The organism is Occallatibacter sp., assembly GCF_049582745.1.
GTDB lineage: Bacteria > Acidobacteriota > Terriglobia > Terriglobales > Acidobacteriaceae > Telmatobacter.
The window spans coordinates 1-46,826 of record NZ_JBAUUO010000152.1 but is presented as its reverse complement, the minus strand read 5'-3'; the positions used below and the strand labels follow the sequence as shown (position 1 = coordinate 46,826).

The following is a 46,826-nucleotide window of genomic DNA, read 5'->3' as shown; positions in this document are numbered from 1 at the left end:
GGATCAGATGCTCAAGGGCATGCTTCTCGGTGGGAAACTTGCGCGCCAGGGAATACAGATTGATCGCTGACCTCATGCCACATATCTTGTGTCAAAACACGTCATGCGTCAAGGGGATAATCATTCTTAGTGGTAACTGCCGGATTGACCACAAACCTCTCGGAGCCGATTTGAGCGTCCAGATCAGGCCGCGAAATGGGACAATTCCTAGAGATCGATCGACAATTCTCTGATGGGACGTGCCACGTTGAGTCCTGGAGGAAGATGAAACCCCTGTCCTCTCTCGGGTGCCCAGAGTATCGCGATCGCCATCGAGTCAGCAGATAAACTTCCGATCCGGGTCACATTGAAGAGCTCCGCATCGATCGCGCCGGTGCCGCGGTCATCGGAGCTTCGATTTCTAAAATTTGCTCTCGATCGTCAACGACTGCGACCGCTCGCGGAGAGGGAACGTGTTCTCGATGAACTCGTCGCTCCAATATCCGGAGTCCCCTCCCATCCCGACACTCAGGAGGATGGTTGCCCGGGCTTTGTAGGTGTGGTTCAGCTGGAATTCGGGAAAACGCGAGCGGATGTCGGCCTGGCGTATGAAGATGTTCAGCCTTGAATTTGGATCGACGTAATATCCGTCAGAATGGAGCAGGATCGGTTGCTCGCGAACATCGACAATCTCCAAGACCACCCTGTATCCGTGTGCATACCCTGGAGAGAATTCCGGTATGAAATCGAAATCCCTTCCGTTCCCATTCCGTTCGACACGGAAGCGCAGCAGCCGTACCGGCCGGGCGGCATAAAGCTGCTTCTCTTTTTCGAGTTCCGTGCGATCCGCTGCAACTCCGTTGGAGACGAGCTTCTGGCACTGCGTCGATGAGACTCCCCAACTGGACGAAAGCATCGACCAGCGCCGGCGCACCCGGTCGCATAACCGTGCATCGCGAAACTGCACTGCCGCCTTCTGGAAGCATTCGGACTGAACGTAGTAGGAGCGGTACCCATCTGGATTGAAGAACAGGCCGCTTTGATACGCACTCGGATCGATCGCCTCACATTGCTGTTTCGCCGCAGTTCTGCGCGCGGCATAGTCGCTGGCAGGACTGGCGCTCGGCAATACACAGAGAAAGGCTAGGGAGACAAACGTCGCTCGGTTCATATCAGCTTTCGTCCACGGCGTTCCACGCGATTATACGCACCGTACAAAGCCCTTCGACGGCCTAGCTAGCCTGAGACTCATCATGGACAGCCAACTCCCGCGACTGCGAGACCGGCTGACAACAAGAATCCGGTGAGTTGAATCTTGCGTATATACGCAGCAAACGCTTTCGACTACCTTGGATCAGCTAATTACGTCTTGGATCAACGGGAGAGCAGGACGTATCGAGGGAGGAGGGTTGCCCTTGGGAGACAGCCTCGTGGTTTCGCGGGCGGCCGTGGCCCTGGTCGCAATTCCCATGGAGGTGACCTGGTCGTATGGGGTCGCCGCACTGGTTTTTGCGACTGGGCTCGTGGTGATTTTTCTGCGCGGTGAATGGCGGACCGAGCCAAGACTGGACAAGCTGATTCTGTTCGGTCCGCTCTTCTACGCGGTGCCCATTGCGGCCTTCGGCACCGAACACTTTACCCTCACCAGGGGTATCGCCTCGATCGTGCCAGCGTGGATTCCGTGGCATGTCTTCTGGGTGTACCTGGTTGGCGCCAGCCTGATTGCAGCGGCATTCAGCCTCGTCACGGGAATCTGCGTACGTTTTTCATCAAGTTTGCTGGCCCTGATGTTCTTTCTCTTCGTGGTGCTGATGGACGTGCCGGGCTGCATGCGGAATCCGCACAATCGCTTTGCGATCATTCTCGCGTTGAGAGAGTTGTCATTCTGCGCCGGGCCGCTGGCGCTGGCCGCGAGCCTCAGCCAGCAGCAGAGCCCGCGTGCCGCCCGGGCCGCTGCGACGATCGCGCGCTACTTCATTGCCATTCCCGTATTGTTTTACGCGATTCAGCAATTCCTGCACGCGGATCATGTCCCCGGCATTCCCCTGGAAATGGTGACTCCTGCGTGGCTCTTCGGACATTCGATCTGGACCTACCTGACGGCAGTGATGTACCTGATCGCGGGAATCCTGCTGCTTGCGGGAAAGAAGACCCGCGCGGCAGGGGCGTCGATCGGCTTGACCGTGCTCTTTGTGATCCTGGTTGTGTACGTGCCGATCGCAGTGGCAGAGCGCGCCAGCCTGGAGGGTCTGAATTATCTCTTCGATACGCTGATGTATTGTGGCACTGTTCTTATGCTCGCGAGGGCGATGCCTCGCTCCGAAAAGTCCACCTAATCCCTGATGCGTATTCATCGTTGACACAAAAGCGCAATTCCATCTTGTCAAGATCGGCGATCGATAGATGGACGTGGCGGTACGCGGACGCAGCTGATGTTCTCCCACATGGTGCCGACGGCGTGGAAAGCGACGCTGGCGATGTAGTCCACGCCGGCTTTCTGCGCGGCATGCCACCTATGCGCAGGAACTAAGCCGAGTTACGACAAAGGGTGAGCATGGTTGGAGCCTCCCTCTGAGCCAGGCACGCACACCGACTGGCGAACGACATATCGCTGCGGATCCTCCACGATGCGCCGCAGGGTTTGCAGGGATTCCAAGCAGTAGAAGCCGTCGTTTATGCGCTCGTCGAAGCTCCACTGTATTGGTAAGACTTCCCGGACGGCGGCCCTGCCAGATCGGTCTGCCTGAAGACGTCTTTGCGGTTTGCCGACCACACCAAACAGGCTGCAGGTTCCATGCTCATAGAGATGATGGAAGGCGTTATCGATATGAATAGAGCCAAGGTTGGCGAGAAACATGCTCGAATACATGGGATCAGGATCGATCAACGATGCTGGAAGAAGGTTGAAGCGATCAAGGACGTTTCCTGCTGCAACTACGACGCGGAGTGCAGGCATGGGCAGCCGCGTAAGAAACCGGACTTCCCGCTCGATGGGGCTTGGCCGGCCCGAACGTCCTTGCATAATGGCATCCGAGATAATATCCACACATTTCTCAAACGAATGCTCTGCGGGAAATCCGAGCTTTGCAGTTGTTATCGGCGCGTCTTCTTCAAATCGGGTTTTGACCGCGAAGGAGAGGAAAACACCGCGACGCTGGTAAATGTGGCCGCCAGCGACAAACCGGTTGAGACCTCGCCGTGCATGGAGCATCCGGGCGCTTGCGTAAAGAACAAGATGGAAGAATGTGGCGCGAGGCCGCTCGCCGCGGCTCCCGTTGTAGTTTTGCAGCCATATGCGTGTGCGTCCGATGTCCCACCGGGTCGTGTGATAAACAATCGAGTCGTTTCGGCCCGGCATGACGAGAGGCATCATGCAGCGTATTGGATCGAGGTTTGGCACGAGATCGCCATCGCACCTGTGGAACAGCGGCATGCTCTTTTCCTCAGTTCGTTCCGACCGGACACGACAACGTTCGACGAGCGCGTCTTGAATTCACCGCACCCCGTCTTTCATTCAAAAAGTGGATGAAATCATAGCTGATTTCTACGTCAATTGCAGTGAGTTTGAGCAGAAGGGGAGTCGGGCGCAAATGAGTGCAAGCATGAGTATCAGGAAAGAAGACTACGCCGGTTGCTACAATCGCCGGGTATGTGTTCCATTCGCGAGAAAGCGGCTCTGGCGGCGCCATTGACGCTCGGAATCCTGATTCTGTACTTCAGCACGCTGCACTCTTCATTCTTCAACGCCTTTCCGATTCCCGACACAGCCGTCGATCGCGCGATCCCGTTTCTTCCGGTCTTCGTTGTGCCGTATTTCTCCTACTATCTTCTGTTGCTGACGCCGCTCCTTGTCATTCACGAGTCACAGGAACTTCGCGATGCGGCGTTCGGATACGCACTGATCGTCTTCACATCCTGTGTTGCGTTCTTCTTTTGGCCGACAGCAATCTCAACTTCGTACACAGATCCTCTGATCCGCGGCCTGCTCGCCGTCGATCGACCACGGAACGCCTGCCCATCCCTCCATGCCTCTCTTTCGCTTTTCTGTGCGCTGTGCACGTGGAGGAACCTCCAATCGCCCATTGCCCGATATGGGCTTTGGATCTGGACGGTGCTGGTGATCGCGTCGACGCTCCTTACAAAGCGTCATGCAGCGGTCGACATCGCTGCAGGAGTTGTATTCGGCTGGATTGTGTACCGCCTGATCTTCGCGCCGATGCATCAGGGGGCCGCTGAAAGGGCGGCTATCGTCGATGACCTGAAAATCCGAGATCATCCGGCAGGAAAGCCGGGAAGAGATACTGAGGCCCTCGGACGATTCGATTCCAGAAGATGCCTCAGAGAGTTCGCGATTTTTGTGACCCTGGCTGCGATGGGCTCGTCAATCAGCATTTGGGCAATCGCTCATTCAAGTGTCATGACGTTTGCGGTCGGAGTCGTCATATCCATGGTCTCTCTCAACTCTCTTCTGCTCTTGCTGCACGAGGGGATGCACAGGCAGTTGATTCCCAATCGCCGCTGGAACTGGATCATCACAGCCTTGTTGGGATTCATCTTTCTGATGTCGTTTTCCGCGTTCCAGGTTATGCACCTGCGCCGTTTTCGATTTCCCGGTGATCCTCGCGATGCAGACAAATACCGCGTCGACTCACGCAGTCGGCACACAAAATGGCCCGCGCACTTCGTTCGGCTCGTGCGGGTTTTGTTGCTGAACCCGATCCTGATACCTGTGTCGGCCCTCAGGTTCGGCTCCGCAACTCAGCGGAAACTCATTTGCTCTGAGTACGCGCTTCTCTTCCTGGTATGCAGTGTTCTTCTGCGGACCTTTTCTCTGCGTGCTCTCTTTCTTGTTTGGATCCTGCCCATGATGCTCACAGGAATCTTCGCCGCTGTTCGGTGCTCTATTCAGCAAGTCCTCAAGAACGCACCGGATCAACACCTCGCCACCCGGATCTAGCGCCTGACTCGACGAGAGCCGAAGACTGCTGAAGCGAACCGTAGTCCCTTTCAGGCTGCCAGCGTATTGATGGCGCGCACCATCTTGTCGAGGTCTGCGATCGACGTATAGACATGCGGTGTCACCCGGACGCAGCTGATGTTCTCCCACACGATGCCGACGGTGTGGATCTTGTACTGGTTGAAGAGCGCGTTCTCTAGCTCCGCAGGCGTCATGCCGTCGATGCTTACGCCGCAGATGGCGCAGGAGTATTTCGCGTTAAGCGAGGTATGCAGCTTGACCTTCTTCGTCTGCTGCACGCGCGAGGCCCAGTAGTTCTTCAAATAGCGAATGCGTTCCTCCTTGCGCCTGGCGCCGATGCCCTCGTGGAAGTTGATGGCTTCGCCGATGCCTTGTTCCAGAGGAAAGCTGCGCGTGCCCAGCGTTTCGAACTTGCGAATGTCGGGGCTATGCGGAGTGGAGTTGCAAGTCAGCGGCCAGAGCTTTTCGATCTTGTCCTGACGGACCCACATCATGCCGGTACCGATGGGGGCGGAGAGAAACTTGTGCAGGCTGGTGCCGAAATAATCGCAGTGCAGGTCGGGAACCTTGAAGTCCATCAGGCCGAAGGAGTGCGCGCCGTCGGCCAGCACTTCGATGCCGTGCGCGTGCGCCATGTCGGCAATCTTTGCTACGGGCATGATCTGGCCGACCCAGTTGATCATGTGCGTGACGTGGATCAGCTTGGTACGCGGGGTGATGGCCTGCTCATACGCCTTCACAATCTGGTCGTCATCTTCAATCGGGAAGTCGAAACTGATCTGCTTGTAGATGATGCCTTCGCGCATGGCGCGCTGGCGATAGGCCTGGATCATGTTGGGATAATCCTGTTTTGTCCCAATGACCTCGTCGCCGGCCTTCAGGTCTAGCCCATAGATGATGGTGTTGAGCGCCTCGGTGGAGTTGCGGTCGATTGCGATTTCGTGCGGCTTGGCTCCGGCGAGCTGGGCCAGCTTTTCGCGCAGGGGCTCGCGGCCCTGATCGAGAATGCGCCACATGTAATAGGACGGGCCCTCATTCGAGAGCTGGTTGTAGCGCTCCACCGCTTCCTGCACAACGATGGGTGCGGGCGAGACTCCACCGTTGTTGAGGTTGATGAGATTCGGATTGACCGAGTAGGCGCGCTGGATCACGCTCCAGTAGTCTTCATCCTGCGCGGCAATCTCGGGGTCGAGGTGCGCGATGTGTGCCCCGGCGCCGGCAAACTCGGCGGCGTGCGCCTGGTGGAAAAGGCTGTTGACGGAGAACGCGCCGGCAAGTGTTGCTGCCTGCTTGAGGAAGGAGCGGCGGCCATTGGAATTCATACCGAGCAATGTAGGGCGTGCGAGCCACGGCAGACAACAACAAAATGGAATTGTTGCCCGATTGAGGTCCGAAGGACGGCCAATGCCCTACTGCGCGTTCACGAGGTCTGCGGCCTTGGCGCGCTCGGCGGCGGCTTCTTCGGTGCGGCCCTGGCGGTCATAGGCGATAGCGAGCTGGGTATGCGCCGCGGCGAAGGTGGGATCGGCGGCGACCGACTCCTGATAGCGCGCGATGGCGTCGGCGATCTGTCCGCGCAGCATCAACTGGTTGCCGGCATTCAATGCGAAATTGGCGCGTTGCCGGCTGACGGCGCCGCGCGCGAGCACGGCTGCTTCCTTGCGATAATCCGCAGCCTCGGTGCGAAGCTGCTTCATCTCGCCGCGTAATTCTTCGGCTTTCTTTGGATCGCCGGCCGCATCGGCGGCGTCGGCCTGCGTGCTGAGATTGCCGGCCTGCTCGGCGAGAACTCCGGCGAGCGTGACGCGTGGGCCGGGCTGACCGGGCTGGAGCGGAATAGCCTTCCTCAAGACCTCGGCTGCTTCGGGCAGGCGCGAATCCTGTTTGAGCGTGCTGCCCAGAATCGCCCAGGCATCGCCATTTTCCGGGCGCAGCGCAACAGCCTTCCTCAGCTCCGTTACGGCATCGTCGAGCCTGCCAAGTTGCATGTAGAGGATGCCCAGCGTGTAGGGCGGATCCTGCAGTTTGGGGTCCATCTGCCCCGCGCGGCTCAGTTCCGCAATGGCATCCTGCGGGCGGTCTTTGAACTTGTAGGCGAGGCCGAGATCGTAGTGAAGCTGCGGATCGTTGGGATCGAGCGCCAGGGCCTTCTGGAAGTCGTCGATGGCCTCATCAAAGGCTGAAAGCTGAATGTGGCAGACGCCCAGATCCTTGTAGATGGTGGGATCCTTCACATTCTCGGCGAGGGCGCGCTTGAAATCGTCGAGCGCTTCTTTGCCTTTGCCGGTGAGCGTCAGCGCCAAGCCAAGATTGGTAAGTGCCGAAGGATTGTGCGGTTCGCGCTCGACTGCCTTCTGAAACCACGGAATCGCCTCCTGCTGGCGCCCGAGCCGCTGCAGCGCCATGCCCAGTTCGAGTTGGACACCGGGTGTATTGGGGTCGAGCTGCGCGGCGCCATTGAACTGCTGCACCGCGTCTTCATCCTTGCCGACTGCGGCGAGCGTGCGGCCATATTCCATCAGGGCTTCGCCGCTCGGCGGGGTCATGGCGGCCGCGGAGGAAAGCGTATTCAATGCATCGGCAAAATTCCTCTGAACCCTGAAGAGCAGGCCGAGATGAATGCGCGCGCGAACAAACGAGCCATCCAGGGCGATGGCATGCTCGAATCTGTCCTGCGCATCGTGCCATTTTTCCTGCTGCGCTTCGAGCGTGCCGATCGCGTCTTCAAGATCGGCGCGGGGACCAGTGAGCGATTCCTCCGCAATGAACTGGAGCGCCGCCTGATCCGGCTTGCCGACTGCGGCAAGAGCGTGGCCATACGCATCGTAGAACGATGCCTCCGGCGCTGTGTGACCTGGTTGCCGGGACAGAATCAGCGCTGATTCGAAGTGCGGAATAGCGATTGCCGGTTGGTTTGCCTGGGAATACGCGAGGGCAAGATTGGTCTCAATTCCGTTGTCGTTGGGCTTGATTTTTTTTGCCGCTTCGAATTCCTTCGCGCCTTCCAGGGGTTTGCCGAGCTCCACCAGCACCGCGCCGAGGGCTTCGTGTCCTTCGGCGATTTTTGGCTGCAGATGTACGACTTCAGCGAATTTCGACCGCGCCAGTTCCAGGTCTCCGGCCTGGCGTGCCGCGTACCCCTCGTGGAAGGCCGCGTCGGCACGCTTGACAGCGTCTGCGGCATTCTTCTCTCCGGCTTGCGCGAATGCGCCGAGGGTGAGGCCAAGGAGGACGGCAAGAGCCAGAATGGATCGCGTCGCGCTGCGGGGCATCGTCTACTTCCCCGCAGGCTTGGGATCGCTCTGGTGCTGAATGGCAACCACGAGTTTGAATTCGCGATTCGCTGCGTCGAGCTGCCCCGTCGCCTTGTATGCCTGCCCCAGAAGGTTATGCGTAATGTAGTTGGAGGGATCCATCTTCTCCGCGTGATCGAGATAATGCAGTGCCTCGATGGGCTGCTTCAACTTGAGGAATGTTTCACCCAGAAGGATGTAGGGGCCGGTCGCCTGCGGTTCAAGGAGGACGGCTCGATTCAACGCCTGTTGGGCATCAGTGAACTGGCCGTTGCGCAGGTAGGCGTCTCCGAGCCGATCGTAGAGATCGGGATTGAGCGGGTTGATTTTGCGTTCAGCTTCAAACTCGCGGATCGCGCCTGCCGTGTCGGCTCTGGAAAGAGCAACCTCGCCCAGCAACTCGTGCGCGAGGGGCAGAGACGGATTGATCTCGAGGGCCTTGCTTGCTTCCACCCCGGCTTCATCGCGCAGTTCGCGACGCAGGAAGAGACGCCCGGCGAGTAGATGGGCTTCAGCGGAATCGGGTGCAAACCCATACTGGGATGCAAATGCGTGCCGCGCGTCGTCGTAGCGTTGGACGTCGGCGTAGCAGAGGGCGAGGACGTAATCAGGATCGACGTTCTCGCCCTGCACCCCGATGCGCGCTTTCTCGAGAAATGGAATCGCCTCCTGAATGCGGCCCAGGCGGAACAGGCTCACCCCGTGCATTTCAAGCGACTCGTGGTCGCTGGGGTCCTGATCGGCGGCCTTTGTGAAGGCGTCGATCGCAGGCGGAAACTGCTCCCGCTCGTAATAAATCAGACCGCGCAGCCGCTCGACGCCCGCAGGCTCCGGGCTTTGCCTGGACAATTGATCCAACTGCGCCATGGCCGCGTCGAGACGGCCTTTCGCGGCAAGTTCTTTCGCAGTTTCAATGGTCACTGCGGGAGCTGGGGAATCCGGGGAGGGAACTGCGCCCTGTTGGAGTTGTCCCGGGAGTGCGGCGTTCGAAGTAGACAGAAGAACTGCAATGGCGAAGGCGCGAAGCATGATTGTCCTGATGAGTTCAGTTTAACTCTGCGCAAACATCTGCTGGTTGGACGAAGGCGGATTGTACCCGTGAGAACAAAGAAAGAGGGGAGCCGAAGCTCCCCTCCAGGGTTGTTGCGACTCCTCCGCGCCTTAGAACTGCACGTGAAGAGAGAATTCAAGCTGTCGAGGACCAGGTCCCGGTGCTTCGCCGCCGATGTTGTTCAGCTGTGCACCAGTTGCTGTTCCTACGCTGCCAAAGACGTCTGTGTTGTTAGGGTTGCCGGCATTGATGTGGTTGAACGCGTTGAATGCATCCATGCGGAACTTCGTAACGATGCTCTCATGAATGGTAAACGCCTTGGTGATGGCCATGTCGGTATTGAAGAACGAGGGTCCAAAGTACGTATTGGCCCCACCGTTGCCGATGTTGTCGAGTCCCGGGAACGAGAAGAGACCGCCGGCTCTCGGCTGCGCCGCGAAGAAGCTCCGATTGCCAGTACCGCCCGAGTTCGTCTTGAAACTGGTAAGGTGCGTCTTCATGTGTCCTGAGACGTTGGGACGGCAAGGTGCATTCGTGCCACCGACGTTCGTGTTGCAGCTTTGAGGATCGCCTACGCCGGAAATGTTGAACTGGTCGTAACCGATTCCGAACGGCAGACCGCTCGACCAGTTGAGCACATACGCCAGTTGGAAACCGCCGATGATCTCATCCGTGAGGGTGTTGACGTTCTGCGCGAGTTGCTTGCCCTTGCCGAATGGCAGATCGTAGCTGCCATACGAAACGAGCTGTTGATCGCGAACGTTGCCGTCGCGCTGGTGAGGAACCGTGTGGCTCCAGGTCCAATATTGGCCGTTGTCATCCCACGCAGCAGCCCATTCGTAATTCGCATTGATCGAAAGACCCTTGGTAAAGGTCTTTGCCAGGTTGATCTGCAGAGCGTCGAATTCGGTATTCTGATCGTCGCCATAGTAGCTGATGCCGTTGTTCCATCCGCACATACCCGGAAGGATGTTCGGCGAGTTGGGTGTCGCGTAATTGGAGTCGCGGCAGGCAGCAAGAGTCCCGCCATAGTAGCGTTGCAGGAACCGACCGTCGGAGACTCCGCCGCTGTACCCAGCCGGCAGTGTTCCGCTCAGACCATTCGGATCCCAGTGCAAAGTCTGACCAGTAACGCTGTATTGAGCTGGAAGGAACAGACCGCCCTCGTTCGGGTTGGTGTTGTTGTTGTCGCCGTCACCGAGGGTATGGGTTCCCTTATTGCCGACATAGGCAATCGTCAAGGACATCGTAGGTGTGAGGGCGCGCTGTACGCTCAAATTCCACGCGTCGATTGTCGGGAAATGAAGCGGGTTTGGACGTGCCTTCGGGCTGACAGCATAACCCTGCGCCGGAAGCAAGCCACTGGAGGGAACTGTCGGAAAGACGAATGCGGTTGGTCCCTGGTCAAGCGTAAAGGGCAACGCACCCGTATTCCCGGATGAGTTGAACGTCTGGCTGGCGAGTACCGGCAGGTTTTGCGTGACAACGTGTCCGAAGATCGAGCCGAAGACGCCGGTGTCAAAGCTGCGTCCGTAGCCCGCGCGAATGACGGTCTTGTCATCCAGTTGATACATCAAGCCGATGCGAGGATCGAAGCCCTTGACCTTCTTGATGCTCCAGCCCATGTCGGTCGGAACCTGTCCGATGCCGGCAACGTGCATGTAGCCATCCGCAAGATTCATGAGCGAACCATTGCCTTTGCCGTTGACCGCCTCGGGGAAGTAGAGTTCCCAGCGAAGGCCAAGGTTGAGGGTCAGGTTCTTGGTTACGCGCCAGGTGTCCTGTCCGTAGAAGAAGGTCCTCTTTTGGAACTCCTTGGCATTGGTTGAAGTCGACACGTACCGGGCGTAGTAGTTGCTCTCGCCCAGAACGAAGGTTGCCCAGCCATTACCCAGGGTTCCGTTGTCGGAGGTGGGGCCGCCATAGAAATTGAACTGGCCGGTACGATCCGTATCGGACGGAACGCGAAGGTTACGGCCGTAGCGCAGATCGACGCCAAGTTTGATGGTGTGATTGCCGTGGATCATGGTCCAGTTATTGACGATCTGGCCCTGGTCCTCGCGTTCGGTAAGTGGGCAGTTGCAACGATTGATGCCCAGGCCCGCACCGATGTACGAAGTCTGGCTGCCGCCGCTGATTTCGAATCCGGGTGCGCCGGAGGTGAAGTAGCTCCCGGTGTTCACGCCCGGAATCCCCAATGTGTTGCCAAATTGGACATTCTGGTCGTACTTCGAGTCGATGACGTTGTAACGGTAGTAGCCGAGGCGGAAGTCGGTCAGCAGCTTGGGGCTGATGGCGATGTCCATGCCGGTTGCAAGACTGTCGTTCGCGCCCTTGGAGTTGCCGCCGTAGCCGCCGATGCCGAATCCAAGACCGCCGGCGTCGCCGAACATCACTTTGCCAGACAGAATGTCCCAGAACCGAGAGAAGCGGGCGAAAGCGTGCATCTTGTCGTTAAAGGTGTAATCTTCGCGGGTTGTCCATGAATCGCTGTTGAACAAACCGGTGCCGCCTGCGGAGTAGTTGTTTCCGATCCACTGGCTGTTGCTGGGGCTGAATGCTCCACCTGTGTTGTTCGGGGCATAGGCCTTCATGTAGCCCAGCAGGTTCAGGGCAGCAGGAGAAAGCAGAGACGTCGGCACAACGTTGTTGGCGAATGCCGTCTTGGTCGCCGCCGACTGATCCGCGGTATTGTCGTAAATGAGCTGCCCACCTCCCGCGAGAATGGCAGCATATTCGCTGAAGTCGCATCCCGGAATCCCGCTGGCGGAAGTCTGCGTTCCAAGGCAGGTTGCCACGAGCTGAGCTGTCGGGACCGAATCGGTCTGTGAAGTTCCGACCTTCTGACGCTGGGATTCCCAGTTAAAGAAGAAGAAGGCCTTATCGCGAATAACCGGGCCGCCGATCGATCCGCCGAAGCGGTTCTTCAAGCCCGGAGGAATTGCATTCGGACCTGCCGCCTGGCTGTATGGGTCACGCGCCAGATTGGCGTTGCCCGTGCGGAAGTCATACGCGCTGCCATGGAACTTGTTGGTGCCTGAACGGGTTTGAGCAGTCACGACGGCTGAAACAGCCTTGCCAAGCTCGGCGTCATAGTTTTGCGTGGTGATCTTGGTTTCCGTCACCGTATCCATGGGCGGATTGATGACGATGATCCCCAGAATTGGATCCTGGTTATCGGTGCCGTCCAGCTCGAATGCGGTTCCGCCGAAGGCCTGTCCGTCCACCTGAATCTGGCGTGAACCCTGCGGGTTTTCATCGGCAGCGTGCGACCAGCCGAGAAGCTGTGCGCCCGGAAGCAGAAGCTGGAGGTTGGTGAAGTTCTGGTCGCCCACCGGGAGACTGGAAACCTGCTGCTGGTCGAATACGGTGGACACGTCGGCCTTTTCCGTCTTCAACAGGGGCACCGAATCGGCATTGACAGTAATGGTGGTACCGGTATCTGAACCAATGGTCAACGTGGGGTCGATGCGAGGAGCCGTGTCGGCTTGGACCGTCACGCCCTGGGTCTCGAAAGGCTTGAAGCCTTTGGCGACAACCTTCAGGTTGTAGACATCTGGGATAAGATGCGGGACGCTGTAGTCACCAGAGGCATTCGATGTAACCGTAACGACGGTGCCTTTAGCCACATCGGTCACGGTGATCACTGCGCCCGGGATGACAGCCCCACTCGCGTCCGACACAGTGCCAAAGATCGATCCATAAACCGATTGTGCACTGGCCGTCACAATGAGGAGCGAACCTGCGCAGGCAAGAAATGCCAGCACAAGTGCTGTGCGAAAAAGCTTGTTCATGCGGTCTCCTGAAAAGTATGCCGTTTTTCTGATCTATTAACTTGTGGTGGTTCCGCCGGCTGGTTCTTCTACGTCGACCAGACGGCTTACAGGGCTCACCTGCCGCGATGGCAGGATCGCTCAAATCCCGGCGCCGCTACTCCCGAACACAGATAGAGAGCGATAAATTTAGAGACTCCGGAGCAAATCGAAACCTTACTGAATGTGTCACCCTGCTGTCAACGTCAAAAGCGCAAACTCGGTTGTGAATGCCTGCGAAATCGACATGTCATTGCCGGAAAAGCTTTACCGGGGGAAGAGATGCGGATTTTGCCCTCAGTCGCGCACATAACACAGCGAACTAAATGAAGTATATAAAGCGATTTACTGGGATACCAGGCACGGCGCCGTCTCTGGAAAGCACAGCCGGCAGATCAGAGGCTGATCGCGTGTTCCTCATTTTGTAAACAGACAAAGTCCTGCAATCACCTCGAAAACGATAATACAAACTAGATGCCAGTTTCATGGCCTGATTTGATCCCGGACTTCGATGCACTGCCACAGAATCCTTAGGGGTTCTCCTCAGAGGGGATGGAGTTTTCCTCCATCAAATGGTTGATTCTTAAGGTGATTTTCAGGACCCGCCGCCAAAGAGTGCTGGACCGGAAATTGAACAAGCTCTCAAGGCAGATCACGGCCATCGATGATGCCGCTCTCTTCACCGTTCGGCTGAGTCTAAAGACGTTTCGGTCTGCGAAATTGATTTAGGCATAACATTCGCATCCGGGGAGGAAACCGCAAACGTCGCTCGCATGTTGACTCGCGGATGCCTCCGCCGCGACGATCCTCAGCGACCGCCGCATTTCCGGCTTCCGGCGCGAATCTGCCCGGCCATGGCTTTCGTTTCCTCGTCATCCGGTGAGAACTCCAGCATCCGATCCAGCGTTGCCAAAGCACCGCCCTTTTCCCCCAGGCCGCATTCCACAATGGCCAGGTTCCTTCCCGCTCCCAGTTGCGAAGGATCGTGATCGAAGACTTGCTTCCACAAACGCGAAGCCTCCGTATACTGAAGCTGCCCTGCCCTGAGCAAAGCCAGATCTCCGGCGGCCAGCGAGCTGCAAGGATCGGCCTCGAGCGCCACCTGGTATTCCTCGGCCGCAGCCGCCGGCTGACCGTTCAACTGCTTCAGAAAGCCGAGTTCGGCGTGGAGCTCGTGGTCGTGCCGGGCTCCGCTCTCAGCGTGCTCCGCGCGTTCGAGCAGCGAGAGTGCGCGCACGCTTGCTTGCTGGTTCCCCCGCTCCGCCATCTGCGCATAGGCGAGGCCAAGATCGCGATCGTCGGCGATGATGCCGCCCACGGCTTCCAGTTCTCCGCTCACTGCCAGCGGAACGCGTTCATTGCTGATGCGCTTCTTGATCCAGTGGTCCGTCACCTGTTCGTGGGCGATGTCATTTGAAGGCGGCCGAGCCATGTGGCAGGCTGTGCAGTCCGCATTTTCCGGGTGATGCTTTTCGGCAAAGCCAGCGGTGTTATGACACTGCAGGCACTTTTGGCGATAGAAAGCGACCTTGTTTTCGGGCGCGGGCGAGCCATGCGGATCGTGGCAGGTTGTGCAGGTCAGCCGATCACCAGACTTCATCTTGCATTCGCTGCGCAGAAGAGCTTCCCACTGGCTTGTTGCGCGGCCGCCGGATCCATTCTCGCCGCGGTAAACGAAATACAAGGCATAGTCGAACAGGTCGTCTCCCGGGGTGAAGTTCTCCATCTCTCTGCCGTTGCGGATCACGGCGGCCTGGCCTTCGAGGTGACAGTTGAGGCACACCGAATCCCGCCGCACGGGATACATCGCGTCGATGTCGAGCATGTGCACTTTGCCCTTCGAAGCTAGATGCGCATCGGCATTGCCGTGGCAAGCGGCGCAGGTGATGCCTCCGTGGGCAAATGGTGCGGCTGCGTACAGATTGCGCGCTTCGGGCAGCGACCGCGCCACATCCGAGGCATGGCAGTGGAGGCAACCGGGATCCACGGGCATGGTCAACGGCATTTCTTTGTCCGCGGTATGATTCGGCGCCATGTCCCAGATCTGTTTTTTGGCGTACCAGTTGATCGGGGCCTCGAACCAGTATCCCGATTGCTCGAAGAGGTAGGTCCTTCCACGTTTGCCTGACCCAATGAAATAACGCAATTCCTGTTGGCCCTTGAGCGCTTTGTCGGGCGACGCGCTTTCGCGCTCATAGTTGAGCCAGACGTTCCCTGCCTCTTCGGTCACGCGGTAATGAACACCCGAAGCTGCATGAACAAAATCAGCGGGAAGGAATCCCTCGACCGCGAAACCGCTCGCATTGGCCATCGGGGTAGTGCGGTAGCGCTCATAGATTTCGCGATGGCAGGGCGCACAAGCAGCGTTTGGGTCGCGCACGTCGCTTTCCGGGCGAGCTTGCACGCGGCGCGGAAACCAGCACAACACCAACATTGCGAAAAAACAGATTCCTGCCAGGGAAACCGACAGAGCTCGGGACAGGCTGAGCACCCCACCAGCTTTCGCTGCCGTTCTCGATCGTGCCTATGTCTTTTCAGACGGAATTCGATGAGCTAAGTTGACACCCGGAGATCTTGCCGAGCATCAGATGAGAGACTTCGCTGGATCCGCGCGCGAGGCACACACCATTCGTGATCGAGAAACTCCATCTCGTGATCGATCGGCTCAAAACACCGATCGAACGGATCACTGTCCGGCTACGGCGGCGGCATCGAACGCAAACGCTGGCTGTTGAACCACGAGAAGAGCCCGTGATTAGTCCGGTGATGGCAAAATAAGCAGAGGTCCCTTCATTGTGAATCTGTGCCTCGTTGCCTTGATGTTCGTGACCGCTTCGACATCAGTCTTTGCACAGCCCACGCCAATCGCACAAAGGACCCTTGCTTCCGACCAGGAGTTTGACTCCGGCTCTCGTATCCAGATCAGTGCGCTCACAGACATCCAAGTGGGTAATCTCGTGACTCTTGCACGCGTTTGGGGATTTTTGAAATACCACCATCCCGCTGTCACTGCTGGCAAGCGCAACTGGGACTACGATCTGTTCCGTGTTCTACCCAGCGTTCTCGCCGCACCCGATCGAGCTCACACAAACGACGCAATCTTGAATTGGATCGACGAGCTGGGGTCCGTTCCCGCGTGCAGTCCGTGTGTTCCGGCACCCACGGGCGATCTCGACCTGAAGCCGCCGCTCGAATGGATCCACGATCAGTCGGCGCTCGGCGCTTTATTGAGCGAAAGGCTGGAGCAGATCTACGCGCATCGAACCGGCCACCAGTTCTATGTCTCTCAGGCCTGGCAAACCGGCAATCCACAGTTCGATCATGAACCCGCATATCCAGAGATTGTTTATCCGGACTTTCGGTATCAGTTGCTGGCGCTGTTCCGCTGGTGGAACATTCTGCAGTACTGGGCGCCTGACCGAAATGTCGCCGACCAGGATTGGCCCGCAGTACTGAAGAGCCTGATCCCCAAAGTAGCCCTCGCTCGCGATAAGCAAGCGTATCAGTTAGCCATCTTCGAAATGATACCGGCGACGAATGACACGCACGCGGGCCTGGAGGGAGCATTGGCAAAGCGTCCTCCGGTTGGAAACTGCGCGGTCCCTGTAAGCCTGCGGTTCATCGACGGAAAGCCCGTTGTGTATCGCACTTCCGGGGACAACACCGGTTTGCAGCCTGGCGATGTGCTCGAAAAACTCGACGGCGTACCCATTCCGTCGCTCGTTGCTGACTGGAGCAGGTTCTATGCGGTCTCGAATGGCGCCGCCCTCGAACGTGACTTCGCCATCATTCTAACCCGAGGTATATGTGGCTCGATTTCGCTCGATGTCAGGCGCAACGGCCACTCGCAGCGCGTGCTAACTGCACGCATTCAATACGACCCCGTCCTCACACACGACCAGCCCGGTGATACCTTCCGCCTGCTTTCGCCTGACATTGCTTACATCAAACTCTCGAGCATCAAGACCGGCGACCTTCCAGCCTATTTTGAGAAGGCCAAAGCTACAAAGGGCCTCGTTGTCGACATTCGCAATTATCCATCTGAGTTCATGCCCTTCGCGCTCGGCGCCTATTTCGCTGTAAGACCAACCTCTTTTGTTGTTTTCACTGAGTGTGATCTCTCCAACCCGGGAGCATTCCACTTCATAGCGGGCCCGTTGATTGAGCCAGGCCCCGTTCACTATGGAGGGAAAGTCGTCATTCTCGTTGATGAAACAACCCAGAGTCAGGCTGAGTATACGGCGATGGCCCTCCGCGCCATGCCGCATGCCCTCGTCGTGGGAAGCACGACAGCAGGTGCGGATGGCAACGTTTCGCTCATTCCACTTCCCGGTGGCCTGAAGACGATGATCAGCGGTCTCGGCGTTTTCTATCCAAATCACTGGCCGACCCAGCGTGCGGGCATTATTCCCGACGTGACAGTGCGACCCACAGTTCAAGGAGTTGCTGCGGGCCGCGACGAAGTGCTTGAAACGGCAGTTCACTTCATTGAGACCGGAATTGACCCCAACAAAACACGCCCCGCAACAGACCAATCCAGCAAATAGCGAATTGCGAAACCGAAAGGCTGCTTAGCCGTAATTTCTCACGCGGAGTGAGGAAGAAGTCCTGCGAGAGAGTTCATCCCGGCAGGCGTCAGGCCCTTGTGGGACCAACTGCGTGGAGGATGGACGAAAACTCGCGACGTCAGATTTGACTCACGCTTTTCTCTTTGCGGGAGTGAGGGCTTCATTCTTCAAAAGCTTGCCGCCTTCTTCGATCACGTAGAGCCGATTCACATCGAGGTCTTTGAGCGTGTCTACGGCGCCCGACGGCCAGTTGATCTGAACCAAGTCCACTTTCTTCGCGTCATTCAGCCCGAAGTGAATGCGCAGATCGCTGGACGAGTAGTATCCGTTGCACGATTTCACGTCCTCAATGAGAATGAGAGGCGTGCCGGGCTTGGCATTGAGAACCGGCGAACCCGTCTGGGCCACAACTTTGATCCGCGCGCCGATCCCCGTCTTGTTCGACTTTGTTCCGACCACGCGAATTTTGATCCAGCTTCGATTCAGTGTCGAATCGCAACGCAGCAGTTGCGGAATCGCGTTGACGCAGTTCACCACCGCATCGAGATCGCCGTCGTTGTCGTAATCGCCGACGGCGAAGCCGCGCGCTTTGGCGTCAGTTGTGATGCCGCTGCCGCCAATCAGGCTTACGTCCTCGTACTGGCCGTTGCGCAAATTGCGATAGAGGTATTTTCGTTCGGCGTAGGCCGCATCCACCTGGGTGCCATCGACCTCGGGGTACACGTGGCCGTTGGCGACGAGGATGTCGAGCCAACCGTCGTTATCGAAATCGATGAAGCTGACCCCCCAGCCCAGCAGCCGCGTGTTGATGCCGAGACCCGCCTGATAGGTGCGATCGTCGAACGATCCATCGCCAAGATTCATGAAGAGGGAATCGGTATCCCCGGCGAAGTTTGTCTTCACAATGTCGAGCATTCCGTCGCGGTTGTAGTCGCCGATGGAAACGCCCATGCCGGCCTGCGGTTTGCCGTCCGGTGAATACGCGACGCCCGCTTCAATCGCCTGGTCTTTAAACGTGCCGTCTTTCTGATTCACGTAATAGGTGGCCGATGTCGAATCGTTCGCGACGTAGATATTGGGCCAGCCGGTGTTGTCCAGATCCGCTACGCCACAACTCAATGCATAAGTGCCAAGCGTGCCATTCATGCCGGCTCGCTCGCTTACGTCTTCAAAGGTGCCGTCGCCCTTGTTGTGATACAGGAGATTCTTGCCGCCCTCGAGCCCCGGCGGCCCGCACGCGACCACGATGCCCTTGTAGGTGCAGTTCGCGTCTTCGGGCAGGGGCGTGGTCTTCAGATCTAGATCGATGTAGTTGCCTACGAACAGATCGAGATGGCCGTCCTTGTCGTAGTCGAGGAACGAGCAGCCCGAATTCCAGCGCAGGCGGTCCTGCATCAGGCCGGCCTCTCTGGTCACCTCGGTAAACGTGCCGTTTCCGTTGTTGCGGAACAGCGCATTCTGGCCGTAGTAACTGACGAACAGGTCGTTCCAGCCGTCGTTGTTGTAGTCGCCAACACAGCACGCCTGTCCCCAACCGGAGCGCGCCAGGCCGGACTTGATGGTGACGTCGGTAAACGTGCCGTCGCGATTGTTCTTGAAGAGATGGCAGACCGGTTCATGTCCTTTGGGGAAGCCTTCGAGCCGCCACCCATTCACAAGAAAGATATCGACCCAGTCGTCCTGGTCGTAGTCAAAGAAAGCTGCGCCACAGCCCGTGGTTTCGAGCAGATACTTGTTGCGGTGCTCGCCGCCGAAGATCATCTCGACATTGAGGCCCGCTTCTTTCGCGACGTCGACGAATTGCACGCCCAGCGGGGTTCCCGTCACCGGGGAGGGTGCGCCCTTGGGTGCAGGCCGCGCGGCGGCTTGATAGGCCTGACGTGCGCTGCCGGATGGTTTCGGCGTTTGGGGAGATTGCTGGCCGAAGACTGGTCGTGCCAGCTTCAAAACGTCTTCGAGCGATAAAACCAGGGCGGTTCTGGAGAGCGACTTCAAAAATCCGCGACGGGTAAAAGACAAAACAGCGTTCTCCGTTTGAGCGCGCCGGCTCCAACCATGCAATTGCGCCCTAAGTGGTGAGTATATCGACCGCGACGAGTGCGTCGCACATGTGATCCCTCCACAGGAAGTTTCAAGGTCAAAGCGATGAAGTGCGATTCCCAAAATAACACCGAGCATCTCCCGCGCCGATCGCTTGTTCGCGGCGTTGCTGGACGGGGAGAGATGACATCCCATAAACCGATCAATGTATTGCATTTACACGTGGCTAAATCAGCAGCTCAATGACCCATTGGTTACGTAGTCCGTGGTTACATTCGCCGGCGGCTGCCCAGATCGGGTGATTGCTCTCCCCCCTAACACCAGTGCTACGCTTCGCCTATTACAAGCCTCTAAAAAACGAACGACAGGAGAGGTTCTCCCCACATGATTGAAGCGACCAAGACGCTGGACTACTACGAGTTTCTCCAAATCAGTCCCCATGCAGATGCGGAGACGATCCACCGTGTTTACCGCTACCTGGCTGCCCGCTTCCATCCCGACAATCCGGAGACAGGCGATCCGGAAAAATTCTTTCTGCTGAAATCGGCATACGACGTTCTCTCTGACCAGGATCGCCGCTCGGAGTATGACCGCGACTATGATCGGGATGTGCCTGAACGCACTCCGCTATCTGAGTCTGTCGACTTCATGGACCAGGTGCAGGGTGAGCTGAACCGCCGTCTCGCCGTGCTGGCCGTGCTCTACTACCGGCGTCGCAGCAATCCGTTCGAACCCAAAGTGAGCCTCGCCGAGATCGAAAAGCGCATGGGATTCCCGCGCGATTACCTCGACTTCACGACCTGGTATCTCAGCAAGAAGGGCTATATTACCCGGGCCGACAACTCCGACTTCTCGCTGACCGCAGAGGGCGTGGATTTCATTGAAACCCAGCGTGTGAAGATTCCTGTTCTCAACAAGTTGCTGACCACCGGCAACAGGGCGTGCAATGTCGATCTGGACGAAGACATCCTCACCCTAGAGTCTGCAAGCCCACCCATGGTCGTCTTGCCCGATATGACGAAAATTCCCGAACGCCGCGCAAATGCCCGCGAACGCCGCACCGGTGCCCCCGACTGGCGTGCGGAGAAGGCTGAACGCCGCAAGGGTTCCCGCCGCGCTGCCGAGTAACATCGCGACAACCGCAACTCTCAGGGGCGACACAGCGCATCACCGTTCGTGCCGCTCCTCCTCTCCGTTTTAGTTGATTCTTCTGCCTCTTTGCCCTTCCAGAAAACCCCCTCTAACGGCTAGCATGAGTGCGCGGTAAAGCTCGTCTCCAGGATTCATCGCCGGTCTTGCCGCACCTGAGAAATCACCAATCAAGGAGAATTCCATGCGATTCCGTCGATTTACTTCCACAATGTTGGGATTGGCCGTTTGCTCGCTGCTCTGTCTCCCCGCCGCAATCATTGCCCAGACCCCGAGCAAAGCCAAACCCGCAACCGCCGCCGCCACCAGCAAGTCGGCGAAGGCTGCGCCGGCCGGCGACCTGGTCGACATCAACTCGGCGACAGCCGATCAGCTCAAGGCACTCCCCGGCGTCGGCGACGTGTATTCGCAGAAGATTATTGCCGGCCGCCCTTACGCCAACAAGACGCAGCTGAAGAGCAAGGGAATTGTCCCCGCGGCTACGTATGACAAGATCTCCAGCCTGATCATTGCCAAGCAGCCAGCAAAGAAGAAGTAGCTTGCTCGATTCCTTGTTCTCCAGCCAGAAAGGGACGCGCATGCGTCCCTTTCTGCATTTGCGGCCGGGCAAACTGAAATCAAATGACTTTGACTGGATCGGCAACCGAGCGCTTGAGCGCGGCCCACGCCAGCAGCCGCGTTGAGTCAAGCGCCGGTAGCGGGGAGTTCTTGTTGCCGATGACGAGCGGGATCTCCGTACAGCCAAGCACGACGGCATCGCAGTCTTCGTCTTTCATGCGGCGAATCACCAGCTGCAGATAGGTCAACGATTCCGGACGGAAGACGCCGTACACCAGCTCGTCCATGATGATGCGGTTGATTTCTTTGCTTTCCTCTTCCGTCGGGCGCAGGAAGTCAATGCCACGCAACGCCAGCTTCAAGGGATAGACGTCGCTCTCCACCAGCCAGCGCGTGCCCAGCAATCCGAGTCGCCGATAATTGTGTTCCACGGCCTCATCTGCAACCACTTCGGCGATATGCAGCCAGGGCAGCGGCGATCGCGGCTCAACCAGGTGCATAGCCTGGTGAATCGTGTTGTCAGGACAGATCACGAAATCCGCACCAGCGCTTTTTAATTTGCCCGCTGAATCCAGCATGAGGTCGGCAACGCCTTCCCAGTCGTTGCGCTCGATGCACTCCACATAGGTCGCGAGTGAGTGGGTGTGCATCGTAATCTCAGGATGCGCATGCGGGCCCAGCAATTGCGCGCCCTTGGCGCAGATAGTGCGATAGCAGAGCGCCGCGCCTTCGGCAGAGCAGCCCACAATCCCGACATGTTGCGGCGTACGCATCCCACGATTCTACTCACCTGAAATCGGGCAAATCTTATAAGCGGTCCAAACCGTCTGTGCCTTTAGGCGGGACATGACAACGCACTGCCTGAACCGCACGATTTAGGATGTTCCATGCGCGAACGGGACATCCCCCGCGCGCTTCGAGCGTGAACGAAGAACCATGAAGATTGTGCCCCGGAGGAGACTAGATGGTCACCAGACGTGAATTCCTTGACACTCTTGCCGTGGGAGCGGCAGGGCTTGCAATTAGCTCAACGGCGAAAAGCTACGGCCAGATCCTCGGCTCCAACGAACGGCTCAACTTCGCCGTAATCGGACTGAACGGCCGCGCCTATGCGCATCTTTCTTCGCTCAAGGCCAACCAGGATGCAGCCCACATCGCGTATGTCTGCGATGTCGAAAGCAACATCCTGGCCAAGTTTGCCGCCGCCACACGGCAAATGATGGGCTACGATGCCGCCACCGAAAAGGATTTCCGCAAGATTCTCGAGCGCAAGGATATCGACGCCATCACCATCGCCACGCCTGACCACTGGCATACGCCGATGGCGATCCTGGGACTGCAGGCCGGCAAGCACGTCTACGTTGAAAAGCCGTGCAGCCACAATCCCGGCGAGGGTGCGCTGCTGGTCGAAGCGCAGAAGAAATACGGCAAGCTGGTGCAGATGGGCACCCAGCAGAGGTCGTCCCCGCACACCATCGAAATTGTCGGCAAGATTCACGCGGGCCTGATCGGCCGACCCTACCTCGCCAAGTGCTGGTACGACAACACGCGGAAATCCATCGGCCGCGGCAAGGTTGTTCCCGTACCGGCGACGCTGGACTGGGATTTGTGGCAGGGCCCGGCGCCGCGTCAAACCTACAAAGACAACGTCCAGCCGTACAACTGGCATTGGTTCCGCATTTGGGGCACCGGCGAGACGCTGAACAACGGCACACATGAAGTGGATGTCTGCCGCTGGGCGCTCGGAGTCGACTTTCCCAACCGCATCACCGCGTCGGGAGGCCGTTACGCCTTCAGGGACGATTGGCAGTTCTACGACACGCTCGTCACCAGCTTCGAATACGACGACAAGATGATTTCGTGGACGAGCGTGAGTTGTAACGGCATGCACACCTATAATCGCGGCCGCGGATCGGTGATCGAGGGAACCACAGGCAGCGTGCTCGTCGACCGCGACGGCTACGAAGTCTATGACCTGAAGGGCAAGAAGACCGACGAGTTCAAGGTGGGCAAGCAGACATCGACCGCGGACCTGATCGGCGCCGACTCCATGACCGACGCGCACTTCGCCAATTTCATCGCCGGCATCCGCAAGGGCGAGAAACTGAACGCGCCAGTCGCGGTGGGCAACGTGGCCGTGACCATGCTGCAGCTCTCCAACATCGCGTGGTTCGTGAATCGCGAACTCGACCTCGACGCGTCCAACGGCAAAATCAAAGACGATCCCGAGGCCATGAAGTACTGGAACCGCGAATACGAGAAAGGATGGGAGCCGCACATATGAATCTCTCCCGCCGCAATTTTGTCCGATCTTCAGCTCTGCTTGCTGCTGCCTCAACGCTGCCAGTCGGACGCAATGCGTACGGCCAGCTCACCGAATCTGACGGTAAGCCCTCCCCCATCAAGCTGGGCCTCGCCAGCTATACTTTCCGCAACTTCTCGCGGGCCCAGATGATCGCGTGGATGAAGCAGCTCAATATCACCGGCCTCAATGCCAAGGATGCGAAAGACCATTTGCCGATGGACCCGACGGCAGAGGCCCAGGCTGTTTCTGACTACGAAGCCAACGGTATCCATCTGCACGCTGCCGGCGCCATCTACTTCCAGAAGGACGATGACGACGACATCCGCGCCAAGTTCGAGTACTGCAAACGCGCCGGCGTGAAGGTCATCGTCGCCGGTGATCCCGCGCCCGCCACGCTGCCTCGCGTGGAGAAGTTCGTGAAGGAGTACGACATCAAGATCGCGATCCATAACCACGGGCCTGAGGACAAGATCTTTCCGTCGCCGCTCGACGTGCTGAAATTTGTGAAGAGCATGGACCCGCGCATGGGCTGCTGTATCGATGTGGGACACTGCGTCCGCGCCGGTACCGACGTTATCGAGGCCATCAAGGCAGCCGGTCCGCGCCTCTTCAACGTGCACATGAAAGATCTGACCGGCTTCACTTCGAAAGAGAGCCAGGTGGCAGTCGGAGAAGGCGAGATGCCCATCCGCCAGATTTTCGAAGCACTGACGCAGATCGACTACCCCGGCTGGGTCGATCTGGAATATGAGGTGCACGGCGATGACCCCATGCCCGGCGTGACCGAGAGCTTCACTTACATGCGCGGCGTGCTCGCCGGAATGGGCTACAGCCCGCGCACGCAAGCGTAAGCAAAGATTGGGTGTGTCGTGAAACGAAAGCAGGTTGGTCTGTCCAGGAAGCTGACATCCTGGCAATGGGAGTTGCCTGAGAATGAAGGGGAGACGTGACCGCGATCAACATTCCCTTGCCTTCCCACCGCGCCAGGCAACTTTACCGATTCGGTTCGCCTTTTCTATCTTGAGACCTGCCCCAGTCCTTTGATCACGGGAATGAACGCATCCTCGACTACACTGATTACGCCATGAATGCGGTTCCGATTCGCGGCAGTTTGGTTGGCCAGATCATCGACGGGAGATTCTCGCTCCTCGTGTGGCTTGGCGGAACTGACACCAGCGGTACCTTCCTCACAGAGCTTCCCGGCCCCGGTTCTCAGAGAGCTGCCATCAAGCTCTTCTCCACGCCGGCCGAGGCTGAAGACCGGCTCTCCACCTGGACTGAAGCGACCCCGCTTTCGCACGTGAATCTCGTGCGCATCCTGCACTTTGGCCGCGCTGAAATCGATAGAGCGCCTCTTGTCTACGTGGTAACCGAGCTTGCCGAAGAAGTGCTGTCGCAGATCATTCCGGAGCGTCCGCTGGAGCCCGATGAGGCACGAGAAATGCTCGTGCCGGTTCTTGACGCACTTTCCTATCTCCACTCGAAAAACTATGTCCACGCTCACCTCAGACCTTCGAACATCCTGGTTGTCGAAAACGAGGTGAAGTTGTCGGCAGACAGCATTCTGGCGCAGGACAGTCTGGCGCTGGAACTTGAGAGCAGCGATCTGCACAACGCACCCGAGACGGCGACAAATCCTGTTGCGCCTCCGGCCGATATATGGTCGTTGGGGGTAACCGTGGTGGAAGCTCTCACCCAGCAGCTGCCCGTGTGGGACTCCGCCAGTGACGACGATCCGGTGCTGCCTGAGTTGCCTAAGCCATTTGATGCGATTGCCCGAGAGTGCCTGCGTGTCGATCCCTCGCGGCGATGCACGCTGAGCGATATCCGCCGCATGCTCGGAGGGAAATCAACGCTGGTTTCGCAGCCGCAGGATTTGCCGGAACAGCAGTCTCCGACCCAGACCCCCCCGGAATCATCCCCGGCGCGCTTTCCGGTGATCCCGCTGATCGTCGGATTCCTTCTACTGGTGGCCATCATCGTCGCGCTCATTGTTCGCAGCTACAAGACCGACCCTGCGCCGCCTGAGACAGCGACAACCCGGCAAGCGCCGCCCGCCGAGCCCGTTGCACAGCCACCTGCGACCCCGCCTGTGATGGCGGGACCCCAAAAAGGCGACGTCCTCCATCGCGTTGTCCCCGATGTTCCACAAAGCGCGAGAGACACAATTCAGGGCAGAGTGGGCGTTGCCGTCCGCGTCTCCGTCGATCCAACCGGCGCCGTCACCAATGCGGAATTTGTATCCCACGGCTCCAGCGCCTACTTCGCGCGCCTCGCGATGCAGTCGGCACGCGACTGGAAGTTCAAACCGCCACAGCAGAACGGGCACGAGGTTGCCAGCTCATGGCTGCTGCGTTTCGCGTTCAAGCGGAGCGGCACCGACGTCACGCCCGTTGAAACAAATCCCTGAGCGAAGCGATTTTATGATACGCAACCTAACGGTTGCATATTTCCCGAATTTGATTCGAGAAAAAATCTGGGCACGGGTTGGGTTTTGCGAACCTATGCCTGTTCGCCGGCCAGTTGCTCCAGCAATCCGTCGAAGTCGGCCAGATCGGCATACTCGATGATCACGCGGCCACGGCCGTTCTTGTCTTCGATATGGACCTTGAGGCCGAGAGCGCGCTGAAGATTCTCTTCCACTTCCTTCACATTCGGATCGACCGGAACCTCAGGCTTTGGTTCTTTTTTCCCTTTCTCGGGAAAGAGGATGGCCTGCACCAGCGTCTCCGTTTGGCGAACAGAAAGCGAAAGATTGGAGACTCGTTGCGCCGTCTTCTCGAAATCAGGATGCAACTTCAATCCTAACAACACTTTAGCGTGCCCAAAAGTCAAAGACCCAGACTCGACCAGCTTTTGGACCGTCTCCGGCATGCTCAGCAAGCGCATGTAATTCGAAACCGAAACGCGGTCTTTGCCGGTGCGCGTCGCAATCTGCTCCTGTGTCATGTGGAATTCGCGGGAGAGTCTCTCGAAGGCTCGCGCCTGCTCCATCGGGTTCAGGTCGGCGCGCTGCAGATTTTCGACGATGGTGATCTCGAGAGCCTGTTCGTCCGAAACCTGGCGCAGGATTGCCGGGATGGTCTTCTTGCCCGCAAGCTGGGATGCCCGCCAGCGCCGCTCGCCGGCAATCAACTGGAAACGGCCGCTTGCCAGGGGCCGAACCAGAACCGGTTGCACCACTCCATTTGCCGTAATTGAGGCTGCGAGTTCCGCCAGCTCTCCCTCGTCCACATGGGTGCGCGTCTGGAACGGATTGCGATCAATCTCTTCAATCGGAATCTCGCGCGGTTTTCCCGCTTCGGCCTCTACCGGTGTGGAGACATTGACGGGAGCGGGAGCGGCGTTTCCATGGATTCGCGGCAGTAAGGAATCAAGGCCCTTGCCGAGGGCGCGGCGCTTGGTGTCAGTGGTTGCGGTGCTCATATCTGAATCCTCAAAACCGGCGGGATTGCCGGGCATTCTTCTATGAATCAGCTGATTGGCGCTGTCCTGTCAGGGACATGCTCAGGAATATGGCCAGAAGCGTACCTCGGCCTTCGGTCTTGAATTTGCGGCCACCTTCCGCTCGCGGCTTTTTGGACTTTCGATGCGATTCCTGGCCAGGTACTCGCCGGCGAGCTCAAAGTAAGCCTCGGTGCCGCGCGAACGCGAATCGTAAACCGCGACGGGCTTGCCGTGACTGGGAGCCTCAGCGAGGCGGATATTGCGCGGAATCACGGTAATGAAGAGTCGATCGTGGAAATGTTCGCGAAGCGTGTCGCGGACCTGCTGTGCAAGATTTGTGCGGTCGTCATACATGGTCAGGAGCACGCCTTCGATCTCGACGTTGTGGTTAAAGGCAGCGCGAACACGCTCAAGCGTGGACATGAGCTCGGTAATGCCTTCCAAAGCGAAATACTCGGCCTGCATGGGCACGATGAGCGAGTCGGACGCGACCAGGACGTTGAGCGTAAGGAGGTCGAGCGCCGGCGGACAGTCAAGAATAACGAGGTCGTACTTATCTTTGACCGGAGAAAGCGCGTGGCGAAGGCGAACCGCGCGATCTTCAACGCTCGTCAGTTCGATATTTGCGCCGGTCAGATTCTTCGAGCCGGGGAGAATCCAGAGGTTTTCGACCGCACTGGGAAGGATGACCTGTTCTGCCTCCGAATCTCCAACCAGGACGTCGTAGATCGAGTGGCGATTGTCATCGCGGGCCACGCCGAGGCCGGAGGAGGCGTTTGCCTGCGGGTCGCAATCGACCAGGAGGATTTTCAGGCCTTCCAGAGCGAGACATGCGGAAAGATTGATGGCGGTGGTTGTTTTGCCCACACCCCCTTTTTGATTGACTACACCGAGAATCTTTCCCATAGCGTTTCAGGTTAAAGGAAGCGGGCAGCGGCGTGCGAAATTGAATCTGTGGAGAACGCGTACGAGTTGTGGAAAGCTCTCGGGGCCAGTGAGACACCTGGCCATCAAGGTATTTTTTCTCAGTGATTTACGTGACGGTGCACTCTTGAAGTAAATTGCGCGCCCACGGAGGCAACCCGGTGGAAAACTGTGGCCCCGGGCTTGCCGAGAATTCACAATTCCGCCAACCGAAAGAGATATGTTCCACGTGGAACATGGTTGCCGAGCGGTCAAAATGCAGACGATGTTCCACGTGGAACATCTCTATTCGTTCTGCCACCCGGCGAACCACCTTCGACTTCAGGCTCCGGTCTTCGAAGCGAGCACCAGTACTCGTTGATCTGAACCCGCAATCGGAATCAGCTTCGATCGTTGCAAGTTTGCCCCGGCACTTTCCAGCACGGCCAGATCTCTCCGGGTCGTGAATACCGCCAGCCAGCCTCCGGCACGCACCAGTTCCGATGCCGCCGCGACTGCCTGCTCCATTCGATCTACCGCGCGTAGAGCTACGTAATCGAACTGTTCCTCCAGGGTCTCTGCGCGCCCGGCAAATACTCTTGAGCTCAATTTCAAACTGCGCACAACCTCCTGGAGAAAAGCTGCCTTCCTGCTTTGCGATTCTGCGAGAGTGACGCTAATCTCAGGCCGGCAAAGTGCGATGGGAATCCCAGGGAAACCCGCTCCGCTGCCAAAGTCGAGAAGTGTTGTGATCCCGGAAGGCAATGCCTGTGCGCAGGCAATCGATTCCACAAAGTGACGGCTGAGAATCTCCTTTGGATCCCGAATCGCCGTCAGGTTCATACGCGCATTCCAGCGAAGGATCAGGGAGAGGTATATCTCAAATTTCGCTGAGGTTTCCGCATTGAGAGGCTTCAGACCGGCCGCCTCGAGCTGATTGTTCAGACTGCAGACGTTCGCCTCGGAATCTTCGCCCGGATTCATATGGTGGCGACCGAGGCTTCCGCCGGACGCGGGCGCCAAGCTTCGGCCGCAACCACAAATGCCGCAAAGAGGGCGCGCGACAATGGGCTAACCGTGAAAGTACGTTCCGGATGCCACTGAACACCCATGACGAAATGATCGGGCGAGTCCAGCTCCACCGCTTCTATCACGCCATCTTTCGGGCTGATGGCGGTCACTTGCAGGTTGTCTCCCACGCGGCCTATGGCCTGGTGATGGCTGGAATTGCATTCGGCGCCCAAAATGTTTCCGGCGGCATTGGCCAGGCGGGTTCCGGTCGCAATCTGAATCGGATGGGCGTTGGTTACGTCCCGGCCCGGGCGATGGTTGACCTTTGTCGCGAGCACGGTTTCTAGATCCTGGATCAGCGATCCATTCCGCCAGACATTCAGCGTCTGTACGCCATGGCATATGGCGAGAATCGGCTTATGGAGATTGAACGCGTCCTGGAGAAGGAGTTCATCGACCGCCGTGCGCCCGGCATCGGAAGGGCCACACGCGGGGATGCGCGCTTCGCCATAGCGCTCGGGGTCGACATCGAAGCCGCTCCCGGGAAGGAGCACACCCTGGGTACCGGCAAGCAGGCGGGCGACGCGGTCCTGCCGCTCATGCAGCGGCACGACGATCGGTACCGCACCAACCGATTGAAGCGCGGCGAGATACGGCGGAAGGGAACGCGCGTTGTACGCTGCGTCGTTCGAAGTGGGCTCGGGAATCGCAATGCGGATCGACATAGACGTTTTTCAGTGTATGCGAGATTCGCCGGTTAAGCATGTTGTGTCTGAGTAAGTAATCGAACGGGACCTTAAGTTTAAGATAACAAGCATGTTACAGTTTAATGCGTGTCATATCTTAGTTAACTTATTTGTTATCTATAACTTAGTGCCACTCATCGGACGCCTCAGGTCGCAGGATATCCCGAAGAGACGGGCCGCTTTGAGTTGATTGTCCTGACGGCGGCGTATGGCGGATTGGTGTATGCTTGCGGTTTTCGGGGAGAAGCTGGATGAAGCGGATTATCTGCATTCCGATCATGTTGATCCTGATCAGCGGGACCATCGGTTTGATGGGCCAGACAGGGGGAAACACCACCAACGCCGGTCAGGAGACCACGCTGCGGGTCAACAGCCGCGCCGTGCTGGTGGATGTGCTGGTGACCGACAAGAAAGGCGAGCCGGTGCGCGGACTGGCGCAGAACGCGTTCACGGTAAAAGAGCAGGGAAAGCCGCAGATCGTCACATTTTTTGAAGAGCATCAAAGCGCTGAATCGACCGGCATGGAGAGTCTTTCACTGCCTCCGAATGTCTTCAGCAATCATCCTGGAGAGGCACAGCCCGCGGCGGTCACGGTGCTGCTCCTGGATGCGCTGAATGCGTCGGTCGAAGATCAGGCATTTGTGCATCAGCAGGCGCTGCGATTCTTGAAGACCGCAAAGCCCGGATCGCGGATGGCGATCTTTACGATGTCCTCAGGACTGCATTTTGTGCAGGGATTCACGGACGATCCAGTGTTGTTAGTGGCCGCATTAAATGCGAAGAAGGGCAACGGCGTGGAGCAGTCGTCGAATCTGACGACCCCGGCGGAGACGAACGCCGGCCAGGGACTCGTGAACATGATGTCAGTCAACACGCCGACACAGGCGACGCATGGCGGCTCACCGACCGCGACAACGGCTTCACCCGCCATGATCGCTGGTCTTGAAGGCTTTCTGCATGAGATGGGCGATACGGAGTTGAGCGATCGGGAGTATCGAACGCTCGCCAATCTGCAGCAACTCGCGACATTTCTCGGAGCGTTTCCAGGGCGCAAAAATCTGATCTGGTTCTCAACGTCGTTTCCCGCCGGAGTCTTCGGGATGACGGAGCCGCGATTCGAAGGAGACGTAAAGAAGACTGTGAACCTGCTGACTGCCGCGCGGGTGGCGTTGTATCCCGTGGATGCGAGCGGCGCGAGCGAGCACGCCGTCTACACAGCTGGAAACGCGCAAGCAACAGGTGCGAATTTGCCGAGGGAGATGAGCGGAGCGAGCGATCTGGCGGCAGGACCCGGCAACGTAAGCGCAAACGGTCCTGGGCAGGCAGCCAACACCCCAATGACTGCCAGTGCGCTGGGTGGACCCGATACCGGCAATTCGGCAAATGAGCATCCGCTTGCAGTCGAGGATAGGGAAACGAACAGCAGGCATTCCACCATGGACATACTGGCGCACGACTCCGGCGGCCGGGCGTTCTACAACACCAACGGACTGGCCCACGTGATCGCGGAGATCGGAAAGGCGGGCGCGGACTTCTACACGCTGTCCTATGTTCCGGCGAACGCAAACATGGATGGTGGATTCCGCAACATCTCCGTCGAAATCGAAGGGCAGAAATACAACCTGAGTTATCGACGCGGGTATTATGCCAGCGATGCGGATCGTCCCGGAGCAGCGGAGGCCGCAGCTCCTGCAGCGCAAGGCGGAAAGCCGGTGAATCCGCTGGCGCCGTTTATGGCTCTTGGCATGCCAGAGAGCGAGCAGATCGGGTACCGGGTTGCAATCAAGCCTGCGGGGGAAGCCGCCGCAGACGCGAAGACCATCAGCTACGATGCAGTATTCACATTGACGGTGGACGACCTGAGCCTGAAAGAAAACGCCGATGGTACGCGCACGGGAACGCTCGTCGTTGGGTTGACGGTGTACGACCGCTATGGGCAAGTGGTGAACCAGCAGGCGCGGCGTGCGGCATTGACGCTGAAGCCGGACGTTTACGCAGCGGTGAAGACGGCAGGGCTGGGGATGACGGCAAAATTCGAGGCTCCCGCAGGACAGTACTGGCTGCGCACGGGCGTCTATGACGAGGACGGCGCAAAGGTCGGTACATTGGAGATCCCGCTTGCTGCGGTGAAGCCCGTCGTCGCCCAGGGCGGGAACTAAGGGAAATCGAGCGGCAGGCATCGTCCGGTTAACGCTGCTTCTCGTCCGGTGATTGCAATCACTCGAAGACTCTCCCTCATGAATACGCCCCGCGTGCTCGCCTCGGCAGAGCGGATCCGCTGGTTGTCGCACAACGATGCGTGCTGCTTACATTCGCGTGGTCGTGCGCGACCCTCATGACGATCGCTCCGGCGCCCTCGAAGTGACACTGCCTCTGAAACAGGAAACGCAAACGGCATCGATGAATCCGTAAAAAAGAGCGAGAGCAATTAACTGCGGCTGACTTTCGTCGTCGGAGAGACCGGCATATCCGATGGAAACCTCGAGTGGACTGCAACAGACCGTGCCCGGGCGTCATCGAACGGGTGTGAGGGATCGGATGCGAGTGCCTTTAACGTGTGCGTTTTTGTTAGGCGTGGCGGGCGGTGCGCGCACCATGCTCCCGGCGGCCGCGGTCAGCCGGGCTGTCCGCGTGGGATCGGTGCGCACGAAAGGCACTCCGTTAGCTTTCCTCGAAGGGCGAGATTTGAATCGCCTCCTCGTTGGGCTGGCGCTGGCCGAGATTGTGGCAGACAAGCTGCCGATGACGCCAAGCCGGAAGCAGACCGCGGCGTTTACGGCGCGCGTGATCAGCGGCGCACTTGCGGGAGCTGCGGTGGGTGCGGCTTCGCGGCGCGCGGCGCCTGGAATGCTGCTGGGGATGGCCGGCGCCATTGTCGGTACAGAGGGCGGCGCGGCATTCCGGTCGTGGTTGGCGTCTTTGTTCGATCGAGACCTGCCGGCGGCGGTGATCGAAGATCTTGTCGCCCTGGCGCTGATCGGGTACGTAACCAGCCAGCTCAAAGCATGCGCGTTGCCGGCGAAGGACAGCCTGATCCAGGACCCGCCCTATCGAGAGGGGGTCGGCCCATAGTCCGCATGATCGGCGGTGGTGAGGGATTCGCCCGCATTTCCCTTGAGGTCGAAGAGGATGATTTCATTGAGGCCGGGATGGATCCATGGCCCCGGCGTGTACAGCGCGAATTCAGGCCCGACGTCCCAAAAGCGCCCGAGGGGGCGGTCGTTCAGGAAGGCCATTCCTTTCGAGATGCCGTGCGTATTCAGGAATGTGTCTCCTCTCTCTGAGTCACCGGAGTTCTGGGTATTGGGAACATTCATACCGAAGCGATAGAAGCATGGGCCTTCGCAGGAGGCTGACGTGAAGTGCAGCGCCGCGAGGTCGGTCATTGGAAGCGAATAGATCTGCCAGTGCTGCGGCTGCGTGCCTGCGACCGTAACCGAGCCCGTGATGCCTTTGCGCTCGGTCCGGATCACCTTGGTGAAATTCACGCGGCCGGAATTCTCGACAAGAATGTCGAGGGTTGCAGATGCGGGAATTGCGGGCAGAGCGAGATGGGACTGGTCGAGGCGCCGGTCCAGCGTGCCGATGAGTTTGTGGTCAACGTAAACCTGCGCGTAGTCGTGGAGGCCGTCGATTGTGAGTTCGCCGCCGGGGCTTGCGGGCAACTTGGTCCGATACAGGATGTACCCGTACGACTGGTCGAGATCTTCCATGGTGAGAAGCTTGTCGGATTCAACGGGCTTGGGCAGGCTCTGCCACAGCGAAACTGATTCGGAGCGCTTGGAGATTGGATATGTGCCGGCCGGCATTGACGGCGGGATCGCAGGCGGGGTTTTTCCGGTAACGCGGGCAATGGCATCGCGAAACGCCATGAACTTTGCCGTGGGCTGGCCGCTTTCGTTCAGCGGCGCGTCATAGTCGTAGCTGGTGGTGTCCGGCTCGTAGTTGCTGCCGTTGCTGTTGGCGCCGTTCATCCAGCCGAAGCTGGTGCCTCCGTGAAACATGTACATGCTGACGGAGTAGCCCTGGCGCAGCATCCATTCGTATTCTGCCGCGTTGGAAGCGGCGTCGGTGGTGTGATGGTGCTCGCCCCAGTGATCGAACCAGCCGGCCCAGTATTCGCCGGACATGAACGGACCCTCGGGGCGGAGCTTTTTGAATGTGGCGAAAGCCTTTTTCGCGTCGCCGGAACCGAAGTTGATGACAGCGGGAAGTTCGGGCAGCGAGCCGTTGGGAACCTGCTCTGCGCCGTCGGCGGTGTAAAGCAACGTATCGGGAGCGGCAAGCCCGGATTTGAGAAGCGCAGATTTGACGGCTTCCATATAGGCATGGTCGGTACCGAAGGAGCCGTATTCGTTTTCGACCTGGATGGCGATGATGGGGCCGCCGTGCTGGATCAGCAGCGGCGACACTTCTTTCGCAAGCCGGGCGAACCACGTGTTCATCGCAGCGATGTATTTAGGGTCGGTGGAGCGGAGTGTGAGCGAGCGGTCCTTGAGCAGCCACGAGGGATAGCCGCCGAGATCCCATTCCGCGCAAACGTAGGGGCCGGGGCGGAGGATTACGTTCAGTCCCTCCTGCTGCGCCTCCCGGATATATTCCGCCACGTCGTTCTGGCCGCTGAAGTCGTAGATGCCGGGGCGCGGCTCGTGCAGGTTCCAGAACACATACGTAGTGATGGTGTTCAGTCCCATGGCGCGGGCTTTGCGGAAACGGTCGCGCCAGTAAGCGCGGGGCACACGCGGATAGTGCATCTCGCCGGAGAGGATCTGGTAGGGGTGGCCGTCAAGTTGAAACTGGCCGTTGGCGACAACGAAGGTGTGCGGGCTGGCTGACTGTGCAAGAGCAATTCCGGCCGCCAGGAATAGGACAAACGCAACAGAGCGCATGCCGGAATCATAACTCGCCACTGCTACGGAACCTCGCGGCAGGATCTACCGGGCTTCGATTTTGCCTGCGATGCGATCATATGCGGCGCGGGAGATGACGTGGCGCTTCACAAGATCCTCTGAGTCGGAATACGGGCGGTGATCGATGATGCGACGGGCGGCAGCGTCGTCGATGCCTGGCAGCTTCTCCAGATCGTGGGCCGAGGCGCGGTTGATGTTGATCGTCCGCTGGTCCTTGATGCCCTGGACGATTCCCTGGGCAACCGCCTTGGCGTCGCGTGCTGCGGTCGAAGTGGCACGGGCTGTCTGCTCGCGAATTTCGTCGGGGCTGCGCTGGTGGGGCGTGCAGCCGGCAATAGCAATGAAGGACAGGGTCAGCAATGCCGCGGTAATCCTCATGAGAGGTTGGATGCCGCGAAATGCGGCGCAGGATTGCCGGAGCGTTGAAGCAACTCGAGGCGCGCAGTTTATGCGCCCGCAGAACGTGCGGCCGCATCAGAGAACGTGAGGTGAATTGCGAATGGACAAGCGGAGACTTGGAGCGGGCGGGCCGGAGGTTCCGGTGATCTGCCTGGGCGGCAACGTGTATGGGTGGACGCTGGCGGAGGCTGACGCTTTCAGGCAGTTTGATGAGGCGCTCGATCTTGGATTGAACTTTATCGACACGGCTGACGTGTACTCCCGCTGGGCTTCGGGGCACACGGGCGGCGAGTCCGAGACCATCATCGGCAACTGGCTTGCGAAGAGTGGCCGGCGCAAAGACCTGATTCTCGCAACCAAAGTCGGCATGGACATGGGCGAAGGGCGCAAGGGGCTGAGCCCCGCATATATTCGGCGGGCGGTGGAGGACTCGCTCAAGAGACTGCAGACCGATCACATCGACCTCTACCAGGCCCACAAGGACGACGAGGAGACGCCGCTCGCAGAAACCCTTGGCGCGTTCGACGACCTTGTAAAAGCGGGGAAGGTCCGGTATATCGGCGCATCGAATTACAGCGGTGCGCGGCTGGCGGAGGCACTGGAGTCGAGCCGGAAAAACGGGCTCGCAAGCTATGTGTCGCTGCAGCCGCACTACAACCTGGTGGAGCGTGAGAAGTTCGAAACAGAGCTGCTGCCGGTGGTGCAGAAGTACCGGCTTGGTGTCATTCCCTACTTCTCATTGGCGGCGGGTTTTCTCAGCGGTAAATACCGCAGCGCGCAAGACGCGGAAAAGGCAGCGCGCGGCAAGATGGTGCAGAAATATCTGAATGACTGGGGATTCGGCGTGGTGGCTGCGCTCGAAGAGGTTGCCCATGCAACGGGCTCGACGCCGGCGCGGGTGGCCCTGGCGTGGGTGATTGCACAGCCGGGAATCACGGCTCCGATTGCGAGCGTGACGAATGGCAACCAGTTGAACGATCTGGCAGAGGCGGCGAAGTTGAAGCTGGATGCGGCATCCATTGAAAAGCTGAATGAGGTGAGCGCACGGAAGACCATCGCATAAGAGTGAGTCCGTCCGGGTCTAAAAAACGGGATCCTTCGACGCTGCTCAGGGCAGGCTCTGGGGCACCCAGCGTTGTAATCACCGCAAGCTTAGTACAACACGGGTGCAGCGGCCAACGGAACCCGCGACAGGCCGCGACGTCAATCTCCTTATTTCTTCAAACCGGTCCAATCTCGGTAGAACTTCCGGTCCGGCTGTCCGGGCAAGCGCATTGGGAACGTGCCGGGCAGCGATCTTTCGGTTGGTTTGGCGTCACTCACGTCGAGCATTCAGGCGGAGCAGGGCCTCGCTTATCGGCGATCGGAATGAGATGACTTAGATCGCCGCGAGATTCGAAATTGCATTTGAGTCGCGGCGGGCCGCTTCCCCGTGCTTAGAAAGAGCGAAGCGCAATACACGCCGCGCCTTGTGCAATTGGGATTTTGAGCAGCCCAGGCTGCAGTCGAGCATGGCGGCAATTTCCTCGTGTTGAAAACCCTCGACGTCGTGGAGGAGGAAGATGCTCCGATAACCGGGCGCCAGGTTCAGCGCGGCGCGGTCGATCGCCACGCGGTCAGTGACCCCGGCTTGTGCAAGGTCACGCGTGCCGACCACGCGTCCGACGTTTTCCCCAGGGACATTTGTCATCATTTCATCGAGTGAGACAACAGGCAGCGTGCGCTTGCGCAAATGCATCAGCACGATATTCACCGTAATCCGGTGCAGCCACGTGGTGAAAGCGGATTCAGCACGAAAAGTTGCGAGCTTGCGATGGACCTGGAGGAAAGTTTCCTGCATGAGGTCCTCGGCTTGCGAGAAGTTATGCACCATGTTCATGCAAATACAGAGGACGCGCTTTTTGTGCCGCTGATAAAGTTCCGCGAATGCGTCTTCGTCGCCAGCCCGGGCTCGCGTCAGAACATCCTGCATTGATGGTGCCTGTGTCGCGCGGTTCTTGCGCTTAGAAGTCAAGGTGTGTCTTGATCGGAGTGACGAAAGGGGAAGGGCCGAGGCTACCATAAATCCTCCATCGCGGATTTGAGATCATCCAAAGAGGCCGCGAACTTACTGCCTGGACCTGCTTTGCTCTGAAGGAGCAGATTGCGCAGTTGAATGAAACACCTTAAACCCGGCGTCGCTATGGCGCCGGACTATCCCTGGTTCCCGCATGCAGGCGCATGTGATTTCTGCTGACGCGATTGGCGATTCCCAAAGTCCGCTAATCCGCTCTTAAACTTTCCTCTTTGCCATGCAGGGCGTCTGTGCTGTATTGCTCGCTTTGCACCTGTTGAAGAAAGGTCTGCGGAGCGTAGCGGTGGAGCGCCCGGGGGCGATTCTGAGTTGACCAGAGGCAGCGAAGAAACGACACGTGAAAAACATCATTCTCCCTCGAGATCCCTTTTCATGGAAAACGTACGACGAGAGGTCGTCGCGATGGCAGCTTCCAGCCTCAAAGGATTGTGCGGCAGAAGTGGGATAACAAGCTGTTCAGAATTGCTCGGTTCACGCTAATTGACCCAATCGCCCGCCGCCAGAATGAAGAGGCGCGTGCGTTTTCTCTTCATGAAACGATATCTGTGGCGAGCAAGCGGCTTCTGCACTGGATACGCAGGAAATTCATGACGCGAGGCGCCAAGAAAAACAGAAAAGTGAGCTGAATTGAACAGCGCGACGGCGACAGCTTCATTAGTCTTCAAGCAAAGAGGCATCCTCAATCTATTCCGCGTCGTAACCAAAACCCTTCGAATTTCGGTTTCTTCCCTGGTACCTTTCCTGCAATTTATGCCCATCCCAAGTGCCTCACGAGCGGGTTCGCCGGAAGGCGAACCCTCCACGCTCCCGATGGATGCTGCATCGGCTCAAAACAATACCCAAGACGACCGGGCGATTTAGTTTCTGCAACCAGAATGGTTGCTCTTTACGAGTTGCCGATGCTTTGGTTCAGGATTCAGAAAACACCGAATGGGAGCGCGAAGAGAGCCAGATTAGAGAAGTTCCTCGTTTTCGCTCAAGGATGGCTCTTGTCATCTTCCATCTCAATTCGGTGACTCTGCGCGACGAGTCAATCGAAAGTTTCCTCAACAGGAAGGGACTGTTGCGGAGGAAGCGCGCATCTGTTCAATCGTTGTACGCAGGAGGGTGTTCAGCTCTTCCACCTGGCGCAGTGTCATGCCCGCCGTGGAGATCGGTTCGCCAACCGTGAGCGTGATATCGCCGGGATAAAAGTGGCGGGTGTGCATGGGCAGGAGGTCGTAGACACCGCTCAAGGCAATCGGCACCAGCGGGACCTGCGCGCGAATCGCAAGAAACGCCGCTCCCGCGAGGAAGGGTTGCATGGTGCCGTCGGGCGTCCGGGCTCCCTCGGGGAATACAAACAGCGGCATGCCGGCGCGTAGCGCGCGAACCGCGGTTCCAAGGCTGGAGACGGTGGAGTTCGAGCTGACGCTGTCCACCGGGATCTGGCCGGAGCGGTTAAGATGCCAGCCGATGAAGGGCATGGTCCACAGCTCTTTTTTGGCGAGGATACGGAACTGGAAAGGGAGCGTGGAAAAGATGACGGGCGTATCCATATACGACGTGTGGTTGGCGGCGTATACGGCGACAGGGTGTTTGCAAAGATTGTCGGCCCCGTGGACGCTAAGGCGTGCGCCGGAGATCTTCACGCAGCCACGGGCCCAGATCTGGGCAATGCGGTGCTGGATGCGCCCGCTCTTATCCCACAGAGAAATGAGCAGCGAGATGCTCCCGCAGATTGCCGTGTAGCAGAAGACGAGCGGAGCTTGAAGAATATTGGTGCGCCAGCGATAGAAACGGGGCAGCGGATCGGGGGGACGGCGACGGGTCACGGAAGCTGGCCTACGCGTTCAATCGTCTCGCCGGGGCTTGAAGGCGAAACGGATTGGTCCAGCAGGAGGGTGCGAACATCGCCAACAAGATAAACGGAGCCTGAGACGACGACTGGACCGGAAGGGTTCGTCCTCGCGCTTTCGAGAGCCAGCTCGACAGCCTGGCTCACTGAGGATGCGGCAAAGGCCTGCGTACCCGTCGAGGCGGCGGCGGCGAGCAGTTCCTTTATCGGCGTGGCGCGGGTGCTGTGAATCGGGGCAAAGATCACCTTGTCGAAGATGGGGAAAAGAATGTGCGCCATCTCGATAACCGGCTTATCGCGCAGGCAACTGAAGACGAGTGTGCCGAGATGCTGCTCGGGGAGCAGGTCGCGGAGCCCGGCTCGTAAAGCCCATGCGCCGGCGGGGTTGTGCGCCACGTCGAGGATGAACTCGGTCGCAGTGTGATCCTGCGGGTCCTCGACGCGGATGCGCTCGAGACGAGCCGGCCACCGAGTGTTCCGAATGCCTTCGGCGACGGACTTTGGAGTCACGCAGAACCCGTGGCTGATGGCGAGTTCCACAGCAGCTGCAATGGCGAGAGCTACGTTGCGATGCTGATGAGCCCCGCGCAGCGGCGAATCCACCTCAATGACCTGGCCGAGAACCTCGACCTTATAAACATGTTGCTGATCGGTGTCCCGCGCGGACGGCATCGCGGTTTGTGCTGAATCGGCAAACGAACCGTCCGAATGGTGGCTGTCTGCGGCGGGCATAAATGGCACGGCGCTGACGCCAAGGACCGAGAGAGATGTGGCGACTTCGCCAAGCACCTGGTTGGCTTCAGGATGTTGCGGAAGAGTGACGAGCGTGCCGCCTTGGCGGAGGATGCCGGCTTTCTCACGCGCAATTTCGCTGATCGTCGAGCCGAGCCACTCCATGTGGTCGAGTGAGATGTCGGTAACGATCGAGAGCAGCGGATCGACAATATTGGTGGCGTCGAGGCGTCCGCCCAGGCCCACTTCGAGAACCGCGACTTCAATCGCCGGTTCGGCAAAGTGCAGAAACGCCATCGCCGTGAGGGTCTCGAAAAAACTCGGCGCCTGCGCCAGCTTCTTCTCCTCCACTAGTTTTTGCGCGGTGGCTCGAACGCGGAAGAAATTCTCAGCAAAGTCAGCATCGGAAATCTCAGCGCCGTCAATGCGGACGCGCTCATTGGGCCGCGCCAGGTGCGGGGACGTATACAGGCCTGTGCGTAGCCCGGATGCCGAAAGAATGGAGGCCAGCGTGGCCGCCGTGGAACCTTTCCCGTTGGTCCCGGCGATCAGAACAGAAGGAAAAGTGCGCTGCGGATTGCCCAGCGCGGCAAGAAGGACGGCGACCTCGCCAAGTGAGAATTTGCGGCGTGTCTGGCCGGTCTGCGTGGCGAGTTCGGGCGCCATCGCGGCTAGATGATCGATCGCGGACTGGTAAGACATGGAAGCTTCAGTATAGAAGAGCCGTCGACAGCGCACGGTACAACAGTGATCCGAGAGGAATCAGGGACGGACACAGGGCAACTGCAAGCAGCGAAGAGGAACAATTCAGTTGGCCGAAGGGTGCTCGGCGCGATCGACCACGATGGTCTCGATGGGTGCGCGGGTGGCTTCGAGACGGAGGCCAAGCTGCTGCTGAATGGCGGTGAAGAAGGGTGCGATCGGCGCATCGGAAGCAGCCGGGGGGATATCTCCGCCGAATTGCGATTCGTCGGGAGCCCACTCGAGATTGAAATCGTAACGTCAGGTGAGCCCGGTTTTATCGACAACAGGACGGTCGAGAATCGCACGCTGCATCACGGATACAAAGTCGGCCATGGAGGCATTGCGCGCGGGCAGCAGGATGCGCTGCGGGTAGACGGTGCTAATGAGGGCCGGCTGCTCGGTCGCGGCAGCTTTGCTGGGCTTCAGTTTTGAGCCGCCTTTGGCGATTTCGAGCGCGTAGATGGGGAAGACTTTCGGTTCGCGATGGAAGGCGAGTTTGAACCTGTCGGCCAGGAGAATGCGCAGCATGGCCATCTGCTGATCGTGTGAGGGCTGCGCTTCGCCGGGCGTGAGGGCAAGGATGTCGAAGTGATCCGACTCGATCCAGGGAGGGCCGCCGGCGACTGCCTTGGGATTCAGGTTGTAGGCTGCGGCGATAAGTAGTTTGAGGGTGTAGTCCTTTTCAACAAAACGGTGCGGCCCCTGCATCACGATGTACCGTGCAGATTTTGGGCTCGACTCGACTGGTTTGATGGTCGCGACTTCAAATGCGGGGCTGGGAGGCGCCGCGGTCTGGGCAGCCAGCATCGATGCGGTGAGCAGAAACATTGCGACGGCGACAAGGGTTTTCATGGGCGATATCCGCAAAAGGGCCAGAGAAATCTATCTTACCGGAAACAAAGAGGAATCAGAGGCTGTTGAGGAAGCTGCGTACAACAGCGTTGAAGGCACCGGGGTTGTCGGCGTGCAGGGCATGGCCGCCATCGAGCACGAGAAGATTGGAGTTGGGACGGCGCTCCACCATCTGCTCCGCATGCTCCTTTGACGTGACGCGACTCTCGCGGCCTCGCACCACGAGCGCCGGACACGTCGAAGCGAGCCAGTCAGCCCAGTGGTCGCCGACCAGGTTCTGCTGTGACCGAATCATATCTTGCGGATTGAAGGCCAGATGCCAACCGGCGTCGGAGTGACGAAACGAGTCGCTCAAATAGGGAACAAAGCGGGCGCCGATCTTCAGCTCAAGTTCTTCGTGGGTAGAAAAAACACCCTTCCAGGAAAGGATGAAGCTGATGTCGTCGGTGACCACCGCACCGATGTCTTCAATAATGAGCGCCCTGACGCGATCGGGATGGCGGGCGGCGAACTGGTAGGCGTTGACTCCGCCAAGCGAATTGCCGAGAAGCACGGCCTGCGGGAGGTCAAGCAAGGTAAGCAGCGCTTCGATGTCGCCGAGATAATCTTCGCGGGTGTATGTTGCGGCATGGCTCGACTCGCCGTGTCCTCGTTGATCGAGCGCGATGACGCGGTAGTCCGGGGCAAGGCTTGCCGCAAGCGCGGTAAAGGTGGCGCCCTGCATCAGGTGCGCATGCAGAGCGAGCAATGGAGGCCGCATGCCGGATGATGACGTTGATCCGGTATCAAGATACGAAAGCGTCAGGCCATCGTGATGGAATGTATGCCGTTGAAAATCCATTGCGCCTCGCATTGATGCTACATGGGCGATCTAATGTGAGCTTGATGTGGACCGAGCACGGCGGCGCAAACGCGCCGGCACTTCAGGTCTCTGCAAGAGGCAGTTTTGTGCGGAGTTTTCCTCGTCGATTTTGATCGATGTGGATAGTGTGGAAGTTGTGTCCGATGTGGATGACGGGGTGCTTGAAAGCACTGGATTGGCGCGGGTGGAAACGCGCATTGCACATAAATAGCAAAGGATTCACAGCGGGTTTAGCGCGGCCTGTGGGAGTGGTGGGAAATCTGGGTCGCGAATGAAGGGAAGTTGCCGCGTTTTCCAATTATCCGGAGATGCACAGGCGGGATTTAGAAATCTAGCACCAAGGTAAACTCGGTGACGGGAAACAAGATAGGCCTGCTTTCCACTTTTCCAGCGACAACGACGGTTACTACGGGATATTTGATTACTAAATACATAAAAATCCCTCTAACCGTCGCATCGCGCAAGTCGCTGATCATTCCTCTGGGTAGCCACGGCGTATTGCTGCTCGCGGGAATGGTCCGATAGACTGAGGCTCCCCATTCGAGTCGAATATGGAATCGCGCGGGAACCGGAGGTCTGGCGAGACAGTGCAGATGATTGCGCGACGGTGCTGTAAACAGCGCATCGGATGGGTCTGCGCATGGATGTGCCTTGTTGCGACGTCCGGGCTGGGACAGTCGATTGACGCGAGCCAATGGCACTCGGGCACGGTGACGCTGAGCGAAGGCTGGCGCGAGCACGACGGCGATACCCCGGCGTGGGCCCGTGTCAGTTTCGACGACAGCGGATGGCAGACGGTCGACTTGGATGATCTGGGCGGTGCCGAACCGGGATGGCGTTGGTACCGAATCCACATCAAGCTCGAGCCGGGGCATGAGCATTTGCATTTGCTGATTGCCGGTGGTTTGGGCACCTACGAACTCTATCTAAACGGGGCGAGAGCCGATGGAGCCGATCTGAAGTCGCTGTGGGGCGTGACCCGGCCGACTGAACAAATCTTCATGCCGCGCGATGAGGACAACGACGTCACCATCGCATTGCGGACTCATGCGCCAACCATGTATTCACTATGGCATTTGCCGCTGTTTCTCACCGTGGCCATCGGAACGCCCGGAGCTATCGACAATGAGCGGCAGGCATTAGAAAGTCAGCGTCTTTACTCGGCAATTCCTTCGATTGCAATTAATCTCATGCTGGTGCTGGCGAGCATTGCAGCATTTGCTTTGCACCGAAGCCAGCGCGATCGCAAAGAATACCTATGGCTCGGTTGTTATCTCTTCCTCCTTGGAATGTCGAACGGCCTATTGTTTTGCGCGGTAGCCGGACTGGTACCAATTTCAATCAATACTCTGCTTGCTGATCCGTTGATCTACTTCTTCACGATCATGCAGATTGAATTTACGTTCAGTTTTGCGGGCCAGCGGATCGGACGAATCTGGCGAGCCTATGAGATCGCTCTGCTGCCGATGCCGATCCTCGCTTTTCTGCAGGTAACGAGCCTACTTTCAAATCAGCTCTATGTCTCGCTCGAGGCGGTGATGATCCTCCCGGCGGCGCTGCTGCTGCCGGTCCTGCTGCTGGTCTGGTTCCGCCGAGGGAATCGCGAAGCAGGATGGCTGATTCTACCCAGCCTGTTTCCGGCAGCGGCTACTGCGCTCTTTGATATTGGCACCGCTTCGATCGACTCCGGCTGGGGGCGCGCGGACTTCCTGGCGAACCCAATTCAGGTCGGTTCAATTCCGCTTCAAATCTCCGATCTAAGCGACTCTTTGTTTGTGCTGGCGATTGGCGTCGTCATGTTCTTCCGCTTCACGCGCGTCAGCCGGGAGCAAACACGGGTTGCGGCGGAACTGGATGCCGCGCGGGAAATTCAGCAGCGGCTGGTGCCGGCGCAGTTACCTGAGGTGAAAGGCTACACGATTGAGGCAGCCTATTTTCCGGCCCAGGAGGTGGGTGGCGATTTCTACCAGGTCTTCAAGCAGAGCGACGGCGCGCAACTGGTGGTGGTGGGCGACGTAAGCGGCAAAGGACTGCGCGCTGCCATGACGGGGACGCTCGCACTCGGTGGCTTGCGCGCTTTGGCAGCGGAGGGGTGGGGACCAGCCGTTGTGCTCACGCGGCTCAATCGTCAACAAACTGAGACCCAGGATGGCGGATTCATCACCTGTATTTGCGCGCGGGTGACAGAGCAGGGCGACGTAACTGTGGCAAACGCCGGTCATTTGTCCCCCTATCGCAATGGGGAAGAGGTATCGGTCGCCTCGGGGCTGCCGCTGGGGATCTCGCGCGACGAAACGTATGAAGAACGTACATTCACCCTGGCGCCCGGTGATCAGTTGACGCTGCTTTCCGACGGCGTGCTCGAGGCGAGGGATGCAAAGGGGAAGTTGTTTGGCTTCGATCGCATGCGTGCCATCAGTGGGCAGACCGCGGCGGAGATCGCTGCAGCCGCCCGCAGGTTCGGCCAGGACGACGACATCACCGTCCTGACCCTGGCGCGGATTCAGGCTTCTGCGATTGAGGAATAACTGTGTTTCATTCCCCTCAAGACCTGAAACGCCCTGGTTTCCAGAAATGTTGACCGGTTTTCCACGCACCGGTTTTTGTGAAGATGCATACAATCAAAGGCAAGAAACTGCAGCGGTTTCTCGCCATAGCGTGTCTAGTGTAGGCTTGGGCCAAGCGGGCTGCGGCCTGGATCGCTTGGGGTGGACGTAAATTGGGGACACGTTTGCCGCGTCGGTGGTGCAACGGCGAGCGATATGGGGTGGGACTATGCCGATTGTAGAAACTGAAGTGGAGAAGCCGGCAGCACAGGGGGCAGCGATGGAGATTACCGTAAGCCGCCAGGAACTGGTGAAGGAGCTTACCGCGACGCAAAGCGTGGTCGAGCGCAAAACAACGATTCCCATCCTGTCCAACTTTCTGATCGAGGCCGAGGGCGACCGGCTGAATATTACGGCAACCGATCTTGACCAGGCGATCCGCACCAGCGCTGCCGTCAAGGTCAAGAAGCCGGGTTCCTGCACCATTCCCGCTCGCAAGCTTTACGACTACATCAAGCTGCTTCCCGATGGCGACATCTCCATCAAGCTGCTTGAAAATCACTGGGTACAGATTCGCTCGGGCCGCTCCAACACCAAGATGGTGGGCATGGCGCGTGCAAACTATCCGCAGGTGCCCGAGTTTCCTGCTGTCTCGGTGACGAGCATTCCAGCGGTGGCGTTGAAGACTTTGATTGCTCGCACCATCTTCGCGATCTCGAACGAAGAGTCGCGTTACACCCTCAACGGCGCCCTGCTGGTGCTGAAGGCCGAGTCGATTGCCATGGTGGCGACCGATGGCCATCGGCTTTCCTTTGTCGAAAAGCCGGGCGAAGCCATGGAAGGCATCAGCGGCGAAAAGCGCGTGCTCATTCCACGCAAGGCGCTGCAGGAGCTGCAGGGACTGCTGTCGAGCACCGACGTCGAGAAGGTGGAGTTCGCCGACGACGAGCACACCCTCTTCTTCAAGGTCGGCCATCGTACGCTCAGCACGCGGCGGCTGTCAGGTCAGTTCCCCAACTACGAAGCGGTTATGCCGCGCGACAATACCAAGTTCGCTGTCGTTCGGTCGAGCGAGCTATCCAGCGCCATCCAGCGCGTGGCCCAGTTTGCCGACGAGCGTTCCGGTGCGATCCGTCTGCGGCTCGAGGGCAACGAACTCAAGATCAGTTCGCAATCCACCGAGAGCGGCGAGAGCGAAGACACCATCGATACGCCGTATTCGGGCGACCCGATTGTGGTCGGCTTCAACTCGACCTACATCATCGATTTCCTGAAGGCACTGGGTAATGAGGGCGAAGTGCGGCTCGAGTTCAAGGACTCGCAAAGCGCCGGCCAGATGCGCCCCGAAGATCCCGACGCCGAGTACCGGTCGCGCTATGTGCTGATGCCTATGCGTATCTGAACAGCAGCAAAGACTGAAGAAACAATAGACCAACAACAGCGAGACTACCGAGCTTGGAACTCAATCTGAACTTGGAGTGTTATTGACTGAGGGCCCTTTTTTTTAACTTTCACTGTGAACGCATTGTTGTCCAGGCACTTGATCGAATCCCATAGCGACAATTGAATAGGTTGCGGGCTAGATGTCTGTTGAATTGGTCGAGGCGATTGGAGATCAAGGACTGTAATTTTCCGGTCGCGATAGGCTAGCTCGATATCCCACAGTTCCATCGCCCGACGAAGCACATCACTTGAGGGCATATGGGTTCCGGCCAGATAGAACTGTAGCGACGCCCGGGAAACATTTAGGTCGCGCGATGCATCGACGCGCGTGTATCTCTGCCCTTTTTCTCTAGCCTTAGCATCACGCTTGCGCAATCCCTCGCGCAATTGGTTTGAGATTTCAGCCAGAAACTCATGATTTTTAGGCGATCGAGCCATCTAGTCAATGTTATTTGACAATCTATACATAAGTCTAGTATTTTAGACCATCTAGTGTAGCGTCTCATGCAGATCGTCTTTTATTGAGCGTGGTCTGAGCACGGGTGACCTTTTCCAGGATGTCGTTTGCCTTTGCGGTCCAGATGAAG

The 46,826-nt window shown here is 58.4% G+C and carries 32 protein-coding genes and 2 pseudogenes; 13 read left to right on the top strand and 21 right to left on the bottom strand.

Annotated elements, in window-relative coordinates; all coding sequences use genetic code 11:
* Positions 1 to 400: 400 nt before the first annotated feature.
* Positions 401 to 1,150 carry a hypothetical protein gene (locus tag WCA10_RS21880; RefSeq protein WP_472824653.1) on the bottom strand — a complete coding sequence of 250 codons (750 nt, stop codon included), beginning with the start codon at positions 1,148 to 1,150 and terminating at the stop codon, positions 401 to 403.
* A gap of 244 nt (positions 1,151 to 1,394) precedes the next feature.
* Here WCA10_RS21880 and WCA10_RS21875 point away from each other — a divergent pair, with 244 nt between their 5' ends.
* Complete coding sequence (locus WCA10_RS21875; RefSeq protein WP_472824652.1) at positions 1,395 to 2,315, top strand: DoxX family protein; 921 nt, start codon at positions 1,395 to 1,397, stop codon at positions 2,313 to 2,315.
* A gap of 200 nt (positions 2,316 to 2,515) precedes the next feature.
* Here the strand turns inward: WCA10_RS21875 and WCA10_RS21870 are convergent, their stop codons facing one another.
* The gene (locus WCA10_RS21870; RefSeq protein WP_472824651.1) at positions 2,516 to 3,412 is read right to left on the bottom strand and encodes a hypothetical protein; all 897 of its coding nucleotides are present in this window, start codon (positions 3,410 to 3,412) and stop codon (positions 2,516 to 2,518) included.
* 216 nt (positions 3,413 to 3,628) lie between these two features.
* Here WCA10_RS21870 and WCA10_RS21865 point away from each other — a divergent pair, with 216 nt between their 5' ends.
* On the top strand, positions 3,629 to 4,936 hold the full coding sequence (locus WCA10_RS21865) for a fatty acid desaturase (RefSeq protein WP_472824650.1): 1,308 nt from the start codon (positions 3,629 to 3,631) through the stop codon (positions 4,934 to 4,936).
* 50 nt (positions 4,937 to 4,986) lie between these two features.
* On the opposite strand, the gene WCA10_RS21860 is transcribed toward WCA10_RS21865, so the two are convergent.
* The 6 genes and pseudogenes from WCA10_RS21860 to WCA10_RS21835 all read right to left on the bottom strand — a co-directional run bounded on the left by WCA10_RS21860 (position 4,987) and on the right by WCA10_RS21835 (position 15,493).
* On the bottom strand, positions 4,987 to 6,279 hold the full coding sequence (locus WCA10_RS21860) for an aminotransferase class V-fold PLP-dependent enzyme (protein WP_472824649.1): 1,293 nt from the start codon (positions 6,277 to 6,279) through the stop codon (positions 4,987 to 4,989).
* Between the two features lie 87 nt (positions 6,280 to 6,366).
* Complete coding sequence (locus WCA10_RS21855; RefSeq protein WP_472824648.1) at positions 6,367 to 8,229, bottom strand: tetratricopeptide repeat protein; 1,863 nt, start codon at positions 8,227 to 8,229, stop codon at positions 6,367 to 6,369.
* A gap of 3 nt (positions 8,230 to 8,232) precedes the next feature.
* Positions 8,233 to 9,279 (bottom strand): tetratricopeptide repeat protein, encoded by a 1,047-nt coding sequence (locus tag WCA10_RS21850; RefSeq protein ID WP_472824647.1) that lies wholly within the window; start codon positions 9,277 to 9,279, stop codon positions 8,233 to 8,235.
* A 132-nt stretch (positions 9,280 to 9,411) separates the two neighbouring features.
* Positions 9,412 to 12,435, bottom strand: coding sequence for a TonB-dependent receptor domain-containing protein (locus WCA10_RS21845; RefSeq protein ID WP_472824655.1), 3,024 nt, complete (start codon positions 12,433 to 12,435; stop codon positions 9,412 to 9,414).
* A gap of 330 nt (positions 12,436 to 12,765) precedes the next feature.
* Positions 12,766 to 13,095, bottom strand: a pseudogene (locus WCA10_RS21840) (carboxypeptidase-like regulatory domain-containing protein); the annotation flags it as partial.
* 826 nt (positions 13,096 to 13,921) lie between these two features.
* Positions 13,922 to 15,493: a cytochrome c3 family protein gene (locus WCA10_RS21835; protein WP_472824646.1), complete on the bottom strand. Its 1,572-nt coding sequence runs from the start codon at positions 15,491 to 15,493 to the stop codon at positions 13,922 to 13,924.
* A gap of 415 nt (positions 15,494 to 15,908) precedes the next feature.
* Here WCA10_RS21835 and WCA10_RS21830 point away from each other — a divergent pair, with 415 nt between their 5' ends.
* The gene (locus tag WCA10_RS21830) at positions 15,909 to 17,660 is read left to right on the top strand and encodes a S41 family peptidase (RefSeq protein WP_472824645.1); all 1,752 of its coding nucleotides are present in this window, start codon (positions 15,909 to 15,911) and stop codon (positions 17,658 to 17,660) included.
* A gap of 150 nt (positions 17,661 to 17,810) precedes the next feature.
* Here the strand turns inward: WCA10_RS21830 and WCA10_RS21825 are convergent, their stop codons facing one another.
* Positions 17,811 to 19,700, bottom strand: a complete 1,890-nt coding sequence (locus WCA10_RS21825; RefSeq protein ID WP_472824644.1) for a CRTAC1 family protein — start codon at positions 19,698 to 19,700, stop codon at positions 17,811 to 17,813.
* 405 nt (positions 19,701 to 20,105) lie between these two features.
* Between WCA10_RS21825 and WCA10_RS21820 the strand changes: the two genes are divergently transcribed.
* Both WCA10_RS21820 and WCA10_RS21815 read left to right on the top strand, forming a co-directional pair.
* Complete coding sequence (locus WCA10_RS21820) at positions 20,106 to 20,849, top strand: DnaJ domain-containing protein (protein ID WP_472824643.1); 744 nt, start codon at positions 20,106 to 20,108, stop codon at positions 20,847 to 20,849.
* A gap of 205 nt (positions 20,850 to 21,054) precedes the next feature.
* The gene (locus WCA10_RS21815) at positions 21,055 to 21,408 is read left to right on the top strand and encodes a ComEA family DNA-binding protein (RefSeq protein WP_472824642.1); all 354 of its coding nucleotides are present in this window, start codon (positions 21,055 to 21,057) and stop codon (positions 21,406 to 21,408) included.
* 79 nt (positions 21,409 to 21,487) lie between these two features.
* Here the strand turns inward: WCA10_RS21815 and WCA10_RS21810 are convergent, their stop codons facing one another.
* Positions 21,488 to 22,201 (bottom strand): aspartate/glutamate racemase family protein, encoded by a 714-nt coding sequence (locus tag WCA10_RS21810; protein ID WP_472824641.1) that lies wholly within the window; start codon positions 22,199 to 22,201, stop codon positions 21,488 to 21,490.
* Between the two features lie 191 nt (positions 22,202 to 22,392).
* Between WCA10_RS21810 and WCA10_RS21805 the strand changes: the two genes are divergently transcribed.
* The 3 genes from WCA10_RS21805 (at position 22,393) to WCA10_RS21795 (ending at position 26,143) form a co-directional block, all read left to right on the top strand.
* Positions 22,393 to 23,712: a Gfo/Idh/MocA family protein gene (locus WCA10_RS21805; RefSeq protein WP_472824640.1), complete on the top strand. Its 1,320-nt coding sequence runs from the start codon at positions 22,393 to 22,395 to the stop codon at positions 23,710 to 23,712.
* A complete protein-coding gene (locus WCA10_RS21800) occupies positions 23,709 to 24,584 on the top strand; it encodes a sugar phosphate isomerase/epimerase family protein (RefSeq protein WP_472824639.1) in 876 nt (291 codons plus the stop codon). The genes WCA10_RS21805 and WCA10_RS21800 overlap by 4 nt, the downstream gene beginning before the upstream one ends.
* 233 nt (positions 24,585 to 24,817) lie before the next feature.
* Entirely contained in the window at positions 24,818 to 26,143 is a 1,326-nt protein-coding gene (locus WCA10_RS21795) for a TonB family protein (protein ID WP_472824638.1), read from the top strand.
* A 92-nt stretch (positions 26,144 to 26,235) separates the two neighbouring features.
* On the opposite strand, the gene WCA10_RS21790 is transcribed toward WCA10_RS21795, so the two are convergent.
* The 4 genes from WCA10_RS21790 to WCA10_RS21775 all read right to left on the bottom strand — a co-directional run bounded on the left by WCA10_RS21790 (position 26,236) and on the right by WCA10_RS21775 (position 29,819).
* Positions 26,236 to 27,159 (bottom strand): ParB/RepB/Spo0J family partition protein, encoded by a 924-nt coding sequence (locus WCA10_RS21790; RefSeq protein WP_472824637.1) that lies wholly within the window; start codon positions 27,157 to 27,159, stop codon positions 26,236 to 26,238.
* An 81-nt stretch (positions 27,160 to 27,240) separates the two neighbouring features.
* Positions 27,241 to 28,086, bottom strand: a complete 846-nt coding sequence (locus tag WCA10_RS21785; protein ID WP_472824636.1) for a ParA family protein — start codon at positions 28,084 to 28,086, stop codon at positions 27,241 to 27,243.
* 339 nt (positions 28,087 to 28,425) lie between these two features.
* The gene (gene rsmG / locus WCA10_RS21780; RefSeq protein ID WP_472824635.1) at positions 28,426 to 29,067 is read right to left on the bottom strand and encodes a 16S rRNA (guanine(527)-N(7))-methyltransferase RsmG; all 642 of its coding nucleotides are present in this window, start codon (positions 29,065 to 29,067) and stop codon (positions 28,426 to 28,428) included.
* Complete coding sequence (locus tag WCA10_RS21775) at positions 29,064 to 29,819, bottom strand: gamma-glutamyl-gamma-aminobutyrate hydrolase family protein (protein ID WP_472824634.1); 756 nt, start codon at positions 29,817 to 29,819, stop codon at positions 29,064 to 29,066. The genes rsmG and WCA10_RS21775 overlap by 4 nt, the downstream gene beginning before the upstream one ends.
* Before the next feature lie 272 nt (positions 29,820 to 30,091).
* Between WCA10_RS21775 and WCA10_RS21770 the strand changes: the two genes are divergently transcribed.
* Positions 30,092 to 31,999, top strand: a complete 1,908-nt coding sequence (locus WCA10_RS21770; RefSeq protein WP_472824633.1) for a VWA domain-containing protein — start codon at positions 30,092 to 30,094, stop codon at positions 31,997 to 31,999.
* Between the two features lie 379 nt (positions 32,000 to 32,378).
* Positions 32,379 to 32,912, top strand: a complete 534-nt coding sequence (locus WCA10_RS21765) for a DUF4126 family protein (protein WP_472824632.1) — start codon at positions 32,379 to 32,381, stop codon at positions 32,910 to 32,912.
* Here the strand turns inward: WCA10_RS21765 and WCA10_RS21760 are convergent.
* Positions 32,888 to 34,750, bottom strand: coding sequence for a glycoside hydrolase family 35 protein (locus WCA10_RS21760; protein ID WP_472824631.1), 1,863 nt, complete (start codon positions 34,748 to 34,750; stop codon positions 32,888 to 32,890). The two genes, WCA10_RS21765 and WCA10_RS21760, sit on opposite strands and share 25 nt — an antisense overlap.
* Positions 34,751 to 34,774: 24 nt before the next feature.
* Positions 34,775 to 35,128, bottom strand: a complete 354-nt coding sequence (locus tag WCA10_RS21755; protein WP_472824630.1) for a ComEA family DNA-binding protein — start codon at positions 35,126 to 35,128, stop codon at positions 34,775 to 34,777.
* Positions 35,129 to 35,249: 121 nt separating this feature from the next.
* On the opposite strand from WCA10_RS21755, the gene WCA10_RS21750 reads away from it, so the two are divergent.
* Positions 35,250 to 36,212, top strand: a complete 963-nt coding sequence (locus WCA10_RS21750) for an aldo/keto reductase (RefSeq protein WP_472824629.1) — start codon at positions 35,250 to 35,252, stop codon at positions 36,210 to 36,212.
* A 315-nt stretch (positions 36,213 to 36,527) separates the two neighbouring features.
* Here WCA10_RS21750 and WCA10_RS21745 read toward each other — a convergent pair whose 3' ends face one another.
* The 5 genes and pseudogenes from WCA10_RS21745 to WCA10_RS21725 form a co-directional block, all read right to left on the bottom strand.
* Complete coding sequence (locus WCA10_RS21745; RefSeq protein WP_472824628.1) at positions 36,528 to 37,163, bottom strand: RNA polymerase sigma factor; 636 nt, start codon at positions 37,161 to 37,163, stop codon at positions 36,528 to 36,530.
* A gap of 1,106 nt (positions 37,164 to 38,269) precedes the next feature.
* A complete protein-coding gene (locus tag WCA10_RS21740; RefSeq protein ID WP_472824627.1) occupies positions 38,270 to 39,037 on the bottom strand; it encodes a lysophospholipid acyltransferase family protein in 768 nt (255 codons plus the stop codon).
* Positions 39,034 to 40,494, bottom strand: a complete 1,461-nt coding sequence (locus tag WCA10_RS21735) for a bifunctional folylpolyglutamate synthase/dihydrofolate synthase (protein ID WP_472824626.1) — start codon at positions 40,492 to 40,494, stop codon at positions 39,034 to 39,036. Before WCA10_RS21735 ends, WCA10_RS21740 begins: the two co-directional genes overlap by 4 nt.
* A gap of 105 nt (positions 40,495 to 40,599) precedes the next feature.
* Positions 40,600 to 41,343: pseudogene (locus tag WCA10_RS21730) on the bottom strand (TIGR03435 family protein).
* A gap of 100 nt (positions 41,344 to 41,443) precedes the next feature.
* Positions 41,444 to 42,229, bottom strand: a complete 786-nt coding sequence (locus tag WCA10_RS21725; protein ID WP_472824625.1) for an alpha/beta fold hydrolase — start codon at positions 42,227 to 42,229, stop codon at positions 41,444 to 41,446.
* 614 nt (positions 42,230 to 42,843) lie between these two features.
* Here WCA10_RS21725 and WCA10_RS21720 point away from each other — a divergent pair.
* The gene (locus WCA10_RS21720) at positions 42,844 to 44,778 is read left to right on the top strand and encodes a PP2C family protein-serine/threonine phosphatase (protein WP_472824654.1); all 1,935 of its coding nucleotides are present in this window, start codon (positions 42,844 to 42,846) and stop codon (positions 44,776 to 44,778) included.
* Positions 44,779 to 45,025: 247 nt separating this feature from the next.
* The gene (gene dnaN, locus WCA10_RS21715) at positions 45,026 to 46,198 is read left to right on the top strand and encodes a DNA polymerase III subunit beta (protein ID WP_472824624.1); all 1,173 of its coding nucleotides are present in this window, start codon (positions 45,026 to 45,028) and stop codon (positions 46,196 to 46,198) included.
* Positions 46,199 to 46,826: the final 628 nt, after the last annotated feature.

Excerpts from the sequence above, each read along its gene's own strand:
- WCA10_RS21795 (WP_472824638.1), top strand. The coding sequence starts at position 24,818 with ATGAATGCGGTTCCGATTCGCGGCAGTTTGGTTGGCCAGATCATCGAC.
- WCA10_RS21800 (WP_472824639.1), top strand. The coding sequence starts at position 23,709 with ATGAATCTCTCCCGCCGCAATTTTGTCCGATCTTCAGCTCTGCTTGCT.
- dnaN (WP_472824624.1), top strand. The coding sequence starts at position 45,026 with ATGCCGATTGTAGAAACTGAAGTGGAGAAGCCGGCAGCACAGGGGGCA.
- WCA10_RS21820 (WP_472824643.1), top strand. The coding sequence starts at position 20,106 with ATGATTGAAGCGACCAAGACGCTGGACTACTACGAGTTTCTCCAAATC.
- WCA10_RS21775 (WP_472824634.1), bottom strand. The coding sequence starts at position 29,819 with ATGTCGATCCGCATTGCGATTCCCGAGCCCACTTCGAACGACGCAGCG.
- WCA10_RS21755 (WP_472824630.1), bottom strand. The coding sequence starts at position 35,128 with ATGAGGATTACCGCGGCATTGCTGACCCTGTCCTTCATTGCTATTGCC.
- WCA10_RS21785 (WP_472824636.1), bottom strand. The coding sequence starts at position 28,086 with ATGGGAAAGATTCTCGGTGTAGTCAATCAAAAAGGGGGTGTGGGCAAA.
- WCA10_RS21720 (WP_472824654.1), top strand. The coding sequence starts at position 42,844 with ATGATTGCGCGACGGTGCTGTAAACAGCGCATCGGATGGGTCTGCGCA.
- WCA10_RS21765 (WP_472824632.1), top strand. The coding sequence starts at position 32,379 with ATGCGAGTGCCTTTAACGTGTGCGTTTTTGTTAGGCGTGGCGGGCGGT.
- WCA10_RS21860 (WP_472824649.1), bottom strand. The coding sequence starts at position 6,279 with ATGAATTCCAATGGCCGCCGCTCCTTCCTCAAGCAGGCAGCAACACTT.
- WCA10_RS21735 (WP_472824626.1), bottom strand. The coding sequence starts at position 40,494 with ATGTCTTACCAGTCCGCGATCGATCATCTAGCCGCGATGGCGCCCGAA.
- WCA10_RS21850 (WP_472824647.1), bottom strand. The coding sequence starts at position 9,279 with ATGCTTCGCGCCTTCGCCATTGCAGTTCTTCTGTCTACTTCGAACGCC.
- WCA10_RS21810 (WP_472824641.1), bottom strand. The coding sequence starts at position 22,201 with ATGCGTACGCCGCAACATGTCGGGATTGTGGGCTGCTCTGCCGAAGGC.
- WCA10_RS21725 (WP_472824625.1), bottom strand. The coding sequence starts at position 42,229 with ATGGATTTTCAACGGCATACATTCCATCACGATGGCCTGACGCTTTCG.
- WCA10_RS21870 (WP_472824651.1), bottom strand. The coding sequence starts at position 3,412 with ATGCCGCTGTTCCACAGGTGCGATGGCGATCTCGTGCCAAACCTCGAT.
- WCA10_RS21865 (WP_472824650.1), top strand. The coding sequence starts at position 3,629 with ATGTGTTCCATTCGCGAGAAAGCGGCTCTGGCGGCGCCATTGACGCTC.
- rsmG (WP_472824635.1), bottom strand. The coding sequence starts at position 29,067 with ATGAATCCGGGCGAAGATTCCGAGGCGAACGTCTGCAGTCTGAACAAT.
- WCA10_RS21845 (WP_472824655.1), bottom strand. The coding sequence starts at position 12,435 with ATGGATACGGTGACGGAAACCAAGATCACCACGCAAAACTATGACGCC.
- WCA10_RS21880 (WP_472824653.1), bottom strand. The coding sequence starts at position 1,150 with ATGAACCGAGCGACGTTTGTCTCCCTAGCCTTTCTCTGTGTATTGCCG.
- WCA10_RS21790 (WP_472824637.1), bottom strand. The coding sequence starts at position 27,159 with ATGAGCACCGCAACCACTGACACCAAGCGCCGCGCCCTCGGCAAGGGC.
- WCA10_RS21770 (WP_472824633.1), top strand. The coding sequence starts at position 30,092 with ATGAAGCGGATTATCTGCATTCCGATCATGTTGATCCTGATCAGCGGG.
- WCA10_RS21855 (WP_472824648.1), bottom strand. The coding sequence starts at position 8,229 with ATGCCCCGCAGCGCGACGCGATCCATTCTGGCTCTTGCCGTCCTCCTT.
- WCA10_RS21805 (WP_472824640.1), top strand. The coding sequence starts at position 22,393 with ATGGTCACCAGACGTGAATTCCTTGACACTCTTGCCGTGGGAGCGGCA.
- WCA10_RS21815 (WP_472824642.1), top strand. The coding sequence starts at position 21,055 with ATGCGATTCCGTCGATTTACTTCCACAATGTTGGGATTGGCCGTTTGC.
- WCA10_RS21750 (WP_472824629.1), top strand. The coding sequence starts at position 35,250 with ATGGACAAGCGGAGACTTGGAGCGGGCGGGCCGGAGGTTCCGGTGATC.